Source organism: Shewanella sp. MMG014 (genome assembly GCF_018100775.1).
GTDB lineage: Bacteria > Pseudomonadota > Gammaproteobacteria > Enterobacterales > Shewanellaceae > Shewanella > Shewanella japonica.
Genome location: NZ_JAGJDZ010000003.1, coordinates 461,371 through 519,041, shown reverse-complemented (window position 1 = coordinate 519,041; position 57,671 = coordinate 461,371). Strand labels below are relative to the sequence as shown.

49 protein-coding genes and 1 tRNA gene (2 of these 50 only partly in view) are annotated in these 57,671 nt (G+C 40.9%); 19 read left to right on the top strand and 31 right to left on the bottom strand.

Going from position 1 to position 57,671, the window contains the following annotated elements; all coding sequences use genetic code 11:
* Both pgeF and rluD read right to left on the bottom strand, forming a co-directional pair.
* Positions 1-283, bottom strand: partial view of a peptidoglycan editing factor PgeF gene (gene pgeF, locus J8L86_RS07545; protein ID WP_211029589.1) — the 5' end (the start) only. It extends 461 nt beyond the left edge of the window; the window shows 283 of its 744 coding nt (coding positions 1-283); the start codon lies at positions 281-283; its stop codon lies off the left edge, out of view.
* 23 nt (positions 284-306) lie between these two features.
* Positions 307-1,281 (bottom strand): 23S rRNA pseudouridine(1911/1915/1917) synthase RluD, encoded by a 975-nt coding sequence (gene rluD / locus J8L86_RS07540; RefSeq protein ID WP_055025182.1) that lies wholly within the window; start codon positions 1,279-1,281, stop codon positions 307-309.
* A 125-nt stretch (positions 1,282-1,406) separates the two neighbouring features.
* Between rluD and J8L86_RS07535 the strand changes: the two genes are divergently transcribed.
* On the top strand, positions 1,407-2,168 hold the full coding sequence (locus J8L86_RS07535; RefSeq protein ID WP_055025181.1) for an outer membrane protein assembly factor BamD: 762 nt from the start codon (positions 1,407-1,409) through the stop codon (positions 2,166-2,168).
* Positions 2,169-2,245: 77 nt separating this feature from the next.
* On the opposite strand, the gene J8L86_RS07530 is transcribed toward J8L86_RS07535, so the two are convergent.
* Genes J8L86_RS07530 through J8L86_RS07520 form a run of 3 tightly spaced genes read right to left on the bottom strand, consistent with a single transcriptional unit; the run spans position 2,246 to position 6,358 of the window.
* Entirely contained in the window at positions 2,246-3,298 is a 1,053-nt protein-coding gene (locus tag J8L86_RS07530) for a 3-oxoacyl-[acyl-carrier-protein] synthase III C-terminal domain-containing protein (protein WP_211029587.1), read from the bottom strand.
* A complete protein-coding gene (locus J8L86_RS07525; protein ID WP_211029585.1) occupies positions 3,289-4,038 on the bottom strand; it encodes a hypothetical protein in 750 nt (249 codons plus the stop codon). The genes J8L86_RS07530 and J8L86_RS07525 overlap by 10 nt, the downstream gene beginning before the upstream one ends.
* Complete coding sequence (locus J8L86_RS07520; RefSeq protein ID WP_211029583.1) at positions 4,028-6,358, bottom strand: RND transporter; 2,331 nt, start codon at positions 6,356-6,358, stop codon at positions 4,028-4,030. Before J8L86_RS07520 ends, J8L86_RS07525 begins: the two co-directional genes overlap by 11 nt.
* Positions 6,359-6,726: 368 nt before the next feature.
* On the opposite strand from J8L86_RS07520, the gene J8L86_RS07515 reads away from it, so the two are divergent.
* Positions 6,727-6,802: transfer RNA gene (locus J8L86_RS07515), tRNA-Phe, on the top strand.
* Positions 6,803-7,093: 291 nt separating this feature from the next.
* Here J8L86_RS07515 and recJ read toward each other — a convergent pair.
* From recJ to brnQ, 4 genes are all read right to left on the bottom strand, one after another.
* Entirely contained in the window at positions 7,094-8,818 is a 1,725-nt protein-coding gene (gene recJ / locus J8L86_RS07510) for a single-stranded-DNA-specific exonuclease RecJ (protein WP_211029582.1), read from the bottom strand.
* A gap of 106 nt (positions 8,819-8,924) precedes the next feature.
* A complete protein-coding gene (gene dsbC / locus J8L86_RS07505) occupies positions 8,925-9,653 on the bottom strand; it encodes a bifunctional protein-disulfide isomerase/oxidoreductase DsbC (RefSeq protein ID WP_055025176.1) in 729 nt (242 codons plus the stop codon).
* A 161-nt stretch (positions 9,654-9,814) separates the two neighbouring features.
* On the bottom strand, positions 9,815-10,717 hold the full coding sequence (xerD, locus tag J8L86_RS07500; RefSeq protein ID WP_211029580.1) for a site-specific tyrosine recombinase XerD: 903 nt from the start codon (positions 10,715-10,717) through the stop codon (positions 9,815-9,817).
* 135 nt (positions 10,718-10,852) lie between these two features.
* Positions 10,853-12,196 (bottom strand): branched-chain amino acid transport system II carrier protein, encoded by a 1,344-nt coding sequence (gene brnQ, locus J8L86_RS07495; RefSeq protein WP_055025174.1) that lies wholly within the window; start codon positions 12,194-12,196, stop codon positions 10,853-10,855.
* 439 nt (positions 12,197-12,635) lie between these two features.
* Between brnQ and J8L86_RS07490 the strand changes: the two genes are divergently transcribed.
* The 6 genes from J8L86_RS07490 to J8L86_RS07465 all read left to right on the top strand — a co-directional run bounded on the left by J8L86_RS07490 (position 12,636) and on the right by J8L86_RS07465 (position 22,702).
* On the top strand, positions 12,636-13,379 hold the full coding sequence (locus J8L86_RS07490) for a methyltransferase (protein WP_211029578.1): 744 nt from the start codon (positions 12,636-12,638) through the stop codon (positions 13,377-13,379).
* Positions 13,380-13,484: 105 nt separating this feature from the next.
* Positions 13,485-14,711 carry an ATP-dependent RNA helicase SrmB gene (gene srmB, locus J8L86_RS07485; protein WP_055025172.1) on the top strand — a complete coding sequence of 409 codons (1,227 nt, stop codon included), beginning with the start codon at positions 13,485-13,487 and terminating at the stop codon, positions 14,709-14,711.
* A 286-nt stretch (positions 14,712-14,997) separates the two neighbouring features.
* Positions 14,998-16,218 (top strand): efflux RND transporter periplasmic adaptor subunit, encoded by a 1,221-nt coding sequence (locus tag J8L86_RS07480; RefSeq protein ID WP_065109555.1) that lies wholly within the window; start codon positions 14,998-15,000, stop codon positions 16,216-16,218.
* Positions 16,211-19,348 (top strand): efflux RND transporter permease subunit, encoded by a 3,138-nt coding sequence (locus J8L86_RS07475; RefSeq protein ID WP_211029576.1) that lies wholly within the window; start codon positions 16,211-16,213, stop codon positions 19,346-19,348. Before J8L86_RS07480 ends, J8L86_RS07475 begins: the two co-directional genes overlap by 8 nt.
* A gap of 368 nt (positions 19,349-19,716) precedes the next feature.
* Complete coding sequence (locus J8L86_RS07470) at positions 19,717-20,361, top strand: TatD family nuclease-associated radical SAM protein (protein ID WP_211029574.1); 645 nt, start codon at positions 19,717-19,719, stop codon at positions 20,359-20,361.
* A 109-nt stretch (positions 20,362-20,470) separates the two neighbouring features.
* Positions 20,471-22,702 (top strand): PAS domain-containing protein, encoded by a 2,232-nt coding sequence (locus J8L86_RS07465; protein WP_211029572.1) that lies wholly within the window; start codon positions 20,471-20,473, stop codon positions 22,700-22,702.
* Positions 22,703-22,773: 71 nt separating this feature from the next.
* Here J8L86_RS07465 and J8L86_RS07460 read toward each other — a convergent pair whose 3' ends face one another.
* The 9 genes from J8L86_RS07460 to tkt form a co-directional block, all read right to left on the bottom strand.
* Entirely contained in the window at positions 22,774-24,165 is a 1,392-nt protein-coding gene (locus J8L86_RS07460; RefSeq protein WP_065109552.1) for a hypothetical protein, read from the bottom strand.
* Positions 24,166-24,250: 85 nt separating this feature from the next.
* Positions 24,251-24,805, bottom strand: coding sequence for a hypothetical protein (locus tag J8L86_RS07455; protein WP_065109551.1), 555 nt, complete (start codon positions 24,803-24,805; stop codon positions 24,251-24,253).
* A complete protein-coding gene (locus tag J8L86_RS07450; RefSeq protein WP_144430194.1) occupies positions 24,795-25,583 on the bottom strand; it encodes a hypothetical protein in 789 nt (262 codons plus the stop codon). The genes J8L86_RS07455 and J8L86_RS07450 overlap by 11 nt, the downstream gene beginning before the upstream one ends.
* Before the next feature lie 352 nt (positions 25,584-25,935).
* Positions 25,936-26,676, bottom strand: coding sequence for a DUF481 domain-containing protein (locus J8L86_RS07445; RefSeq protein WP_065109597.1), 741 nt, complete (start codon positions 26,674-26,676; stop codon positions 25,936-25,938).
* A gap of 127 nt (positions 26,677-26,803) precedes the next feature.
* Positions 26,804-28,147 carry an MATE family efflux transporter gene (locus J8L86_RS07440; protein WP_065109550.1) on the bottom strand — a complete coding sequence of 448 codons (1,344 nt, stop codon included), beginning with the start codon at positions 28,145-28,147 and terminating at the stop codon, positions 26,804-26,806.
* A gap of 292 nt (positions 28,148-28,439) precedes the next feature.
* On the bottom strand, positions 28,440-29,504 hold the full coding sequence (fba, locus tag J8L86_RS07435; RefSeq protein ID WP_055025163.1) for a class II fructose-bisphosphate aldolase: 1,065 nt from the start codon (positions 29,502-29,504) through the stop codon (positions 28,440-28,442).
* Positions 29,505-29,765: 261 nt separating this feature from the next.
* Positions 29,766-30,941 (bottom strand): phosphoglycerate kinase, encoded by a 1,176-nt coding sequence (locus J8L86_RS07430; RefSeq protein WP_211029571.1) that lies wholly within the window; start codon positions 30,939-30,941, stop codon positions 29,766-29,768.
* A gap of 87 nt (positions 30,942-31,028) precedes the next feature.
* Positions 31,029-32,051 (bottom strand): erythrose-4-phosphate dehydrogenase, encoded by a 1,023-nt coding sequence (gene epd, locus J8L86_RS07425; protein ID WP_065109548.1) that lies wholly within the window; start codon positions 32,049-32,051, stop codon positions 31,029-31,031.
* A 131-nt stretch (positions 32,052-32,182) separates the two neighbouring features.
* The gene (tkt, locus tag J8L86_RS07420) at positions 32,183-34,177 is read right to left on the bottom strand and encodes a transketolase (RefSeq protein WP_055025160.1); all 1,995 of its coding nucleotides are present in this window, start codon (positions 34,175-34,177) and stop codon (positions 32,183-32,185) included.
* 577 nt (positions 34,178-34,754) lie between these two features.
* Here tkt and metK point away from each other — a divergent pair.
* A complete protein-coding gene (metK, locus tag J8L86_RS07415; protein ID WP_055025159.1) occupies positions 34,755-35,906 on the top strand; it encodes a methionine adenosyltransferase in 1,152 nt (383 codons plus the stop codon).
* An 85-nt stretch (positions 35,907-35,991) separates the two neighbouring features.
* Here metK and J8L86_RS07410 read toward each other — a convergent pair whose 3' ends face one another.
* Together J8L86_RS07410 and J8L86_RS07405 are read right to left on the bottom strand one after the other, a co-directional pair.
* On the bottom strand, positions 35,992-36,552 hold the full coding sequence (locus J8L86_RS07410) for an MAPEG family protein (RefSeq protein ID WP_065109546.1): 561 nt from the start codon (positions 36,550-36,552) through the stop codon (positions 35,992-35,994).
* 92 nt (positions 36,553-36,644) lie between these two features.
* Positions 36,645-37,247 (bottom strand): flavin reductase family protein, encoded by a 603-nt coding sequence (locus tag J8L86_RS07405; RefSeq protein WP_211029569.1) that lies wholly within the window; start codon positions 37,245-37,247, stop codon positions 36,645-36,647.
* A gap of 605 nt (positions 37,248-37,852) precedes the next feature.
* Between J8L86_RS07405 and J8L86_RS07400 the strand changes: the two genes are divergently transcribed.
* A complete protein-coding gene (locus J8L86_RS07400; RefSeq protein ID WP_211029567.1) occupies positions 37,853-38,413 on the top strand; it encodes a GNAT family N-acetyltransferase in 561 nt (186 codons plus the stop codon).
* 40 nt (positions 38,414-38,453) lie between these two features.
* Here the strand turns inward: J8L86_RS07400 and J8L86_RS07395 are convergent, their stop codons facing one another.
* The 3 genes from J8L86_RS07395 to J8L86_RS07385 all read right to left on the bottom strand — a co-directional run bounded on the left by J8L86_RS07395 (position 38,454) and on the right by J8L86_RS07385 (position 39,722).
* Positions 38,454-38,837: a hypothetical protein gene (locus tag J8L86_RS07395; protein ID WP_211029565.1), complete on the bottom strand. Its 384-nt coding sequence runs from the start codon at positions 38,835-38,837 to the stop codon at positions 38,454-38,456.
* A 79-nt stretch (positions 38,838-38,916) separates the two neighbouring features.
* Positions 38,917-39,489: an N-acetyltransferase gene (locus J8L86_RS07390; RefSeq protein ID WP_065109543.1), complete on the bottom strand. Its 573-nt coding sequence runs from the start codon at positions 39,487-39,489 to the stop codon at positions 38,917-38,919.
* The gene (locus J8L86_RS07385) at positions 39,486-39,722 is read right to left on the bottom strand and encodes a hypothetical protein (RefSeq protein WP_055025153.1); all 237 of its coding nucleotides are present in this window, start codon (positions 39,720-39,722) and stop codon (positions 39,486-39,488) included. The genes J8L86_RS07390 and J8L86_RS07385 overlap by 4 nt, the downstream gene beginning before the upstream one ends.
* Before the next feature lie 169 nt (positions 39,723-39,891).
* On the opposite strand from J8L86_RS07385, the gene J8L86_RS07380 reads away from it, so the two are divergent.
* The gene (locus J8L86_RS07380) at positions 39,892-40,311 is read left to right on the top strand and encodes an META domain-containing protein (RefSeq protein WP_065109542.1); all 420 of its coding nucleotides are present in this window, start codon (positions 39,892-39,894) and stop codon (positions 40,309-40,311) included.
* A 105-nt stretch (positions 40,312-40,416) separates the two neighbouring features.
* Here J8L86_RS07380 and J8L86_RS07375 read toward each other — a convergent pair whose 3' ends face one another.
* Both J8L86_RS07375 and J8L86_RS07370 read right to left on the bottom strand, forming a co-directional pair.
* Entirely contained in the window at positions 40,417-41,757 is a 1,341-nt protein-coding gene (locus J8L86_RS07375) for a dicarboxylate/amino acid:cation symporter (protein ID WP_055025151.1), read from the bottom strand.
* Positions 41,758-41,962: 205 nt separating this feature from the next.
* Positions 41,963-42,310, bottom strand: a complete 348-nt coding sequence (locus tag J8L86_RS07370) for a hypothetical protein (protein ID WP_211029563.1) — start codon at positions 42,308-42,310, stop codon at positions 41,963-41,965.
* Between the two features lie 104 nt (positions 42,311-42,414).
* Between J8L86_RS07370 and J8L86_RS07365 the strand changes: the two genes are divergently transcribed.
* Positions 42,415-42,876, top strand: a complete 462-nt coding sequence (locus J8L86_RS07365; protein ID WP_211029561.1) for an N-acetyltransferase — start codon at positions 42,415-42,417, stop codon at positions 42,874-42,876.
* A gap of 77 nt (positions 42,877-42,953) precedes the next feature.
* Here J8L86_RS07365 and J8L86_RS07360 read toward each other — a convergent pair whose 3' ends face one another.
* The 3 genes from J8L86_RS07360 to J8L86_RS07350 all read right to left on the bottom strand — a co-directional run bounded on the left by J8L86_RS07360 (position 42,954) and on the right by J8L86_RS07350 (position 46,833).
* Positions 42,954-44,321, bottom strand: coding sequence for an L-serine ammonia-lyase (locus J8L86_RS07360; protein WP_211029553.1), 1,368 nt, complete (start codon positions 44,319-44,321; stop codon positions 42,954-42,956).
* 111 nt (positions 44,322-44,432) lie between these two features.
* Positions 44,433-45,725, bottom strand: a complete 1,293-nt coding sequence (locus tag J8L86_RS07355) for a serine/threonine transporter (protein ID WP_055025148.1) — start codon at positions 45,723-45,725, stop codon at positions 44,433-44,435.
* A gap of 325 nt (positions 45,726-46,050) precedes the next feature.
* Positions 46,051-46,833 carry a ribonuclease H family protein gene (locus tag J8L86_RS07350; RefSeq protein WP_192021502.1) on the bottom strand — a complete coding sequence of 261 codons (783 nt, stop codon included), beginning with the start codon at positions 46,831-46,833 and terminating at the stop codon, positions 46,051-46,053.
* A gap of 88 nt (positions 46,834-46,921) precedes the next feature.
* Between J8L86_RS07350 and yjjX the strand changes: the two genes are divergently transcribed.
* The 7 genes from yjjX (at position 46,922) to J8L86_RS07315 (ending at position 54,692) form a co-directional block, all read left to right on the top strand.
* On the top strand, positions 46,922-47,548 hold the full coding sequence (yjjX, locus tag J8L86_RS07345) for an inosine/xanthosine triphosphatase (protein ID WP_211029551.1): 627 nt from the start codon (positions 46,922-46,924) through the stop codon (positions 47,546-47,548).
* Positions 47,549-47,628: 80 nt separating this feature from the next.
* Entirely contained in the window at positions 47,629-48,669 is a 1,041-nt protein-coding gene (locus J8L86_RS07340) for an NADP(H)-dependent aldo-keto reductase (protein ID WP_065109537.1), read from the top strand.
* Between the two features lie 156 nt (positions 48,670-48,825).
* Positions 48,826-50,049, top strand: coding sequence for a cysteine desulfurase (locus J8L86_RS07335; protein ID WP_211029543.1), 1,224 nt, complete (start codon positions 48,826-48,828; stop codon positions 50,047-50,049).
* A 129-nt stretch (positions 50,050-50,178) separates the two neighbouring features.
* The gene (locus J8L86_RS07330; protein WP_348772649.1) at positions 50,179-50,586 is read left to right on the top strand and encodes a SufE family protein; all 408 of its coding nucleotides are present in this window, start codon (positions 50,179-50,181) and stop codon (positions 50,584-50,586) included.
* A gap of 40 nt (positions 50,587-50,626) precedes the next feature.
* On the top strand, positions 50,627-51,802 hold the full coding sequence (locus tag J8L86_RS07325) for a membrane dipeptidase (protein ID WP_211029542.1): 1,176 nt from the start codon (positions 50,627-50,629) through the stop codon (positions 51,800-51,802).
* Positions 51,803-52,555: 753 nt separating this feature from the next.
* The gene (locus tag J8L86_RS07320) at positions 52,556-53,473 is read left to right on the top strand and encodes an FAD:protein FMN transferase (protein WP_197495537.1); all 918 of its coding nucleotides are present in this window, start codon (positions 52,556-52,558) and stop codon (positions 53,471-53,473) included.
* Positions 53,474-53,501: 28 nt separating this feature from the next.
* The gene (locus J8L86_RS07315; RefSeq protein WP_065109534.1) at positions 53,502-54,692 is read left to right on the top strand and encodes a hypothetical protein; all 1,191 of its coding nucleotides are present in this window, start codon (positions 53,502-53,504) and stop codon (positions 54,690-54,692) included.
* Positions 54,693-55,224: 532 nt separating this feature from the next.
* On the opposite strand, the gene nqrF is transcribed toward J8L86_RS07315, so the two are convergent.
* The 3 genes from nqrF to J8L86_RS07300 form a co-directional block, all read right to left on the bottom strand.
* Positions 55,225-56,442 (bottom strand): NADH:ubiquinone reductase (Na(+)-transporting) subunit F, encoded by a 1,218-nt coding sequence (gene nqrF / locus J8L86_RS07310; RefSeq protein ID WP_065109533.1) that lies wholly within the window; start codon positions 56,440-56,442, stop codon positions 55,225-55,227.
* Between the two features lie 76 nt (positions 56,443-56,518).
* A complete protein-coding gene (gene nqrE / locus J8L86_RS07305; RefSeq protein WP_055025195.1) occupies positions 56,519-57,127 on the bottom strand; it encodes an NADH:ubiquinone reductase (Na(+)-transporting) subunit E in 609 nt (202 codons plus the stop codon).
* A 5-nt stretch (positions 57,128-57,132) separates the two neighbouring features.
* A protein-coding gene (locus J8L86_RS07300) for an NADH:ubiquinone reductase (Na(+)-transporting) subunit D (protein WP_065109532.1) crosses the window boundary here: on the bottom strand, positions 57,133-57,671 show its 3' portion. The gene runs 82 nt beyond the window's last position; only the last 539 of its 621 coding nucleotides appear in the window; its start codon lies beyond the right edge, outside the window — the gene reads right to left on this strand; its stop codon occupies positions 57,133-57,135.

Genomic DNA, 57,671 nt, shown 5'->3' with positions numbered 1-57,671 from the left:
TTCCGTCAGCTTTGGGAGGAATAGACTGAGGTGAAATATTGGCAGGACTTACTTTTGAGTAATCGATAATAGTAGTGCCATGGACTTGATCTAACCAAGTGACTGGCACATTAATCGCTAAGGTTTGCTGAATTAAAGCTCTATTAGCCAAGACATCTTGAGGGGCATCGCCTACATGTAAACCTAAATTTAAGCTATCAAAAGGCGATTGACTCACACCGCCATGACGGTCTGTCATGGCGATGCCGATATTGTCAGGTATTGGCCAATTTACGTGATACACGCTATCCCCTTCGCAGCGAATACTTATAAATACTCGATTGGGTTTTCTTCAGTATCTTGACGTAACGCTCTGGTCAGCATTTGCATATCTTCAGGGATAGGCGCTTGCCATGACATGATTTCATGGGTAAATGGATGAGCAAGCTCCAAACGTACTGCATGTAGCGCCTGACGTTCAAAGTTTTTCAAAATATCAAAAAACTCTGGGCTAGCTTTTTTAGGCGGACGTGGGCGACCACCGTATACAGGATCGCCAACCAACACGTGACCTATGTATGACATGTGAACACGAATTTGGTGAGTACGCCCCGTTTCTAAGCGCAATCTTAAACGCGTATGAGCACGGAATTTTTCAGCAACACGATAATGAGTAACAGAAGGACGACCGCCCATGACAACTGCCATTTGTGTACGGCGCGTTTCATGACGATCAATCGGTTCGTCTACTGTTCCGCCAGCGGTCATCATCCCAATCACAATCGCTTCGTATTCACGTACAATATCGCGCGCCTGAAGTGCTGCAACTAAATGGGTTTGCGCTTCAACCGTTTTAGCAACCACCATTAAACCAGTGGTGTCTTTATCTAAACGATGCACAATACCAGCACGTGGAACATGTTCAATCTCAGGGCAATGATGTAATAGCGCATTTAATAATGTGCCATCAGCATTACCAGCACCAGGGTGAACAACCAAGCCAGCTTGCTTATTTACCACTAAAATATGATCGTCTTCGTAGACAATATTTAGGTCAATTTTTTGTGCTTTGTCTTTTACTTCTTCTTCGAGCGTTGCTTCTACCGCAATTAACTGCGATTCTAGTACTTTCTCACGAGGCTTATCGACAACAACGCCATCGACTGAAACTGCACCAGATAGGATCCATTCTTTGATGCGTGTACGGGAATAATCAGGGAACAATTCAGCCAAAGCTTGGTCTAATCTTAAACCGGTTTGGATTGCTGTGATCTCGCTTTTTAGGTTAATCTCTTGTGTCATAGGAACCGTACCCCTTTTTTGGGGTCCAAAGTGAATGTGCTATCTGTTACAATCGGATTGTTTTCTATTTTACAGTGAAATGGAAAAATTCTTAACAACAACTTATAAAAGAATTGAATTTACATATGTATAAATTAGCCAAAGGCGCCGCCCTAGTATTGTTTTCATTAGCTTTAACAGCATGTAGTACCTCTAAAGGTTTTGAAGATGAAGACCTCAGTGGCAAGTCTCCAGAGGGACTTTATGCTCAATCTAGAACCTCAATGGAGCTAGGAAACTACTCTAAAGCAGTTAGAACACTTGAAGCATTAGACTCTCGTTACCCATTTGGCCCACATAAAACTCAAGTTCAATTGGACATGATTTTTGCTTATTACAAAATGGACGACGTCGCATCAGGTATTGCAAATATCGATCGTTTTATTCGTTTAAACCCAACGCATCCAGATATTGATTATGTCTATTATATGCGTGGTTTAACTAATATGCAGGCAGATAATTACCTATTTCACGATATGATGAATATCGATCGTACTGATCGTGACCCTAAAAATGCACAAGACGCCTTTAAAGATTTTGATCGTTTAATCAAAAGCTATCCAAACAGTAAGTATACGGCTGATGCTCAGCAACGTATGCAATACCTTAAAAACCGTTTAGCACAATACTCGATTAAAGTGGCTGAGTATTATATCAAAATGGAAGCATGGAGTGCAGCAGCTGTTCGTGCACAATCTGTGATGGAGCAGTTCCCTGGCACACCAGCAACGGAGCAAGCTTTAGAAATTATGGCACAAGCATATGGTGAATTAGGCCAAGAGCAACTTCAACAGAATACATTAACGGTTATCGCTGCTAACTATCCAGATAGTGACTTACTCAAATAACAGCCAAGAATCATATTGCTGATTCTGCGTTAATATAAAAAGCCTGCGATATATCGCAGGCTTTTTTGTTTTGAAGATTACACATGATGATAAACAAAACCGCCATAAAGGTATTTAGTGGCTTCGGCACCGAGTACCGCCACCTTGTCACCTGCTTTTAATCGTCCTGAATGAATCAACCTCGATAAACTGACCCAAATAGCGGCTGAACCTAAATTACCAAGATTCTTGGCATCATTGATCACTCGCTCTGGTGAAATACCTAATGCTTTTGCCATAAGCACATCAATATGTCCATTGGCCTGATGAGGCAAAATATATGCAAAATCATCTAGCTGATAGCCTCGGCTTTGCAGTGCTTGCCAACCTAACTCAAACAACTGACTACCTTGGTCTCTCACAGCTTGGGTGTTGTGATGGAATCGAGCCATTTGTTTTGTCCCGACATCATTAGCCCCGCCATCAAGATAAAAACCTGGTGGTTTTTGATATCCAATTTGACCTAAATAAATATCAGATATTTTGGCAGCCTGTTCATCTTGAGGCCCTAGCACTACTGCAGCTGCACCATCCCCCATTTGTACATAATTAACCAATTGTTCGGTATCGATAAAGTCGTTATCCATATCAAAATAAACCGAGCCTGTTTCTACCCCTACTATTGAAACGGGTTGCTGATTAACAGCGCAAAAGGCCGACGCAATTTGTAATCCGTTGGCAAATCCCGTACAAGCCTGTCTAAGTTCTAAATAGGGACCATGAAATGCCATTGCATCTGCAAGCCATGCTGCATTGGGAGGGACTTGTGTATGAGGTGTGCATGTGTGGCTGAGTAAATAATCTAACGCTTCAATATCAAGGTTTGCATTCACTAAAGCTTGAGTCAGTACTTGCTGACTAAGCTCAATACTCGAAGGAGATGTTGAACTGGTTGGGGTCGATAGATCTCTGACTAAATGGCGCCCCTCAATACCCAAACGCTTCGCAATGGTTTTAGCTTTTCGCGCTGCAAGTCTCCCGCACTTTTGAGACAAGGCATTTAGTAGCGCTTCATTATTGATATTTGTATTAGGCAATTGATGAGAAATGCCTAATAGTGATAGGTCATGCTGTGCAAATTTTACTGCCATTTTTCCTCCAATTTATGTTGGATAGCATCTAAGCAAATCCCCATATTTTCAAATGAGTGATGTTGGCTGGTGAGTAATTGAAAAAGCTCATGTGTGATTAAGGATTGTTGCTGATAAAAGTCGTCATTTGTCGCCCCTAATTCGATGGCATGATGACGGCTAATGTATACATGCTTGGCTTCGTCTTTTTTAATCAAGCCACATAACACACTAAAAGGGTGCTCTCCTCCAAGTTTGCTGGTTTCAAATGCTTGCATAATTTGGGTGACACATGTATCTAAAATAGCAATACGAACAAAGTGTTGACTGTACTCATTTACTCGACCTAAACCGCTATAAAACCTTTTTGCCAACCGTTGAACTTGGCGGGTATCTTCTATGTATGGAAGCTTATCCGATACTGTTTGTAAGGCTATATCGTGACGACACTCGTCAGACTCGACTTCCATTAGTGAAGTCACTATCTTGCCATTCCTTTGTGGTGTCTGTGTTGATAATTTTTTATCTAAGTTTTGAACATGTAATCTAATAATTTCTTGATTAAAGACCAACTGAGCCGACTGCTCACCACACAGTAATAGGGGTAATAAACGTGCCATTGATTCCGTTTGGTTATCAGAAAATAAAAGTGGGGTTTGAGCCTGAAGATTTATCCAATCTTGAAGCCTAAGTGCATTATTGCCTTGAGTAACCTTTGGCAAAGCTTGCTTGCCAAAACAACGTTTAATCTTAATTGTCATTAATGCTTTGTCTCCGCAGTTGATAAATAACAGGCAATACGAAAACATCAAAAATCCATGCCAATAGAATCACCATACAAGACAACAAACTTAGCTGTGCAATAGGCGCAAAATCTGACGCTAATCCAATGCCAAAACCCAGTACTAAAGTTAAACTGGTAAAACAAATCACCGGAATAACGCCCGCATAATGCATCCAAAATAATTGCAGATAAGTTGCACGACTTTCGATATCAGATGTTTGTGGCTCAGGTAACTTCAACAGCAAATGCAAAGTATCATCAACAATAATCCCAAGCATGATGCCTAATACGACCGCACTGCCAATACTGATATACCCACCAACCAGTTGCCAAATAGCGAACACCCAAAGCAAGGGCAAAAAGTTAACCATTAACCCCACCAAAGCAAAGTATGGGCTTTTTTTCAAAAAGCCTAACACTAGGCTTAGGACCACTAACGCAATACCAAATGACCACAACATACTGTTTGCGTTATGAATGGATAAATGAGCGAACAATAAACTACTGCCTAATGCTGGGCTTACTGATAAAGCGGTTTTATTTGCAGCAAGCCATGCAGTTGTTTTGGCTTCGAACGCTAACATTTGCTGCGCAGTGAGGGAGGTTAAATAAACGGTGATTAAACTCGATTGATATTGTGATGAGATTTCTGCTTCGAGCCCGATATCGCTGACGCTATGTTGTGTCATGATCCGTTTAAGCTGACTTTGCGATAATCCGGCACTTTTTACCCAATCACCAATATGGGTGACATGGTTAACTTCTGGCTGTTGTTGCAAAAAGCGAGCAAATTGGAATAAAAAGCCCAGATATTGCTTGTCATACATAGGAACAGAACCAGTCCCCACCTCAAAATACAATGGATTTATGCCAAAAAAATCTTGCTGCATAGTGAGTTTAGATTGAGTAAAGGGGTTATCGTCAGGAAAGTAATTAAGCGGATCATCATTAAGCTCAAGTTTACTGGCACTTAATAAGGCCAATACTGAAACGAGTCCTACCACCATGATAATTGACTTTGGTAATAACGCCGCTCGTTTGGCTAGCGTCACCACAGGATTAACAAAGACACGTAACTTGCCATCAGAATAGTTCTGATTAGCCTTGCTCACGATAGTCACCAATAAACTGTGACAAAGTAGATAATGGCAAGCCACGGCAATGGCCACTAATATCCCAAAAACTTGTATCGGTGGTGAAGGACTAAAAGTGAGTAAACCAAAACCCAATATGGTCGTCAGTGTTGCGTACAGTAGGGGTTGTTTATTATGTGAGAAGCTAAAAATTAGCGGATTATTGTCACCCGCTTTTATTCCTGCTTGCCAGCCTAGGTATAAATGCGCTGAGTAAGCCAGTGATAAGGTTATAATTATCACTGGTATAAATGCACTTATCGCGGCAATAGTAAGGTTAAACCAACCTGCGACTCCAAGTACTATAGCTAAGGTCACTGCACAGTTAAGTGCGATAGCAAAAAGCCATAATCTAGCTTGAATAAAAAATAATGCCATTAGACCGATAATGACAAATAAGCTGGGTGCAAACCAACTTAGGTCATGGCGTAACACCTTGGCATATTGCCAATTGAGCGCCTGTTCACCTGACAACAAAACCTTCACAGCACTTTGAGCTTGATTGAATTTAGGCACAAGGTTCGCTGTCGCTGCCTTTGCTGACCAAAATGACTCAGAGATACCTTGCAAACGATCAATACTTTCCAAACGCCACAGTGCCTCTGTTGAATATTGCTGCATATCGTTTTGACCAAACTCAATACTCAGGATAATAGCTTTACCATTGTCAGATAACACCAAAGGTAAGCGAGGATGTTGTTTATAACTTAAAAGCAGGCTATCGCTTATTGATTGATTTTGACTTGAAAATTGCGAGTGAGTTAATGATTGAGTGAGTGCTTGCTTCTGCCCCGTAACCACAGAAGACTCGTTTACAAGTGGCAGACGTTCAATAAATGCAGCATAACCCCCTATCGCGCTGATATGCTGATCAGATTGTAAATATTCAATAAAATCAAGTAATCGACTTTGCTGCTCAGGTTGTCGCCAGTCTTGCTCATTTTCCAATAAAAGCAGTAAACCATCTTCGCGGACAAATGTTTGCTGAAGTTGATTTAGTCCAACAAATCCTGCGTCATCATGGCCAAAATAGTCGTTAAAATTAACATCAAGATCAATCTTCGTTGCCCCAATGATACTGAGCTGCACCAATAGTAATACGGTAGCCCACACCCCAAAAGGGTGTTTTTGCGAGCCAGCGATTAATGACAATTGCCAATTCAAATGACTATTTCCTCATACTGCTATTAAGTTTTCTATTCAGTTACCTTAATAGACCTTATAATCTTGTTTTATTGTTCAGCAAGTTACAAAAAAGTTAATAGTTAATGCGATAAACTGATATTTCCAAACATGCTAGCAGGAGTATTCAGCACCACCACCTTAACGCTAGTCAGCATAAAGCCTCGATACTCTCCCCAATGAACCCATACGTAGCGTTTTCCGGATAGACTTATTCATAGCTGCTTTATTAACAAATAGCTTATGATTTAGGCCTTTTGTGGAAATCTTGTTCAAACAAGCTAAAAAAAACAGTTATCAATAAAAAAAAGTTGACTCCAGACTGCAAAAAACGTTTAATTGCGTCCGTCGCCCGAATAGCTCAGTCGGTAGAGCAGAGGATTGAAAATCCTCGTGTCCCTGGTTCGATTCCGGGTTCGGGCACCATATTTAGATTTGGTGGCGAAAGCGACCAAATAACGAAAAAGCCTCGCAATGCGAGGCTTTTTTGTATCTGTTAATAATTGCAGTAAAACTGACAAATACCCTCGCCGGCTTTAGTCATAATAACCTTAGGCAACCATTAAGCTGCCTACAGTTTGATGATGAGTGAGTTAATCATCTACTCACCTAACACTTTAGGTGCGTGAAACAAGCTCGTCTTTGTTGTGATTCTCTGTTAGCGAATTACCTGTTAGAAACGTCTTGTTAGCGTGCTTCTTAATAACTGGTTGTTGGCTATGCAGGTTCAATATAATCAACCAACATCTGCACAGTTTGGTTTCCCCTAAACTCATTGACATCCAGTTTATACGCAACTCTAGCGTGCTTAATTGTGGCGTCAGGCCAAGTTTGTAAATCAACATTGAATGCAATAGCATCCATCATCACTGAGCCGCAGTCGGTTTCTAACACCAATTTCAAATGTTTCTCCCCCACGATACGTTGTTGAATCACGCTGAAATAACCATCAAATAATGGCTCTTCAAAAGACTGTCCCCAAGGACCAGATTCTCGTAGTAAGAAAGCCGTTTCTAGGTTCATCAACGCTATCGGCAATTCACCATCAGATAAGATCTCACCCGTTAACTGTTCAGGCTTTAACAATTCACGTACGGCTTTATCGTATGCTGACTGAAATAATTCAAATGCATCTGCACGAAGTGATAATCCCGCCGCCATCGCATGACCACCAAACTTGATAATCATCTCAGGGTGGCGGCTATTAATAAGCTCTAACAGGTCTCGCATATGCAAGCCTTTTATTGAACGTGCAGAGCCTTTAATTTCACCCTCGCCAGCATCAGCAAATGCAATCACAGGGCGATGATATTTATCTTTGATTCTTGAAGCTAAAATACCAATCACACCTTGATGCCAGTCATCCTGAAACAAAGCAAGTCCCCAAGGTAAATCTGATTCATCAAGGCTTAATGTTTGCAGAGTTTTTAACGCTTCTTGTTGCATTCCCGCTTCAAGCTCGCGACGCTCACCATTTAAGCCATCAAGCTCATCAGCCATTCGCCTTGCTAACATCATGTCTTCACATAACAATGTCTCAACACCCAGCGCCATCTCATCTAAACGACCGGCAGCGTTTAATCTTGGCCCGACAGCAAATCCAAAATCTGATGCAACAATACGTTGTGGGCTTCTTTTTGCGACTTCCAGTAATGCTGTAATGCCTACACGACAACGCCCCGTCTTAACTCGTTGTAAACCCGCTTGCACCAAAATACGGTTGTTACTGTCAAGCGACACCACATCAGCAACCGTGCCCAAAGCAACAATATCAAGTAAGGAACCAAGGTTAGGCTCAGCAATGTGTTGCTGTTGATACCAGTCTCTTTGGCGCAGCTCTTTCCTAAGCACTGACATCAAATAAAACGCAACGCCAACCCCAGCAATAGACTTACTGGCAAATTCACAACCGTTTTGGTTAGGATTAACTATCGCATCTGCATCGGGGAGGGTTTGTCCAGGTAAATGGTGATCAGTTACAACCACCTGCATACCTAATTGTTTAGCGGCTGCAACACCTTCAATAGATGAGATGCCGTTATCGACCGTAATCAATAACTGCGCTCCTTTAGACTGAGCAACGGCAACAATTTCAGGACTTAATCCATAACCATAATCAAAGCGATTTGGAATAAGGTAGTCAACATGCTTGGCTCCCATCATTCTTAATGCAATCAAACACACACTGGTCGATGTTGCGCCATCAGCATCAAAATCTCCCACTATCAAAATCGACTTATCAGCAGCTATCGCATCAGCAATAATCTTCGCCGCAGTGTCAATGCCGAGCATGGTTTCTGGTCTAAGTAACTTCGACAAACTCAGTTCGCAGCCTGCTAAATCGACTCCACGTCGAGCATATAACTGTTTTAGTAATGGATGCATAGATTGCGGTAAATGACTGTCATCTACCTGAGTTCGGCGAACAATTTTGTGGGCCACAAACACACCTTATTTTAGTGGAGTAATCGACACGTTAAGATAACAAAAAAGGCGAACCAATGGCTCACCTTTTTCGGTTATAACGATTATTCTAAAGCTGTCGGTATTAGAGATTAGTTTTAATGGTATTTAATAATGCTGACGGTGGTTGGTAACCCGGCACTAACACCCCGTTTTCTAAAACGATTGCAGGTGTCCCATTGATACCAAATGCTTGACCAAGGCGGTATTGCTCCTCGATGTTTGCATCGCAGCTTGCAGCTTTTACATTGCCACCCGTTTTAGCATCAGTCATAGCTTGTAGCGGATCTTTAGCACACCATACCGCTTCCATTTCTTGGGCATTTGCTGATGGAATACCTGCACGAGGGTAAGCTAAATAACGAACTGTAATGCCCAAATCGTTATAACCGTCCATTTCTTGGTGTAACTTACGACAGTAACCACAATCCACATCAGTAAAGATGGTTACGACATGTTTTTCATTTTTCGCTTTGTACACCAACATGTCGTCTTCAAATGGCTTGAGCATATCAACACGAGGGCCCGCTAATGCAGCCTCAGTTAAGTTTTGCATGCCATTCTTTAAATCATACATATTGCCATGTAGTAACTTAGTGCCATCTGGAGAAACGTACAAAATGCCACGGTCAGTCAAGGCTTGATACAATCCGTCAATCGGTGATGATTGAATTTTCAATACATTAACGCCAAGCACATCAGAAACCTGCTGTTTCAGCTCTGCTTCATTGGGAATATCTGAGGCTGATGCGGCATGTAATAGTGGCGCAACAGCAAGGGTCATAGCAAAAGAGAATGCTTTTGTTAACTTCATTAAAAAATCCTATTTGATAAAACTGATGAGTCAGCTAATTACATAGACCAGAGTTTGACGGCAAAAGTTACAGAGAATGTCATATTAAAGCAACTATATCCCGCTCATTGCTGGCGATATGTATCAATTTTTATGTAACAAGAGACATCATGCACAACGCATTAGCCCCTTGGATGATGCTCACTATGTAACTGCTGTAGTCGAGCCTTGGCAACGTGGGTGTATATTTGCGTGGTAGATAAGTCGCTGTGTCCTAATAACAGCTGAACTACCCGTAAGTCAGCTCCATGATTGAGTAAATGGGTAGCAAATGCATGCCTTAGGGTATGCGGAGATAATTGACTATTGATGCCAGCTCGCACTGCATAACATTTAATACGATGCCAAAAAGTCTGTCTTGTCATCATTTGTCCACGTTTGGAAGGAAACAAAACATCGCTTTGTTTATTGTTCAGTAATGTAGGGCGTGCAGCGAGCAAATACTGCTCGATTTCGGAAATGGCTAATTCACCAAGCGGCACTAAACGTTCTTTGCCGCCCTTACCGACAATGCGCACTAAACCTTGTCTAAGGCTAATTTGCTCTATGGTTAAGCTGACCAGTTCAGTAACCCGAAGGCCTGTGGCATACAATAACTCCAGCATGGCTTTATCACGGCACTCTATTGGGTCGTCAATATCGGGCTCTGCGAGTAAAGCATCTATTTGGGTTTCGCTTAATGCATCAGGTAATTTACGCGCTAACTTAGGTGACTCAATTAAGCTAGTTGGGTCGATATCAATCAGTTGTTTTACTATCAAATAACCATAAAATCGCCGTAAACTGCTCAGCAATCTTGCCGTTGAGGTTTTAGCAAAATTTTCTGCCACTCGATAAGCTAAATAATCTCGAATCACTAACTGATCAACATTAATGAGTTGATGTTGCTGACTCAACACATATCGCTCAAAATGACGTAAGTCAGTTCGATAAGAGCCTAACGTGTTATCACTTAACCCTTTAGCCGACCAAAGTTCATCTAAAAATGCATCAATAAGGGGATCTGCTTGGTAATTATCAGTCACAAAAATTCCTAAAAAAACGGCGCCACTTCACCTGAAGTAACGCCGCTCTAGTGTAACTAAATTTAGTTTACAAAGACAAAACTAAGCTCATAGGGATAATCTAATCATCACCATAAAGATTGTCTGTCATCTTTATTAGCTTGTTGCTGCCGTTGCGTTTTTCGCTGGGACAAATAAACACGCAACCATGGCAATACCAACTGGCAGTAACCAAGCCATACCTTCGCTATGCAGTGGCATAAAGCTTAAAAAGTCAGTGTTCATTCCTGCCGCTTTTAAACCATCGAAAATACCAAAGAATAGTGCAACAGATAACACAAGACGATGCGAAAACTCTGGGCGAGCAAAACGTTCAGTTAAAAAGGTGATTGCCACTAATGCAATTGCCACAGGGTAGATGGTCATCAACACAGGAATACTGATGTTAATTAGCTGAGTGAGTCCCACGTTCGCAACGGTTGCACATACAACACTGAAAAAGATAACGAAAGCTTTGTAAGACACTTTAGGCATGAGTTCGTTAAAGTATTCAGAACACGCTGTAATTAGACCAACTGCAGTGGTTAAACAAGCGATACTGACTACCGCTGCTAATAATACTGTACCCATAGTGCCAAACTCATGGGTCACATAATTTGTCAGAATTTGGCCACCGTTTTCAGCGCCTTTAGCAATATCACCCGCTGTAGCACCTAAATAAAATAGTGAAATATACACAAACGCTAACCCTGATGCTGCAATAATAGCTGCACGCACAAGATAACGAGTCTGGGCTTTAGATTCTGTGACACCTTTCTTACGTAAAATATCAATAATCAACATACCAAAGATCACTGAGGCAAGTGTATCCATGGTGTTGTAACCTTCTAAAATGCCTTTAGAAAGTGGACTGTCAATATAGTCACCAGTAGCAGCACCGATCGCAGCGCTTGGCGTAGCAATCACTGAAACAGCTAAACCAACAAGTAAAAAGATTAAGATTGGGGTTAACACTTTGCCGACACTATCGAGTAATTTACCAGGGTAAAGTGATAGCACCATTGCGATGACAAAAAAGGCTACTGTATAAAGCAACTGCGCTTTGTTCAGTGTCAATGCACCTAGTTGGATCATCGCATCGGCATTATCTAAAAATGGGCGAGCACCAATTTCAAATGCAACTAAACCTGTGCGGGGAGCGGCAAACGCAGGGCCAATGATAATGTAAATTGAGACAGCAAGTGCTGTAGCAGCAAAAGCAGGTAGCATCGCCATGACTTTACCATTCGCTTTAGCGACAGCGATAAGACCTGCTAGAGGTAAACCTACAGCAGTGACCAGAAACCCAATCATCGCTAGCGTCATATTCTCGCCAGCTAACATGCCTGCAAAAGGTGGAAAAATTAAGTTACCTGCACCTAAGAAAAATGCGAATGTCATAAAGCCTAAGCCTAATGTATCGCCAATACTCATATTATTGTTTTGCACTAAACGCCCCATCTTGTTGTTTTGTTTTTTAACAAACTTAAGTGATTCACTGCTAATTAGCTACTGCTAATCAAAAACGACCTGTAAGAATGTAAACTTATAAATACACTTTATCTCATTAAAAACTACTCACAAATGGTTATAAAAAAGCCATTTTTCAATTTTTCGAATACCCATTTGTGAGTCGTATTTCATTTTTTGCCATTTAAACGCGTTAAACACGACTAAACGGGTAGGAACTAATAGCAAAACATCTATCGATAAACAAGCGCAAACCCAGCAGAATAGCAAATTAGCTGTTATCAGAAACGAAGCGTAAAGCCCACAAAACATTCCCGCTACAGAGCAACCACATCAAGCTAAAAGCACAACAAAAAAGCAACACCAATAAAATTGGGAAAAAACCGTAAAACCGTTACCATAAGCCGTCAGCCATATAAGCGAAGTATTCATGCCTTTTACATTTAAACAGTTTCATATTGATGATAGTCATTGTGGTATGCCCGTTAGCACAGATGGGGTCATATTAGGCGCTTGGGCTGCATTGCCTGATACGCAAAAAATACCTACAGCACAACTATTAGATATTGGTGCAGGAAGTGGCTTGCTCAGCTTAATGCTCGCTCAGCGCATGAATAACCAAGATTGTAAAATCAGCGCGGTAGAGTTAGAAGATGGCGCTGCTGTTGATTGCCAGCAAAACTTTAGTCAAAGCTCTTGGTCAGAGCAGCTTTCATTACATCACATGAGTATCCAGCAATTTTTGCTTGAACATCAGCAAAAGCGCTGCGCTCTGTTCGATACAATTATTTGTAACCCGCCTTACTTTGAACATGGGCCTCAATCAGACTCAAGTCAGCGTGCTACAGCAAGGCACACAAACCAGCTCAGTTTTAAAACCTTGCTCAGCCATATTCAACAATTAATGACACCATCTGGACAAGCGAGCTTGATTATTCCTCAGCAAAGCGAGGCTGGTATTATGCAAGCGTTAGATGACACGCAACTGTCGCTGTCAGAGCGAACGAGTATTCGCACCGTTGAAAACAAAAGTCCTAGCCGGATTTTATTGCAACTTAGCCACCAAGCTAGTTTCCATCGCTTAATTCACTCTGATTTGATTATTGCGGATAAACAAGGTCAGTACACTCCTGAGATGAGCCAGCTGTGTCGCGACTTTTATCTGAAACTTTAACGAGAGTTTCATCATATAAAAGTCATTTAAAACCGATTCCTTGCTCGCTGAGATCCAGAACTTAGGTTATAATGTCCGGCTATCAATCAGTGAGACCCAAAGCGCATGCTATTTGAAGATTTTGATCTAGACCCACGCCTATTAGACTCTCTAAAGGCTATGGGACATTTAAGCCCTACTACCGTTCAACAACAAACATTGCCAATGGCGATGGAACAACGGGATATTTTAGCTAAAGCGCCTACAGGTACAGGTAAAACGGCAAGCTTTTTATTGCCGGCATTACAACACTTGATTGACTTCCCTCGCCGCTTTAACGGTCAAGCTAGAATTTTAATTCTGACGCCTACTCGTGAGCTGGCCAGCCAAATTCATCGTTATGCGTCTCATTTAGCGACCGATCTTGATTTAGATATCGGTATTATTACCGGCGGCGTACCTTACGGTCCTCAAGAAGAGCAACTTGAAGAGAATATCGATCTATTAATTGCGACGCCTGGTCGCTTGATGGAATATTTAGATAAAGGTCAATTCGAAGCGACAGAAGTTGAAATGCTCATCATTGATGAAGCTGACCGTATGCTTGATATGGGCTTTTCATCAGTGGTTGAAACCATTGCTATTGAAGCCCAGGGCCGCAAGCAAAACATGCTGTTCTCCGCCACGCTTGAAGGCAGTGGTGTTGCTCGTTTTGCACATGTTTTACTTGAAGATCCTGTTACCATTGATGTTGATTCACCCCGCAGTGAAAAAGCGAAAATTCATCAATGGATACATTTAGCGGATAACAACGCCCATAAGTTTGCCTTGTTGTGTAATTTGCTCCAACAAGAGTCTGTAAAGCGCACCATCGTATTTGTTAAAACCCGTGAAGTTGTTGCTAGCTTAGAAGGCTTGCTATTAAAAGCAGGTATCCCTTGCGCTTTCTTACGTGGTGATATGGAACAAAAGAAACGTTTCCAAGCATTAAGTAAGTTCAGTAAAGGTGACGTGAATATTCTTCTTGCGACTGACGTTGCAGCACGGGGAATCGATATTGACGGTATCACTCATGTAATTAACTTCGATATGCCTCGCTCTGCTGATGCTTACGTACACCGAATTGGTCGTACTGCACGTGCAGGCGCAAAAGGTACAGCTATTTCGTTAGTTGAAGCCCACGACATGCGTATTGTGAGTAAAATTGAACGTTATATCGAACAACCGTTAAAACGTCGCTTTATTGATGGCTTAAGACCTACCCATAAAGAGGCCAAAGTACCAGGCAAGAAAAAAGACAAAAATAAGTCTGCAGCGAAGAAATCTAAAAAGCCTAAAAAGAAGAAAAAATAAATTTTAATTAACGAAGCTTTAATGCTAAAGCCCTGAATATTTTCTATATTCAGGGCTTTTTTATGGCAAAAAATCCATTTGATAGCGCATTAAACTAGCCTCAAAGTGAAATAAACTTTATGAAACATTTAATTTACATCTAACACTTTTTCTCTACTGGTAACTCTGTTAATTTAGAGCCTATAGCACTCTAATAACTCACAAAAATCTCTTTTTAAAATGACTGTTCGAGATTGAGTTATATAAAGTCACCATTTTCGATAAATAAGTATGGATACGCCCATCAATGAAAAGACTGTTAAGAATTCTTTCTCCATTCATCATTTTATTTGTTTTTATTGGCCTCGCCGTTGTTTTATTCAGTACTCGTCAGGCTCCTGAGCAAAAAGAAGATCAACAAAAAATCCCTGTCGTTGATGTGCTCACTGTTGAACAAAAGACCGTGTCTCTCAACTTGCCTTCCTATGGTGTTGTTAGCCCCAAATATAAAACCCAACTCGTCACTGAAGTACAAGGTCGATTAATCAGCCTTGATCCCAGTTTTGTTGCTGGCGGCATTGTTAGACAAGGTCAAGCTTTAGCACAAATAGAACCTTCAGATTATCAAGCAGACTTTATTCAAGCTGAAGCCACATTGGCACAAGCTAACGCTGCGCTAAATGAAGAAATCGCTCGTGGTGAAGTAGCAAAAATTGAATTTAAAGATTTTGATAACGGTTTACCGCCTGAGTTAGGTTTGCGTATCCCGCAATTGAAAAAAGAACAAGCAAATGTCAAATATGCTAAAGCCGCATTAGCTCGAGCTCAGCGCAATTTAGAAAGAACCGTTATTCGCGCACCATTTGATGGCATTATCAAAGCGCGTAACGTTGATTTAGGCCAATATGTTTCTCTAGGTACTAATTTAGGCGAGCTCTACGATATCAGTATCGCAGAAGTGCGTTTGCCGCTAACCAATAATGATTTAGCTTACTTAGAGTCGGTTGATAACCCTGACACGTTAGTGACGTTAAGCGCGTCACTTGCGGGTAAATCTTTTGAATGGCAAGGTAATATTGTCAGAAGCGAAAACGTGATTGACGAGCAAAATCGAATGGTTTATCTCGTCGCAGAAGTGAAAGATCCATACCTGCGAAATAACCAATCTTCCGATGAACTCCCACTCAAATACGGCAGTTTCGTCACCGCAATTATCAAAGGCAGAACAGTAGACGGCATTGTTAAACTGCCGCGTTATGTTGTTCGCCAAGATCAAGTTGCCATTGTCAAATCGGACAACACCATTGAGATTAGAAAAGTAAACATTGTACGAACTGATATCGAAAATGTGTTTATTAAAGATAGTCTTGCAACTGGTGAGCGTGTTTCGATTACTGACATTAGTAACCTAGTGTCTGGCCAAAAAGTAAAACTACTTGGTGAAAACTCAGATAGTGATGACCTTGCGCCACAAGATGCACCTGACAATATTGATGAAATATCATTAGCAGGTGAGCAAAATGGATAATAAAAAAGGAATTATTTCTTGGTTTGCCCGCAACAGTGTTGCCGCCAACCTATTGATGTTTGCCTTACTTATTGGCGGTTTATTCAGCTCTTTTTTGATCAACAAAGAGGTCTTCCCTAGTTTTGAGCTTAATCTTCTCAATATCTCTGTAGCCTACCCTGGCGCGGCTCCTCAAGAAATTGAAGAAGGGATTAACATCAAGATTGAAGAGGCCATTCAAGATATTAGTGGTATCAAAAAAGTCACTTCAGTTGCCAGCGATAGCATTGGAACGGTAACCATTGAAGTCGATGATGGCTACGAAGTGCAGCAAGTACTTGATGAAGCTAAGTTGCGTCTTGATGCAATTGCCACATTTCCAGATAACATTGAAAAACCTAACATTTATCAAATAAAGCCTGAAAACAACGTCATATGGGTGTCAGTTTATGGTGATATCAGTCTTCATGAAATGAAGGAAATGGCTAAAGTTATTCGAGATGACATCACAGGCTTACCTGCTGTAACACGTGCCCAAGTAACAGGGGTTCGTGATTACGAAATTGGCATTGAACTGTCAGAAAACAAATTACGAGAATATGGTTTAACTTTCTCTCAAGTTGCGCAGGCGGTTCAAAACTCATCGATTGATTTGCCTGGGGGCTCAATACGAGCACAAGATGGTGACATCCTGTTGCGAACTAAAGGCCAAGCTTATACTGGCGAAGACTTTTCTCAGATTGTAGTGACCACACGACCTGACGGCAGCAGAATTATGCTTCCAGAGGTTGCTACGATTAAAGATGATTTTGAAGAGCGATTAGAATACACCCGCTTTAATGGTAAGCCCGCAGCCATTATTGAAATAACCAGTATTGACGATCAAAATGCTTTGGCTATTTCAGAGCAAGTCAAAGCCTATATTGCCGAGCGTAAAGAAACCTTACCCGCTAACATCAAATTAGATACATGGGGTGATTTAACCCATTACCTCGAAGGCCGCTTAAACATGATGCTATCAAACATGTTTTATGGTGCCTTATTGGTATTTCTCATTTTAGCGTTATTTTTAGATCTTAAACTGGCGTTTTGGGTCATGCTCGGTTTACCCGTTTGTTTCTTAGGTACGATACTGCTCATGCCAATTGAGCCGTTTAATATGTCGATTAACATGCTCACCTTATTTGCCTTTATTTTGGTGCTGGGCATTGTGGTTGATGATGCCATTGTCATCGGCGAAAGTGCCTATACTGAAATCGAAAAACATGGTCAGTCACTTGATAATGTCATTACTGGCGTGCAGCGCGTAGCAATGCCAGCAACCTTTGGCGTTTTAACCACCATTGCGGCATTTATTCCTATGATTATGGTGTCGGGTCCAATGGGAGTGATATGGAAGTCCATTGGCATGGTGGTTATTTTGGCTTTGGCTTTTTCTTTAGTGGAATCTAAATTGATTTTACCTGCGCATTTGGCTCACATGAAAGTGAAAAAGAAGCGCCCTCCCACCAATTTTCTGTCTAAATTTAAAGTCAGCCTTAACGAAAAACTGCAGTACTTTATTCAACATAAATACCGTCACTTTTTAGGCCGCTGTATTGAGCAGCGTTATAACGTGGTAGCGGTATTTATTGGGGTACTTATTCTGTCATTAGCTTTGCTTGCTAGTGGTAAAGTACGCTGGGTTTTCTTCCCCGATTTACCGTCAGATTTCATTCAAGTACAACTTGAAATGGAAGAAGGCAGTTCTGAACTCAATACCCTTGATGTCGTGCAAAAAGTGGAAGAAGCCTTGTACGCCATGAATGATAAATATGCCCGAGAAACAGGTGAAGATGTGGTTAAACACAGTTTTATCAATATGAGTTCTCGAAGCTCAGCTTTTATCTTTGCTGAGTTATCTAAAGGGGAAGACCGAGAAATCGATGGCGTTACCATTGCAGAAGAGTGGCGCAAACAGCTGCCAGAGCTATTGTCTGTCAAAAAACTCAATATTGCTGCGAGCACGAACGAGTCAGGCGGTGACATTTCATTTAGATTAACCTCAAATGACTTAGCTCAGCTCTCTGAAGCATCGAAAGAGCTCAAGCAAGAACTCGCAACATATGAAGGTGTCTATGATATTTCAGACAATTTCTCATCTGGTAGCCAAGAAATACGCTTGAATATTCGCCCTGAAGCAGAAGCTCAAGGACTGACGCTTTCAGATTTAGCTCGCCAAGTTCGTTATGGATTTTATGGCTATGAAGCCCAACGTATCTTGCGAAATAAAGAAGAAGTTAAAGTAATGGTGCGCTATCCATTAGAGCAACGTCGCACCATTGGCCATCTTGAAAACATGCTGATTCGTACCCCTCAAGGTGTCGCTGTGCCCTTCTCTACTGTTGCAGATATTGAATTAGGGCAATCTTTTGCTTCTATTACCCGTGTTGATGGTAAACGAGCCATCACCATTAGTGCTAATGTGAATAAAAACACTGTCGAGCCTTCAAAAGTGGTGGGCGAGATCCAAGGGGAGTTTTTACCTGAGTTAACCGAGAAATATCGAGATGTGAATGCATCACTCGATGGCGGAAGCCAGGATGAGCAAGATGCTATGTTAGGTCTAGTACAAGGCTTCTTTTTTGCGATGTTTACCATTTATGCCCTAATGGCAATTCCGCTAAAATCATACACCCAACCTATGATCATTATGTCAGTGATCCCTTTTGGTATGATTGGCGCCTTATTCGGGCATTTCATTTTAGGCATCTCAATGAGTGTATTGAGTCTGTGCGGTATCGTGGCGCTGGCAGGGGTTGTGGTCAATGACTCATTGATTTTAGTCGACTTTGTTAACCGTTCTCGTAAAGAAGGCTATTCATTACTTGAATCAGCAATAAACTCAGGGTGCTATCGGTTTAGGGCCATCATTTTAACCTCTATGACGACCTTTGTCGGCTTAGTGCCTATTTTGCTTGAACGAAGCTTACAGGCACAAATTGTTATCCCAATGGCTGCATCACTAGCATTCGGGATTTTATTCTCGACCGTGGTCACGCTAATTTTAGTACCCGTGCTTTACATTATTCTTGATGATGCGAAAAGTTTAGTTAGACGCATTTTCAATTGGTGGTGGCAACCTAAAAACGACGATGAAGTTTATCGTTGACCGACCCTCTATTAGGGATACCCCTTTAATGAGACTCGTTTCATAGATAATCTCTTAATGGATAGTTTCTTGGTGGCTAGTTTCTTGGTGGATAGTCTCTTAATAGATAGTCTCGTAATAGATAGCCTCTGAACGAAAATAACTCAGCAATTCAACTGTTAACAACAAAAAGGAGCCTAGGCTCCTTTTTTATTGTCAATTTTTTTGCGAGATGATTAGGATAAAATTAATCAACCATCAAGCCTCTTCATGATCATAGTCATAGTCATAGTCATAGCCAGTATCTTGATGATTTGCGAGCTGTGAAACAGTTATCCCTTAGTGATTCCATTACAATAAATCACTTAATTCTGTACCGAGCAAAATCGATGACTGTTGAAGCTGAACCTCATATCACCACTGAAGACACTCACCCAATAGCCACATTGGTTTATGACATCCGCGATAGCCGCTACCTCAACATTACTGGTCGCTGCACATTGAGATGTCAATTTTGCCCTAAGCATAATGGTTCAAAGCAAGTTCATCAGTATGAGTTGTCGCTTAGTACACAAGTGAAGCCAGAAGACATCATCCCTTTGCTTGGTAAGGTAACGTCCTTTGATGAGTATGTGTTTTGTGGCTACGGTGAACCCACCCTTAATTTGCACACCTTAATTGTTGTCGCAACCCATATCAAAGCCGCAGGCGGTAACGTTAGAGTGAACACCGATGGATTAGGTAACTTATTTCATCGCAGAAATATTTTGCCAGAGCTTGCTCACTGTGTTGATAGTTTATCAATCTCGCTGAATGCCAACACTGAAGCCCTGTATATTCAACACTGTAAGCCTAAACTTAAAGGGGCTTATGAAGCATTACTGGAATTTATTAGCCTAGCGCCAGATTACATTGGACAAGTGCAAGTATCTGCAATTAATGGGCTTGAAAATGTCGATATTGAGCAATGCAGGCAACTTGTTGAACAGCGAGGTTGTGAGTTCAAACAACGTGAGTTAGATGTCGTCGGTTAGTGCTGATTTATGTTAGTAATAAATTAGTTAAAAAAGCTTTACTGAGGTCAACCTATTCACGCTTTCGTGATAACATCACCTTATCAAGATTGTGAACCTAAGTAAGCGAATGTTTAAAAGACAAACCAACAAAAATGTCTCAAAATTTCTGCTCATTTCTGCGCAAGATATTCAATGGAGTCGTCAACAAGTACTGGCATTATTAAGCCAAGTTTCTGTGATGCTCATTAGTATTGTCATTTTTACCACCCTGTTATTAAGTTTAGGTGAACGCAGACTTCAAGAAGATTGGGCAGCTAAGCGCTACAGCGAACTGCAAACCGTTGGAACACTCGCCTCTGATAAAGTTAACTTCCTGCAGTTTCGCACCCAAGCATTTTCTAAAGCTGAATTGATGAATCAATATTTGAGTAACCCTTCTGAGCTACAAAAAGAAAAGTTACTTAAAAACTGGGATGGCTTATTGACCCATATTCCAGAATTATTGGGGTTAAGCTTATTTGATCCACAAGGCAATCCAAGACTTAAAACCACTAATGCTTTTGATAATGTTGCCTTACCTACAGTGGTGGTTAACCATGATAAAACCATGGGCGGTAACGACATTTATTCGTCACAAATTCAATTTGTGTCAATCAATGGCAAGCTAATTCCCTACGTTTACCAACTTGCTTGGATTGAAAACCCAGACCAAAGTATTCGAGGTTATTTGGTTACGTATAACTCCATATCTGAAGTATTACAGACAATTAAACCTGCCTTTTTTAATCATCATTCACCGTTATTATTATTTGGCTCACAAGGCATGTTATATGCGGGCGCATCACAAGAGCAGCCCCTCAAAAAAATCCCCACAACCTTAGGCAGTAGCATACAACAAACCTACCCAGAACTGTGGCAACAAATGGCCAATACCAATTTTGGCCAATATCATAACGAACTGGGTACTTTTGTATTCTTAAAAGTGGAATTAGCAGCTAATAATTCAGCGATTAGAGAATACTATTTAATGTCATATATTCGCCACGAAGACATTGCCGCTAGGTTTGAACAATGGCGTTATATATTAATCTTTTTCGGCGTCCTGATAGGCTCGCTTGCCACTGCGCTGTTATATACAAGACATCGATACCAGCTAGAGAAAAATGCCAATGTGAATAGCATTAATTTAGCCAGTAGTTTATTTAGAAACCAGCAAAGCTGCTTAATTGTTAATAGTAGCGGCCGAGTATTAAAAGCAAACCGTCAGGCAGCTAAAACGCTATCTGTTGAAATTGAAGCATTATTAGAAAGACGTTTGCAACGAGTACTACAACTTGAAGATGATGTTTATCAATCCCTCACTGACGCCATGGAAAATGGTAAGCATTGGCAAGAAATCGTTAGCATTAATGAAGATAGTTGTACTATTACCGTGTCGGCTCAACCAGGTAAAACCCAATTAAAAAGTGAGCGCTACTGGGTTGTAACTTTTGAAAATATTACCGAACTAACCTCAGCTAAACAGCAAGGCTATTTTTATCAACTGCTATCAGAAAGTAATGTCGCGACAGCATTAACTGATACCAACGGTCAGTTGCTCAAGTTTAATCACAAGTTCAAAAAACTATTAGATATCGAAGCCGACAGTCAAGACAATGTGATGGAACTACTCGGAAAAGAGTTCTCTCAGCAATGGGCCGATATCAACAGCCGATTAAGTTTACAAGGTAAATGGAAGGGGCAAATATTTGCTGATGCTGATACTCGCTTTGCCAATAGTTTGAAAGCCAGTATTCAAGCTGAGCATAATCTTGATGGCGAGATTGAATATTTAGTGGTGACACTACAAATACTAAAATTGCAAAAATCATTACAACAACTTCCTAGCCAGCAAGCGCCGTTAAGTTCGATGGTGGTGCCATTATCTGAACTCGAAGTGCATTTTAGTACGTTAACAGAGCCAAATAGAGAGCAAACCTGTTTACTGATTATGGATATCAACCCTGAAGGGTTAATCAGCCACATTAGCGATATCGATCATCTTGAGAAGCGTCAAAAAGATATTGAAATGCAATTATTGATTGATTTACCAATAGGATTTCAAATCGCCCATTGGCGTTTAGGTTCGTTGGTCATACTGTTAACATCCAGTGACTCTGTTCAAGCCCATAAATATGCAATGAGCATCATGGACAGGTTAGAGCAAAATGAGTTCAATGAAGGCATAAACATTGGTATCGCTGGCTACCCTGAGCCTCAGTCGTTTGAACATTACTTGAGTAATGCTGAAGTCGCGTTAAAAAGAGCAAAGCAAACGGGTAATCAGAACATTTGCCAAGCGTTTACTCGAAAAGCATAAAACAAAAAAGCGGGATAAATGACAAGATTTATCCCGCTTTTTTATCTATTTATAAAGGCTGCGGTCTTCGCTTAATCACCCATTTCAAGTAAATCGCCGGGTAATTTGCTGCGAGTAATTTCAATAATATTAGAGCGGCTCATCACCACCTTATAACGCGCATATTCTAGCGGGCCTTTACCATCTTTAAGCACAGCGACTAGGTTCACTTGATAACGCCGCTCTACAGATTCATTACTCACCTTTCCGTCTTGTTCTTTATAAATTTTAGCTTTGCCACGCTCTAAATGACGCGCAAATGGAACCAAACTAAAGTTAACCTGTTCTTGTATTTGTGAGTAACCAGCTTCGAACTCTTTATTGGTCACCTTAGTCGCAATTCGATAATGCAATACTTCTGCATCCACCTTATTTTGACTATGCCGCTGCTTCATTATTTCTGCCACAGCTTTAGGAATATCTTGAGGACGTGTGAAGTCTAGCCAGACAAGCTGTTTAGCAATGACCGTTTGTGTAGTGGTATCTTTTAGTACTCGGCTCCAGCGAGGTCGGCCTCTTTGTATAAATCGCCATAGGGCATTACGAACATCCTCTTTAAAAATTTCCCTAAAGCCATAAATAATGGCCAAGGTAACAATAAGGCTCATGGTTAAACCACTGAATACCCCCTGTGCCTTAATAATCAATGCCGATACCACAAGCATCACTAAAGTCGTTGCTAAACCTGTCACAAACTTTTTAAGCCCTATACCAAGAGGTTTTAACTCTTCTTTAAGGACGACCCCTTGCTGAATCAGGCGGCGAAGTAACAGCATTTTATTAGAGATACGATTGGCATCTTGCTTCGTTCCCGCAGAGTTGTATTTACGCTCTTCTTCGCGGTAATGATGCTCTGCTCGGCATAAGGCAATAATCTGCTCTTTATCTTCTTTATAAGCCGCATTCCTTGGGCGATAAGCTAAGGTTTTCAGTAATTGCTGCTCGCAAAACCACGAAAGGTAATTATCGGCATTAGCAAAGTAAGATTGCCATTTTTCTTCACTCGGTTCATTACGACGAAACTTTTTTAATAGCTGCACAACCGACTGACCGAGTTCGGTTAAGGCCGGGTAAAACTCTTCTGCTTCGGTAAGTTGGCGAACTTCTTTGGCATCGGTTTCAATCGCAACAGCAAATTGATATGCGAACAAATTAAGGTAAAAACGAAACTCTTCTTTGGTGCGCTTATTGATACTCACAAAGCGGTTTTGAACTAAAGGTAAATGTAGGCCTTTCGAGTAATAGGAACGCCTACCTAACATCGCACTGTGGTAGTACTCTTCTTCATCTAAGGTTTTTTCACCAATCCCCATTTCAGTAGGGAGATAAAAGAATAAATCAAACGTGCGTTGATGCCCAACCTCCATTTGGTGGCTGAACTTAATTGATAATGCTTCTTCTTGTTTTACTTTGACTTTTGCCACTGAGGAGAACTCAACAACGAGGGAATTACCATACTATAGCGAATTTAAATAACAAAGCGAAAGCCTGACCTTATCAAATCAAACTTTATTCGTGTAGTCGGCAAATCCATGAACTACTATTTGGAGTAAATTTAATAGAAATATAGTTTTTATTCATACTCATTTCTAACACTTTAACAGTGACATTAACCTGACTGCCTATCGACAAGTTAGCCTGAGGCTCGTCAAGCTCTTTTGCAAGATACGTTTTTAAATAAGAACTATCGTTTTCAAATTGTACGTCAGTGACCGCTAAATCTAATTGATAACTTACGCTTCCCACTTCTAACTCTTTCAGTTCGCCCGCTAATGAAATAAACTCTCTATCGGACGGTTTATCTGCATTGTAATAATCTAAGCGGATCTGTCCATCTTCAACTGTGAGTGATAAGAATAATTCGCCTTCATCAATCTCTTTTGGCTCAGCACTTGTCGTTTCAAAACGATAGACATCACTTTGACAATCAAATGACCACACCTCTCTGGTGTCGGCAAAACGTTCTAATGTCAAAATAACAAGGCAAAATATGCTCATTGAAATAAACAAAAAAACGATACGTCCAAATGTTGTCGATAAAAATTTAGTGAGTTTATTCACCACAGATTCGCACCTTTTTAAGCCACGCGGTGGAGACAAATAAAAGTTCAGGATTATCACGCAACACTTTTATGTTATGGAATCGCACACCTTTATCGACTTGTTTTTTCAGCAAGATACTCACCGAATTATCACCCTTGGCTAATGTGGCAGATATTGAATCCCACAAAATCGTGTCACACTGTTTTAACGCTGCGATACTTGTATCCGCGACCTCAGAAAAATCACGTTCACTTTTGTCGTCACCATAGAGTTTAAAAACGACACTAGCACCACTTTGCGATTCAAAAGTACGGCTCACATCCGGAATGACAAACTCAGGAGCGCTGAGATTTGAATAAACAAAATTACACGCCAACAACGTCATTAGAATAATCAGTATGTAATGGGCATTTGAAATCGCTTTATTGGGAGTATCGAGTAAACTGCTGTGATGACCGACGACTCTGTTGTATAAAATCACCCCTTGATCAGCAATCAGCTCAATTAAGCCTCGATGCGAATCGCCAAAATAATCTTTAAAGTTTTCAACCAACTGCTCCATCTCATCGACGGATAACTTTTGATGGCATCCTTGTTCTTCTTCAAGAAATGCTAAGGTTTCAATAGGCACGACTTGGCCACGATGTTTAGCTAAAATGCTTAACACCCAATACTCACTATGGTTGAGTTGCCATTTAGTAGCAGTAGATTGGTTGATAAGCACCTTACGCTCATCATCAAACCAACAACAACCGATTTGCATGCCTTTTTCGTCTCTTCTGTCAATATGGGAAATCATTATACGCTAGGCAAAAGGGTATAATTGTGATCAAAATAACTGATAAAGTCTCGGCATCTAAATTCGTGAGCTATACCCCGAAATTTCAATATTTCGGCTTATTAAACCCCCTTAAATAGTTACACCTGTTGCGCAAATGTTTATTTTTATTTGGGTAATCGATTAAACAAACATCACCATTTACGCCCTAGCGAACCTATGACATAAAAACAAGTTCATTTTTAAGCTGAATTAACACGAGAAAATGTAACATTAGTAACAATCATAAAGTTGGGATAACCATACTTAAAATGATTATTTTAGACACAAAAAAGCCGAGCATAGCTCGGCTTTAAACCCAAATGACTAACAATTAAAATGCGTAGAGAAGTGTCATGTTGGTTTCAGTATCGGTGCTCTTAAAATCTTCTAACGGCTCGCTGTTATAACGAACAATGACAGCAAACTTCATTGCTAAAGCGCCAATAATATTTGCTGTCAAAGCAGACTCTGAACGCCCTTCTAAAGAATCACCATAATCTGCAACAAACAGCTGAGTGAACTTAGAGCTTTCGGTAATTTCATATGAAAAGTTTAACGCACCGTGAGCAACAACACTGTCCTCAGTGTCATAACCTAAGGCCAAAGACTGCTCGTCATCTAATTTTTTATAAATATAACCAGGACCGATTTCAGCACTTAAAAATGTACGGCCATTATCAATAAATTTATGACCATAACCTGCTGAACCAACCGCTTTATAATCAAAACCAGTAAAAGGATCGACTTCATAGTTTGCTGTAACATACATGTAGTTCTTTTCGTCGAACTTGTAGTCACCTTGAATACCAGCGTAGTAACGCTTTGCAGTATTCTCACCAGAATCTTCTTTGTATAAGCCTTCTAGTAAGTATGCGTTTTCCCAGTTACCTAGTTCTTGTTTAAGGCCTAGACGGGCTTTAAAAGAAGAAGTATCCGTGTTACCTGTGGTCAGTGTTGCACCCAATTCTGCTTCACCAGCAAAGGTCTTATCGCCTTCAACAAAGTCCGCACCCGCTTGAGCAGCAAATGGCATGGCAAGCGTAACAGCTGCAGTCAGTAGCAGTTTTTTCATGTCATCAAATCCTTTATTTACAATAAAATCAAAATCACCCCAGAAATCGAACCGCATACTAACACTTTGGTAGCAAAATTGAAAAAACAACTGCATTTTTACAGCTTAAACCCACTAAAAAGTATATTTAGGCAAGAATTAGACTCTTTTCCCGCCAACGTCCACTTCGCCAACGCCATAACATTGTTAAACCTCGAGTCCATTCATCAATCGCTAACGCACACCAAATCCCTACTAACCCCATATCCCAATGAATACCGAATAGATAAGCTAACGGCACAGCAATACACCACATAGAAATCATGCCAGCAAAAAATGGGAACCGAGCGTCACCACTTGCACGTAGCGCATTAATCACGACAAGATTAAATGTTCTACCGGGTTCCATCAGTAAAGTTAATAAGAATAACTGGCCTACCATCAATAAGATATCTTCATCTTGAGTAAAAAACGCCACTAGCTTTTCGCCAAATATCGCCGCTAAAGCTGCTACAATCGTCGTTAAAATTAAGCCAATTTTTAATGCACGATACATCTGTGTTTCTGCTGATTTAAATTGTTTGGCACCAATCATGTGACCAATCATAATTTCGTTACCAATCCCTATGGATAAACCGAACAATAATATGAACATACAGATTTGAAAATATAAGGATTGGGCAGCAAGCGCTTTGTCACCCATTAAGCCAACGAATGCGGTCACAACCATAAACTGCAACATCCAAGAAACGTTCTCGCCAGCAGCCGGTAAACCGATATGGAAAACCTTAGCGAGTAAGTGCTTTTTCGGTTTAATGATTTCAGACAACTTAATTGGAATATGGGTGTACTTAACAAACAAGTATGCCATTAATGTCATCCCGATTAAGCGCCCAACAACCGTACTAATGGCAACACCTGCCACCCCCATTTGCGGGATTCCGAACCAACCATAAAGTAACAACAAATTACCTGCGAACGTGATGACATTCATGAGTAAAGTCACCCACATCGCTTGTTGGGTAAAGCCATGAGCACGCATCCCTGCAGCTAAACACATTGCCATTGCTTCAGGAATTAAACAGATACCAACAATTTGAAGGTATAGCTTTGCATCAGGAATTAGCTCTACGGGTAAATTCATTAGGTGCAAAATCAAACCTGCCCCCAAAAACACACCCAAAGCCGCAGCCACGCCAACCATGAGGTTAAAACCAATAGAAGAGTAAACCACGTCACTCGCAGCGGCTCTATTCTTGGCGCCCAAATATTGCGTTATCACCACACTCGCGCCGATACTGACGAAACTAAATAGCGTAATTGAAAGCTCAAATACCATGTTACCGACCGATAGTGCAGCAACACCCTGGTAAGATACTCGGCTAATCATTAATGTATTTAATGCGGCTGTTAAAAAGTGCAGCGCAAAATCAAAAAATAGTGGCCAAGTCAGTGAGAAAAGCGATAAGGGAGCAGTGTTTTTTACGTGCATTGCAGTACTTCAATAATGGTTAAAGGTGACATATTCCATTACAAGCATAACGGCCAAGAATGACATTAATGGGTCAAGTAGCGCCGCCAAGTTCATCTGAACTCAAATTTAAGGGCGGGGATAATGCGGCATAAAACGCTTATGCACAAGTCATTTTATTGAAAATAACCCAATAAAAAAGCCAGCAAATTCTGCTGGCTTTATCGAAGCGTTAACAATCAATTAGTTATGATGACTATAACCTATAGCTTTCTGGCCATCATCATAGAATTGACCTAGGACAAATCAAGCTTTAGTTGATTTGTGGGTCTAATTCACCTGATTGGTAAGCTTTATACATAGCTTGAAGTGACTTAGGCTTAATTTTAGAACCCATGCCAGCACAACCAAATGCTTCATAACGTGTCGTACAAATGTCAGCCATTGCTTCCATTGACGCTTTTAAGAATTTACGTGGGTCAAACTCTGAAGGGTTTTCAGCAAGGAACTTACGAACAGCACCCGTTGACGCTAAGCGTAAATCGGTATCGATGTTAACTTTACGTACACCATGCTTAATACCTTCAACGATTTCTTCTAATGGTACACCGTAAGTTTCAGGGATTGCGCCGCCGTATTGGTTAATCACTTCTAACCACTCTTGTGGTACAGAAGATGAACCGTGCATCACTAAGTGGGTGTTAGGAATACGTGCGTGGATCTCTTTGATGCGATCGATACGTAAAACGTCACCGGTAGGTTTGCGGCTAAACTTGTATGCACCATGGCTGGTACCGATTGCAATTGCTAATGCATCAACATGGGTATCAGCAACAAAACGTGCCGCTTCTTCCGGAGTCGTTAGCATTTGATCCATGCTTAAAGTACCTACGGCACCAATACCATCTTCTTCGCCTGCTTGGCCAGTTTCTAAACTGCCTAAACAACCGATTTCACCTTCAACTGACACACCACAAGCATGAGCGAAAGCAACAGTACGACGAGTCACATCAACGTTATACTCGTATGACGCAGGTGTTTTACCGTCAGCCATTAATGAGCCGTCCATCATAACTGATGACATACCTAATTGAATTGAACGTTGACAAATATCAGGGTCAGTACCGTGATCTTGATGAATACAAACAGGGATATCTGGGTACTGCTCTAGTGCCGCTGCCATCAGGTACTTAAGAAACTGTGGACGAGCATATTTACGTGCTCCCGCAGATGCCTGAACAATTACAGGGCTGTCAGTTGCTTCAGCAGCTTGCATAATTGCACGCATTTGCTCAAGGTTATTGACGTTGAATGCAGGTACACCATAATCGTGTTCTGCAGCATGATCTAACATTTGACGTAGAGATATTAAGGCCATTTTTTACTCCAAAAATAGGGTGATTTCTCACCTAGGTCGCTATCGCTTTGGATTGATTTTTATACCCTATGCACATAATTCTTAGCCTTGATAACAAAGTAGCTCAGCTAACATTTATAAACATGGGCGGTTTTTTTCTAATAATTATATTTTTCTTATTGCAATTCTTACTCACTTCAGCGCGTCTTCACAGCGTTAACTCTTTGGTTTTAAGCTGTGAGACGTTCGCTAAAGGGTCTAACTGAATCGTTAATTTGACGATTATGCGCCACGCTTTTCAAGCATCGCGACAGCAGGTAACTCTTTTCCTTCAAGGAACTCAAGGAAAGCACCGCCACCTGTCGAAATATAAGAAACGTTATCTGCGATATCGTATTTATCTACAGCAGCTAATGTATCTCCGCCACCGGCGATTGAAAAAGCACTTGAATCAGCAATCGCTTGAGCGATACGTTTGGTGCCAGCACCAAATTGATCAAATTCAAATACGCCTACTGGACCATTCCAAACAACAGTCCCTGCAGCTTCAATGATTTTTGCTAATGCTTCTGCGCTGTCTGGACCAATATCAAAAATCATATCGGTATCAGCAACGTCGCTAACAGGCTTTAATGTCGCTTCCGCAGTTGGGCTAAACTCCCCAGCAACAACAACATCTGTTGGAACAGGGATATCTCCACCACGACTTTGGGCGTTAGCGACTAAACGTTTAGCCTCATCAACTAAATCTGCTTCAAACAAAGATTTACCCACTTGATGGCCAGCTGCAGCGATAAAGGTATTCGCAATACCACCACCAACAACTAGTTGGTCAACTTTAGTAGATAAGCTTTCTAATACGGTTAATTTAGTTGAAACCTTTGAACCACCGACAATCGCTACCATTGGGCGAGCAGGATTATCTAAAGCTTTACCCAGAGCAGATAATTCACCTGCTAATAAAGGCCCTGCACAAGCAACTGCAGCATGCATACCTACACCGTGTGTAGAAGCTTGAGCACGGTGTGCAGTACCAAATGCATCCATCACGTATACATCACATAAAGCAGCCAGTTTTTTAGCTAATACTTCATCGTTTTTCTTCTCGCCAACGTTAAAGCGAACGTTTTCAAATACAACCACTTCGCCTACATTAGCGTTAACACCATCTAGGTAATCAGAAGCTAAAGTGACTGGACAATCTAGCGCATCGTTTAAGTAATTCACCACTGGCTGCATTGAAAACTCAGCATTAAACTCACCTTCAGTTGGGCGGCCTAAGTGAGACATCACCATCACTGCAGCCCCTCTTTCAAGGGCAAGTTTAATTGTCGGTAAAGCCGCACGCAGTCTTGCATCACTGGTGACGACGCCGTCACTGACGGGAACGTTTAGATCTTCACGAATAAGCACACGCTTATTGGTTAAATCTAACTCACTCATATTGATAATAGCCATTGAGACCTTCCTTTTAATTTAAAAACAAAACTGCTTTTGCTATAGAGCGCTTTACCCGATGAAGGTAAAGCGCTCTATAGACGTAAATTAGTGACCAGAATCTTTAGCGTGAATCATCGCTAAACTGGTGTCGAGCATTCGATTTGCGAAGCCCCATTCATTATCGCACCAGAGTAAGAGCTTAACGAGATGCCCGTCGCTTACTCTGGTTTGTGTGCCATCAACAATACTGGAACGAGGATCATGGTTAAAATCACATGACACCAATGGTGCATCAGTATAGCCCAACACAGCATTAAATAGGCCGCTCGCAGCAAGCTCTAATACATTATTTATTTTATCAATATCAACCCGTTCATTAACTGTTACCGATAAATCTATGGCGGTAACGTTAATCGTTGGCACACGCACTGATATCGCTTCAAACTTATCTTTCATGTGCGGCAGAATGCGCTCAATGCCCCGTGCAAGCTTAGTATCGACAGGAATAATTGACTGACCAGCTGCACGTGTTCTGCGTAAATCATCATGGTAGGCATCAATCACTTGTTGATCATTCATCGAAGAATGTATCGTCGTGATGGCGCCACTTTTAACTCCAAAATGATTATCTAGTACATCAATGACAGGCACAATACAGTTAGTGGTACACGATGCATTCGATACCACGGTATGATCAGCTTTAAGTAAACTGTCATTGACGCCATACACTATGGTGGCATCCACATCAGCTGAAGAAGGATGGCTTATCAGAACTTGTTTAGCGCCAGCTTGAATATGCGCTTCACAAGCATCACGCTCTATTAGGCTGCCACTACATTCATAGACAATATCGATATCAAGCTCAGTCCAAGGAAGCTTAGTCGCATCAGCTTGATGTAATAGTTGAATAACATCATCACCAATAACTAACTGATCATCCTTCAACTTAACTGTATTTTGGAATCGACCATGAGTTGTATCATATTGAGTGAGATGGCTAATTGCTGCAGGCTTGGCAAGTTCATTGATTGCCACAATCTGGATTTGCTGACGTTTACCCGACTCGTAAAGTGCACGAAGGATAGATCGACCTATACGGCCATAACCATTAATAGCGACTCGGATCATTGAGGGTTAAGCTTCCTCTTAACAGTACTCAGTAAAAAGCAGATAAAAAAACGGCCTGCAAGTGATTGCAGGCCGCCATTATACAGACTTCATGGGTAAAAGTTTACCCTTTTAATTGCGTCCGTTTTGGATTAACCCAGTGAATTTACTGTTTTAACCACATTTTCAACGGTAAAGCCGAAGTACTTCAGTAGCTCGCCACCTGGTGCAGACTCACCAAATGTGCTCATACCAACAACACCGCCGCTAAAGCCAACATACTTATGCCAGAAATCAACATGCGCCGCTTCAATCGCCACACGTTTTGTTACTGAGGCAGGTAATACAGACTCTTTATAAGCTGCATCTTGCTTATCAAATACATTCGTAGAAGGCATAGATACAACACGAACCTTTTGACCTTGCTCAGTTAAAGCTGCAGCAGAATCAAGAGCTAATTGCACTTCACTACCTGTTGCAATCAAAATAACATCAGGTGTACCTGCACAATCAGACAGTACGTAACCACCTTTAGCCACATTTGCTAATTGCTCAGCATTACGAGACTGGGCTTTTAAGCCTTGGCGGCTGAAAATTAATGACGTTGGCGCTTTGCTGTTTTCAATCGCAGCTTTCCAAGCAACGGCTGTTTCAGCAGCATCACAAGGACGCCATACTGTCATGTTTGGTGTCATACGTAAGTTAGCTAATTGCTCTACTGGTTGGTGAGTTGGACCATCTTCACCTTGACCGATTGAGTCGTGGGTATAAACAAAGATATTTTGAATACCCATTAGCGCCGACATACGTACAGCATTACGCGCATATTCCATGAACATCATGAAAGTCGCACCGTAGTTAATGAAACCACCATGAAGCGAGATACCATTCATGATACCGCTCATACCAAATTCACGAACACCGTGGAAGATATAGTTACCCGCTGGGTCGTCTTGAATACCTTTAGAGCCAGACCATAATGTTAAGTTAGAACCTGCAAGGTCAGCACTACCGCCTAATAACTCTGGTAACATTTCACCGAAGAAGCCAATCGCATTTTGAGAAGCTTTACGACTTGCAATGCCTTCTGCTTTATCTTGGCACTCTTGTATAAATGCATTCGCTTTTGCTTCAAATTCTGCAGGCAATTCACCGGTTAATACACGACGTGTAAATTCAGCTGCTTCTGCAGGGAATGCTGCTTGATAAGCTGCAAATTTCTTATCCCATGCAGATTCGTTGTTTGCGCCAGCATCTTTAGCATCCCAACCTTGATAAACGGTTTCAGGGATTTCAAATGCCGCGTGTTCCCAACCAAGGAACTCACGAGCTGCTGCAATTTCAGCATCACCTAATGGTGCACCATGACAATCATGGCTGCCTGATTTGTTTGGAGAACCAAAACCAATAGTGGTTTTACAACAAATCATCGTAGGCTTATCTGTCACAGATTTTGCTTCTTCAATTGCAGCGCGGATAGCATCGCTATCGTGACCATCAACATTTGCAATAACATGCCAGCCGTATGATTCAAAACGCTTAGGCGTATCATCAGTGAACCAACCTTCAACATGACCATCGATAGAAATACCGTTGTCATCCCAAAATGCCACTAATTTGCCTAGGCCTAATGTACCCGCTAAAGAACAAGCTTCATGCGAAATACCTTCCATTAAACAGCCATCACCTAAGAAACAGTAAGTGAAGTGATCTACGATATCGTGACCAGGCTTATTAAATTGTGCTGCTAAGGTTTTCTCAGCAATAGCCATACCCACAGCATTACTGATACCAGCGCCTAAAGGACCGGTTGTGGTTTCAACACCTGGGGTGTAACCGTATTCAGGATGGCCTGGTGTTTTAGAATGTAATTGGCGGAAGTTTTTGATTTCTTCAATTGGCAGCGCGTAGCCTGACAGGTGAAGTAAAGAGTAAATCAGCATTGAGCCATGACCGTTTGATAATATGAAACGATCGCGATCAACCCACTCTGGGTTAGTTGGATTATGCTTTAGGAAGTCATTCCATAGCACTTCGGCAATATCTGCCATCCCCATTGGTGCACCTGGGTGTCCAGAATTGGCTTTTTGAACGGCATCCATAGTTAATGCGCGGATAGCGTTTGCGAGTTCTTTACGAGATGACATGCTCTCTCCTGCTTGTTTGTGAGGTCTAGCGGGCAATTGTGGGGGCATATTTTCCCCTACTAGGCGATGTGACGCAAATTTTTATTAGCGGTATTAGCCACTTTTTTTCATCTAACAATCTATTGCAAACTAAACGCGTAGATTAATTAGCCAACTTTATACCATGTTACCGATAACATTTATATAACTTTTTCCCACTAAGCTATTACATTTTCTATTTTAAATTGCCCTAAGACATTTTTTGTCACATTAAAAGTACTGTGAATATTTGTTGCCACCGGCGAATAAAAAAACCAACAAAGTGATAAACATCAACTAAAGTTATTGTTTTATTTTTAACCTTAGCATCCCTATCCAATACAGTATAAAGGCAAGAATTAGCATAAAATTCATAAGATTAATTTAATAAATTTATAAAACAGAGCAATGACAGTTTTTATAAATCTTTGAATGGTTGCACAATTTTTAACTTATATTGATTCTAAGGGGTGTTATCAAACTTAATTTGAATTATTATAGACGTCTAGATGTAGATGCTTCTACACGTTCAAATTCCAAAAGACGAGATTTACCAACTATGGCAAACCACTTGTTCACCTCTGAGTCAGTCTCAGAAGGTCATCCAGATAAAATCGCCGATCAGATTTCTGATGCGGTACTAGACGCAATTTTAGAGCAAGATCCAAAAGCGCGTGTTGCATGTGAAACTTACGTTAAAACTGGCATGGTATTAGTCGGTGGTGAAGTTACGACTTCAGCTTGGGTTGATATCGAAGAAATCACACGTAAAACAGTACGTGAAATTGGCTACACCCATTCAGATATGGGTTTTGATGCTGACTCTTGTGCGATTTTAAATGCGATTGGTAAACAGTCTCCAGATATTAACCAAGGTGTTGATCGTAGCGATCCTGCAGAGCAAGGCGCGGGCGACCAAGGATTAATGTTTGGTTATGCAAGCAATGAAACTGATGTATTAATGCCTGCACCTATTACTTACGCACACAAGCTGGTTAAACGTCAGTCTGAAGTCCGTAAAGACGGTACATTACCTTGGCTACGTCCTGATGCGAAAAGTCAGGTTACTTTTGCCTATGAAAATGGTCAAATCAAAGGTATCGACGCCATCGTCCTGTCGACTCAACATCGTGAAGATGTGACGCAAGAAGACTTAATCGAAGGCGTGATGGAAACCATCATTAAGCCTGTTTTACCATCACAATGGTTAAACAAAGACACTAAGTACTTCATTAACCCAACTGGCCGTTTTGTTATTGGTGGCCCAGTAGGCGATTGTGGTCTAACCGGTCGTAAAATTATCGTAGATACCTACGGCGGTATGGCACGTCACGGTGGCGGTGCTTTCTCAGGTAAAGACCCATCAAAAGTGGATCGTAGTGCTGCTTATGCTGCACGTTACGTTGCTAAAAACATCGTTGCTGCAGGTCTTGCTGATCGCTGTGAAATCCAAGTGTCTTACGCTATTGGTGTTGCAGAGCCAACGTCAATCAGTATTGAAACATTTGGTACAGGTAAAGTTTCTGAAGACGTACTTATCAAGCTAGTTCGCCAGCACTTTGAATTACGTCCATATGGCTTAACCGCTATGTTAGATTTAGCTCGTCCAATTTACCAAGGTACAGCTGCATACGGGCACTTCGGTCGTAATGAGTTCCCTTGGGAAGCGACTGATAAAGCTGAAATCTTACGTGCAGATGCAGGCTTATAAGTTTTCAACATAGCCTAGCGCATAAAGTAGAATCAAAAAAACCGTCTTATGACGGTTTTTTTATGGGTAAAATTCACTAAAACGGCTAAGAGAACGTACGATAAAAAAGATAAATAATAATAGCGCCTACAGAGAGAACCGAAGGATAAAATGTCAAACTAAACCCTAACGCTCTTGTGGCGGAACCTTTTTCATAACCACTGATAAATATAATTCTGCCGATAAAAAAGACTATCGATATTAGCGCAATCAGTGACATGAACTCAGCAGGCATAATAAAGGTCCATAAAAAATACACGCTCAAAACAATACAAAATTGCTCTAAGGTATTTTGTAAAACATTTTGTAAATGCCTGGTTTTTTCCGACTCCTCAAAAGCCGAGCGAACATGAGTTTGTGTGGTATTGAATCGTCTTAGTAGCACACGCCCTGCAGCAAACATAAATGCCAATGCAGGCAAGATTAAGCCATAAGCATATATTGTTAGCCTTTCGACCAAAGATTGTGGCTCTGTGTATTCGAGCGGATTGGCTAAAGCGCCATAGGCGACAACGAAAAAAGAGACGATGACTCCTATCACGACGCTCAAAGATACATCACTTTGTTTTGATGATAGTTTATTTTTAAATTGTTCTAAAAGTGGCATTATCTCTCCCTGTACTTAATGCTCATCAGTAGATTTTCTTATCCTAAGGGTGTGAATTAAATAGTCCTTTTATTTAACTCGTTTACATCGCTTTATTCGCGCATCAATTGTACTTTATCTCTCGTTAAACAATAGTCACTGCCAGCCATTCTGCCAATGGCATCAAGTTGATCTGCATCTATTTTAAAATTATCTATCGCGTCATCTTTAACATGAACAGCAACGACGTCCCCTAATATCAAATGCCCTGCTAATGGCTGATTACCTAAATCGACAATTTGATTGAGTCGACATTCAAAACTGACCACAGCTTGCTTAACGCGACTTGGTTTCACAATCGTTGAGTCTAAGGTTTCTATTCCAGCATATTCAAACTCATTTTGTTCTGGCGGTAATGAATGGCACGTTTGATTCATTACCGATAAGTCTTGATGACTGACAGTGTTGATCACAAATTCTTGCTGCTCACGTATATTAACTAGCGTGTCTTTTTCTACGCCTTTATCGGTACTCATTGGGTTAAAGCACAATACGGGAGGATTAGCACTTGCCACTGTAAAAAATGAAAATGGCGCTAAATTAGGTACTCCTTTTGCCGATACCGTAGACACCCAAGCGATTGGTCTTGGGGTGATACCACCAATCAATAATTTATACATTTGTTGTGCGGTTAACGTATGCGGCAAAAATTCCATCGAAATCTCAAACTTGCTTTCAACGTTTAGTTAACATACCTATTCAAACAAAACCGATACAAATAATAGTATGAAAATCATAAACTAAATAAGATAGTTATTAAGCTATCACCGTATAATTATTCAAACAAGCCCTAACCAGCAAACAACTTGTTAACATTCACAAATAAGCACTTTAAAGGCTTAAAGTGGACAGAATTTATACAATGACACTTTCAATATGTGAAAATAAGGAAGCAGGTAAAAAACAAATAATAAAACAACCGTTGAACTGGCAATGAAACGAGCAGAGAAACGAGCAGAGAAACGAGCAGAGAAACGAGCAGAGAAACGAGCAGAGAAACGCCCTAAAAATGAGCAATAATTTACCAATTGGAAATAAGGTGATAAGTCGAACCCATTGAAGCAATAAGCTATGATCTGAATGCTCAATATGATGTTGAGCCATACCGACTTTGGCTAACTGGCTTAGGTTGCGATACTTAGATTGCCATACTTAGATTGCGATACTTAGATTGCGATACTTAGATTGCGATACTTAGGTTGCGAGGCTTAGGTTGCAAAGCTTAAGTTGCGAGACTCAATGATAAAACTCAGGAAAATGAATGCACTCCTATTATATGTTCAAAGCAAGTAAATCTGACTTTTCTAGCCTGTCATCAGTGCCTTTGCCAGTCAGAGCGTCGGACAGTATTCAGGGCGAGTACTACCAAACGACTTTGAGCGAGCAGCAACAATTATGGTCCGTAATCAAACTTTTCTATCGCCAACACTTGCCCTACTCCAAGCCAATGTTTAAAGACACTGTCATCCTCTGCTGCCAAGAAAAAGCTGATGATAAGCCAATAGCTAACCACACGAACCAGCTTCAAATCGATAATATTTTAGCTGCTGTGAGGATAAAAAAAATTGGCGAGGTTCAATTAGTCACAGGGTTAGTCGTTAAAAAAAGTGCTAGAAGCCAAGGAATCGCTCATCAATTGATGTCTGTTATTCAATCAAATTTGCTTGAATCTGAGTGTTATGTTTTTGCAATAGCTGCGCTCACCGATTTCTATCAGCAGCACGGTTTTATTAAGCCCCATGAAGTAGACAATAATATAAATCAGTTATTTAAAAAGCATAACAACCAAAATAGACCTTTGGCATTACTTAAGTCGAGTTAAGTTGAGTTAGAAACAGTAAAAAAATTTAGAGTAATACGTATCAGCAATGATCAAAGTGCGCCGTTTCTACGCACATAAACGCCACTTGTTGCATATTCAACACTGGTACAGTCAGCTCTCTTGCAGAGCTTAAATCTACGTCTTGCCGCGCATCGATTAATTGAATAGCCTCTTGATAGCCATTAGCTCGGCCACAGCCAATATTGCCGAAGTCAGTTTCAACAAGGTAGTGGCCATGTTGGCTTACAGCTTGCTCAGTATCTAACTGCGCTGAACTTACACACTCAACCACACGATATGTTTTATTTTGTGATGCTAATACTGCCACCACAATTTTGGCATTATCATAAGCGGACAAACGTAAATGCAAATACGGCTGAAATAACTGTTCAAATTGATTTAGCGAGTTTTCAACACTCATCATTTACCTCTTGTTATGCCATACATTAAATTCTTCGGTTAACCACTTCATTAATAACCTTGTCCATACCTGCTTGTCACTATTAATTTTTCATTAGCAGTAAATAGTAATCACGCTGCTGAAAACTAAAGTAATCCACTACTTCCATGGCAGATTTACCAGTATGAGCGGCGAAAGAAGTTTGATTTTCTTCTGCGATAAAAGTCACCATATAAGGGTATTTTTTGGTCACATTACAACTAAGCTTTTCAACTAACTTCGCAAATATCCCTTGGCCACGAAAATCAGGATGGATCCAAATGGGGCCATATTGACAACTATTTTGCGCCGTTATCTTACTAAACCCCGCTTCTATATCAGATAGTTTTCGCATAACAAGTGCGTATATACCCCATGATTTAAACCATGACCAAGGTCCAGCAATCACATAACCAATAATACTTGCCTGACTTTGTGCAGCACTCGTTTGTTTTTCACTGTTCTCTGCTAACATAATCCAGCCGAGGCGAATTAACTCGCTAATATCGGTCTTTGAAAAACACTGCCCAGACATACTTTCTGCGGGTGATGACAGCTCGTCATTCATGTAGCTCTTTTCAAGTCGAGCCAGTTCCGCTGAGTCTTCTTGTGTTGCTAATCGGTATTGGATTTTCATTCAGTTTTATTATCACTTTCTTGTTTTACTTGGGACTGCGGCTGCTTTTGTGCCCAATCGAAGACTAATGCAACAGGATAAGGCGCCATAATTAAAAGCCCAATACCAATCAGGCTCGCCACTAATAACATGCCATTTATTTCGTTGGCCATGTCTGTCAATAAATAGAAATATGCGCCACAGCCAACCATAAATAATCCGACCAGATGCATGACTTTAAATATTTTACTCATTAAATAGCTCTTATTAACTGAATGACATATCAAGATGTCGATTTTTACGACAAGCTTAACTAATGCACTGACTTTAAAGAATGAATAACAATTAAATCTACTTCATCATGAAAATTTAGCTGAAACACAGTATATACTATGATGATTATCGATCTCATTGGAAACCATCATGATAAAACCCGCTATTACCGCTTGTTTGGTTATTTTCGGTCTTAGTGCTTGTCAAAGCAACAGCCACCAGGCTGAAGAAATTAACTTGTTAGGTAGTTGGTATATTGAATCTGCTCTTTCTGAAGCTGTAATTAATCATAGTCCAGCACAAATTACGTTTGCAGAAGGCGGTAAATTATCGGGTAATAATAGTTGTAATCAGTTCTTTGGAGAGTATCAGCAAGACGATACACAACTTACCCTTTCCCCTGCTGGTACAAGTATGATGGCCTGTGTTGAAGTATTAATGAAACAAGAAGCTAGAGTCATGAAAGCCATGCCAATGGTCACAAATGTGGCTTTATCAAAATCGGGAAAATTACTGCTAAAATCAGAACAAGGTGCTAATTTATTAGTATTGAGCCAGCAGCAAGACTAGTTGCTACCCGCTAAAGCACCATGACTTGGCTAATTAAGCTGAGTCCATACAAAAAGAGTGAAGCCATGGCTTCACTCTTTTTTTTCAATAAACTCAAATAATGACTTAAGAATTGCTTTTCACATTTTCAGCAACTTTTTGCTGAATATCGACTTCGTTATGCTGAGCAATAAGAGCTGATTGCTCCATATCCGCATTGTAATGCTCAACGTCTAGCTCATCTTCTGAGCGAGCAATCACCGTCGTAGCAACTAAATCGCCTGATACATTCACTACTGTACGAGCCATATCTAAAATACGGTCAATACCCGCAATAATAGCAACGCCTTCTAACGGTAAGCCCACAGTGGTCAGTACTAAAGTTAACATCACTAGACCTGCACCTGGAACACCTGCTGTGCCAATCGATGCAAGGGTAGCAGTTAGCACAATAGTAATGTAATCCACCCAAGTTAAATCAATACCAAAAGCCTGTGCCACAAATAACGCCGTAACCCCTTGGTAAAGCGCGGTGCCATCCATGTTAATGGTGGTTCCTAGTGGTAATACAAAGCTAGAAATCTTCTTATTAACCCCTAAGTTTTCACTGGCACATTTCATACTTGCTGGTAAGGTGCCGGCTGAGCTTGACGTTGTAAATGCAACCGCCATTGCATTGCCAATACCTTTAAAGAACTGCATCGGATTTAGCTTACCAAACACTGTCAGTACTACACTGTAAAAACCAAGAATGTGTAACGCACAGCCGATATAAACCGCCACAATGACTTTTATCAAAGGCAATAACATATCTAAGCCATACTCACCTGCGACCCAAGCCATTAAACCAAATACACCGTAAGGCGCTAACTTCATCACCATATCAGTGAGTTTGTACATTGCTTCCGCTAGACTTTCAAAAACACGAATAGCGGGTTTACCGTGCTCACCTATAAGCACTAACGAAATACCGAGTGCCACAGCAAACACAATCACTTGCAAAATTTGACCACTAGCCAATGCCGCCACTGGGTTGGTAGGTACGATATTAATTAACGTATCCATCAATGTCGGCGCTTCTTTTACTTCGCTGACAATTTTTGCACCTTCAAGTCCAAGACCTGCGCCAGGTTGCATGACGTAGCCGACAAGTAAACCAATACTTATCGCAATTGACGTAGTGCCTAGGTAAAAGCCAAATGATTTAAAGCCAATACGGCCCATTTTTGCCGTGTCTTGCATTGATGTAACACCTACAATCAATGAGCAAAACACCAAAGGAACGATAAGCATTTTAATGGTATTAACAAACAAGGTACCAATAGGTTTTAGGTAACTAGCATCATCCCCTAAGGTGATCCCAGCAATAATACCTAGAACCATACCGATGAGGATTTGTAACCATAAAGGAACTGACATCCAACGAGACCAAACTCGACTTGGAAATGACGGTGCATGTTTTGACATGGGGTAACCTTGCTTGTTTGCGATTGATGTAACTGACTAGTAGTCACGATGTATGAATATCTAGATGATGTCGTTATCAACGTTAAACAATGACACCATCAATAAACTCGGCCGACAAAATTCGGCGCCGCATACTAGCATACCTATTTAGGTTTAATAGATGATCTAGGTCAGTTTACCCTGAGCTTCTATTCAAAATTCACTATTAGGCTTCAAATATAAATGTCGTTTCTTTATTGCCGATTTTGACAGGATATAAAGCTGCAGGGGGACATTCCCGTTCGATTAAATAACTCCAATAGTCATCATCAAAACCAGCAAGCCAGTTTGACTCCTCGCCTCTCGACTTTAAAATCAGCCACCACCACACCATTGCCCATAACCCTAAAGTGGCTAAGGTTAGCAGGAAGTGTAACGGATGATTAATATTGGGCTGTGCAGCCCCGTTGACTGTAGTAGGATAAACACTATGACAAGGATTTTTGACTCGATTAATTCGACTGGGATGTTTGATATATCGGTAAACTCTGAATTGATATTTTGACTTTATCATCACAACCTCTTGCACTGTCACATTGAATAATAAGCATAGCAGCTTAGACTTTAGTCGAATAAAAAATCAGCAACATTTTTACGATTCCCGATATAGGAAGGACAATGATAATAAGAAAAGGCCAAGCATCAGATTTAGCAGCATTAGTTGATTTTAACCAAGCGATGGCATTGGAAACCGAAAACCTCACATTAGATAATGAACGTCTTACAAAAGGCGTGAGCACGATGCTTAATAGCCCAGAAAAAGGCTTTTATCTTGTCGCTGAACTTGATGGTCAAATAGCGGGATCGTTAATGGTTACCCTTGAATGGAGTGATTGGCGCGCAACTAACTACTGCTGGATCCAAAGTGTGTATATTCGCCCGCAAAATCGCCGCCAAGGAATTTATGCCAAGCTTTATCAAGCTGTAAAATCACTTGCTGAGGAAATAGGCGGCGCTGCGAGTTTTAGATTGTATGTTGAGCACGACAACCACATTGCCCAAAAAACCTATCAATCACTAGGTATGGAGCAAAGCCATTATCTGATGTATGAAGAGATTGCAGAAGGTGCTGAAGAGTAGAGTTCTCTACACGCTGTTGTCAATGTGTACAAAATACAAAAAAGGCTTTCGTAAGAAAGCCTTTTAATCAAACCCGATTAAGCACACAAATTGGTGACTTTTATTGCAAGACCACCTTGGCTGGTTTCACGATATTTCACATGCATGTCTTTACCCGTTTCATACATAGTCGCAATCACTTTATCTAAGCTCACTCTTGGTTCAGAATTACGACGTAATGCCATACGTGACGAATTAATCGCTTTCACCGATGCGATTGCATTTCGTTCAATACAAGGGACTTGAACTTGGCCCGCTACAGGATCGCAAGTTAAGCCTAAGTTATGTTCCATACCAATTTCAGCAGCCATACAAACTTGCGCAGGTGAGCCGCCCATTAACTCAGCTAAGCCCGCAGCCGCCATAGAACAAGCGACCCCCACTTCACCCTGACAGCCAACTTCCGCCCCCGATATCGAAGCATTCCGTTTGTATAGCGATCCCACTGCAGCTGCGGCTAAAAAGTAACGGCTACATTCTTTTTCACCGACCTTCTGTATGAATTTGTCATAGTAGGCCAACACCGCAGGAATAATCCCTGCTGCACCATTGGTTGGCGAGGTCACAACACGACCACCAGCAGCATTTTCTTCACTCACAGCCAACGCAAATAAATTGACCCAATCAATGATTTCCATAGGATCGGTACTGGTTCGCTCACAGCGAAGTAATTCACGGTGCAAGGCTGGCGCACGACGTGACACTTTTAATGGGCCAGATAACACGCCTTCTGTATGACAGCCTTTTACAATCGCATCTTGCATGGTTTTCCATACAAGATTAAACCCACTATACATAGCTTCTTCCGAACGGAAGCACAGCTCGTTTTGCTTCATTAATCCGCTGATGCTTAAACCTGAATCTTTGCAGTGTGCCACTAGCTGATCAGCATAATTAAAGTGATAAGGCACCTTAACGCCACTGGAATGACTTTGAGTAAACTCACTTTCCTCAACGATGAAACCACCGCCGATAGAGTAATAAGTATTGGAATAAACACACTCATCGCCAATCCAAGCATGTAACGTCATGCCATTTTCGTGCAATGGTAAGGTTGAGCGATGGAAAATCAAGGCATCACGAGGAAAATCAACATGGTGAATCGCATCACCTATAATGATTTCTTGGGTTTTCTCAACTTGGGCAATAAAAGGCTCAATACTATCAATATCAACCGTTTCAGGTTCATTACCCGCCAATCCCATGATGATCGCAATATCAGTATGATGACCTTTACCCGTTAATGATAATGATCCGTATACATCAACCGTGAATTTAGTAATTTGAGTTAGCTTGCCTTGCTCAATCAAGTCATCAATAAAACAATTTGCCGCTTTCATCGGCCCAACGGTATGTGAACTCGACGGACCAATACCAATCTTAAAGATTTCAAATGCACTAAACATATAATTTGCCTCAACGTTTACTGACCCTATCAGCAAACTAAAAACCGTAAGAAAGAGGAACCGTTATTGTTCCTCTAACCATGCTACACGACAGCCTTAATTATCAGAGTGTTAGCTCATTAGGCCGAATAAAATGGCTGTCATTGCCAATAAACCAGCAATCACAACAAACACATTACTGATGCGGCCACGGTAAGCTTTTAAAGCAGGAACTTTATAAACGGCATACATTGGCATTAGGTATAAAATCGCCGCAATAATAGGGCCGCCCAACGCTTCAATCATGCCAAGAATACTTGGGTTAATAACCGCAACAATCCAAATACTGAAAAACATAAAGCCAAGAATAAATTTGTTGAGTTTGGCGTCTGATACTTCTTTATTGCTACTACGAAGTTGCTTAGTGATCATGCCTTTTAAACCTTCAGTTGCCCCTAAGTAATGACCAAAGAATGAAGAAATAATCGCAATGAACGCAATAATAGGACCAAAATAACTAACAAATCCGCTTGAGTGAACGTTAGCAAGGTAAGACAGAATCGCTAAGTTTTGATCTTTTGCTTCAGCTAATTGAGCAGGGCTTAAAGACAATACGCACGAGAATACAAATAACATCACGAAGCCAACCAGCATCATGGAGGTGTTACGTAAAATCACATCCGCTTTTTTCGAGGCGTTATTGCCATGCTCACGTTTCAATGAAACAGAGAACTGTGAAATAGCAGGAGAATGGTTAAATGCAAACACTAATACAGGAATCGTTAGCCACACAGTCCCCAAGAACTCACCGGTAGAAGGCACAACTTGCAGTGCGTCCATCTTCCAATCTGGCATCAGGTAAAATGACATGAAAGCTAAAATAGCAACTAACGGGTAAACCAAAAACTGAGTCACTTTTAGCATGAATTTTTCACCCGCAACCATCACTGACATCATGCCAATAATTAACACTGCAGATAAAAGAATTCGTGGAGGTGAAGCAAAGCCAAGTTGATTAACAATAAAACTATCAACAGTGTTGGTAATGCCAACACCATAAATAAGCACAATAGGGAAAATAGCAAAGAAATAAAGCACTGTGATGGCTTTACCTGCACTCACACCGAAATGTTCTTCAACCACTTGGGTGATATCGCTACCTGGATTTTTAGAAGAACATACAAAACGAGATAAACCACGATGAGCAAGGTACGTCATTGGGCCAATGATAATCGCCATTAACACTAACGGCCAAAATCCACCCATACCTGCATTGATAGGCAAAAATAAAATGCCTGCGCCAACCGCGGTACCAAACAAACTAAGCATCCAAGTCGTATCTTGGCGTGTCCAGCCTTTTACTGAAGTTTGCTCATCGTGAGCTGAAACTGCAACGTCCTGCGCATTGATTGAATCTCTTTGCATAATAATGACCCTATTAGGTATCTAATTTCACAGCGGAGAATATAGAATTCTAAATTGTGAAATATGATCTAGGTCATTTTTTACCCCGACTCACAAAAATTTTAACGCTATTTGAGAGCAAAGCACGCAACTGGTACGATCAGTTATTCTAACTGGTAACACTTTAAGATAAATTGCTCAACAAAACATCTAATACAATAACACCTAATAAACCAGCAGCTCACACACAAGCACGGCTTAGGTTATACAATCAATAACCCATATAACGATTGCCATGCTTAACATAATGCCTCAACTATCATCTCTCAAAGAAAGGAAATGACGACTAACCTGTCCTAAGAGCCAGAATCTCAGTTAAATTGATAGGTTCATCATATTGGCTAAATTCAGTATTTTTTTGATCGATAGCGTAAATCGACATGCGATCAGCCAGTTCATTACCTTCAATGCCGATATGAGCAGCCACATGAGCAATATCAATCTGGCCTTTAATGGCGTCATATAATTCGTGTGCTTGTTGTATCACTTCAAGGTTAGCAATATCACCAGCAACTTTTCGCTTCCAACCTTTGGCTTTCCAACCATAGGCCCAGTTGGTAATACAATTAATGGAATATTGCGAGTCACTCAATATTTTAACGGTTTGCTTATCGTTTAAGGCTTTTTCAGCCACCAATAACGCTTGATACAAGGCATTTAGTTCCGCACTATTGTTAGTGCCATTAGGATTAAATAACCCATACCAAAGCTCACTCACTTCACCTTGGCGATAAACCGCCATTCCTGAACCCGCCTTACCAGGGTTTGGCTCACAACCACCATCAGTAAAAACCATGACATCATGGCTGAAAAGATCAATATTCGTCGTCTTAATTGACTCTACTTTACTGGTACTTTGGCTGATACTTTTACCGCTCGCTTTTTTGCTAGCTGGCTTTCCAATACTACTTGAGGCTGCCCCCGCAAATGCCGCTTTAGCTTGCGCCTCAGTGGGAAACGACTTGTATTTGGCTTGAGGAAACTTATCCACCAACTTCTTGGTGTAATCCCAACTGGTAAAAATACCCGTCTCTCGACCTGACCAGACAACATAAAACTTCTTTGCCATGATGACTCTCTGTAAAATAGCGTAAGATACTTAATGCGCATCAGTGTAGCTTATGCCGCTACTAAAATAACTAATTGAATATAAAACTATGTCAAATCCTACTCAGCTTGAAACGCAGCCTCTGCATGATAAAAAATCAATTGGCGAGCAAACAATTGCACAACTGACCATTATTGTTGGTTCTAAAAATCCAGTAAAAGTGAATGCCGCCAAAGTCGCCTTCAGCCAATATTTCCCCCATCACCAAATACATTGCATTGGCAAACATGCTCCCTCTCTTGTTGCAGATCAACCCATGACAGAGCAAGAAACAAAACAGGGGGCAATTAATCGTGTTCAATTTTGCCAGTCTGAAGACTTAGCAAACACTATGGCAGAAACAAAAGCCGACTTTTACATCGCTATGGAAGGCGGGGTTGATCATTTTAATCATGGCCCAGCCACCTTTGCCTATATGGCCATCATTCATCAGCAGCAAATATCTATTGGACGCAGTGCACTACTGCCATTACCAGCACAAGTTTATCAATCATTACAACAAGGTGAAGAGCTTGGCCATGTGATGGATCGTTTATTTAATACTGACAACATCAAGCAAAAAGGTGGTGCAATTGGTCTGCTAACACAAGGGTTAGCTACACGAGAAAGTATTTATACCCAAGCCATTATTTTAGCAATGGCCCCCTTTATAAATGCCGAGATATTCAACAGTTAAATTGCTAACGGAATATCAAGCTTTTGTTTAACGCAAAAGCTTGATAACTTCAAAGTAACTGCATTCCATAGGAGAAATAAATGGAATATCAACGCATTCCTCATACCAGTCTTGATGTCAGTAAAATTTGCCTGGGCACTATGACCTGGGGAGAACAGAACTCACAACAAGATGCTTTTGAACAACTCGATTACGCCCTAAGTCGCGGTATTAACTTTATTGATACTGCCGAAATGTATCCCGTTCCGCCAAAAGCTGAATCTCAAGGCGAAACTGAACGAATTATTGGCCAATATTTATCTCAGCGTGGTAACCGCGATAACCTAGTGATTGCCACAAAAGTGTCTGCAGCAGGTGTTAAAAGCGACTTTATCCGACCTAATATGGCGTTAGATTGGGTAAATATCCATCAAGCAGTTGATGCATCGCTTGAGCGATTACAGATAGATACGATTGATTTGTATCAAGTACATTGGCCAGACAGAAATTGTAACTATTTCGGCGAGCTTTTATATAACCATGATGAAGAAGAACATCAAACGCCCATTCTTGAAACATTAGAAGCGTTAGCTGAAGTCGTTCGCCAAGGAAAAGTGCGTTATATCGGCGTATCAAATGAGACGCCTTGGGGGCTGATGCAATACCTTCGCCTTGCAGAGAAACACGACTTACCTCGAATCGTTAGCGTGCAAAATCCTTATAATTTACTGAATCGTAGTTTTGAAGTAGGAATGTCTGAAATTAGTCACCGAGAAGAGCTGCCTTTACTGGCATATTCACCGCTCGCTTTTGGTGCGCTAACCGGTAAATATGAAAATAATCAGTGGCCAGAAAAAGCCAGACTGACCTTGTTCAAGCGATTTGCTCGCTACAATGCCACCCCAATGGCACTTGAAGCAACCCAAGCTTATATTGAGTTAGCTCGAGAGTTCAATCTAAGTCCAACACAAATGTCACTGGCTTTTGTAAATAGTCGACGCTTTGTTGCCTCTAATATTATTGGCGCAACGACGCTAGATCAGCTTAAAGAAAACATCGACAGTCTTGATGTAACCCTTAGCCCTGAATTATTGGCAAGAATTGATGAATTGTCTTTACGTTACCGAATGCCTTGCCCTTAATAAACTGCTTAATCGTTCATGCTAGACTTGCAATAAGCGCCACTTTCTATGAAGATCGTGGCGTTTCTATTTAGGGCTTAGCCCAATTTCTATTTATCGACAATGCTTGAATCCGCGCGTGTTATTTAAGGTTGGCGTTAATAAAGTGAGTTTGCAATGACGAAAGCTTTTGAACATGATGCGATTAGAGCCCAATTTCCCACCCTGTTTCAACAGATTGATGGGCAACCGTTATGTTATCTAGATACTGCGGCGACGAGCCAAAAGCCTCAGTCCGTCATCAATGCTGTGAATCAGTATTATCAACTAAATAATGCCAATGTTCACCGCGCTGCTCATCAATTATCAGCTCGAGCAACGCGCGACTATGAGGCTGTACGTAGTCAAGTTCAAGGGTTTATCAATAGCAATCGAGTCGATGAAATCATCTTTACTCATGGAACTACTGAGTCAATCAATATGGTGGCGCATGGATTAACTGCACAATTTGATAAAGACGATATTATCTTGGTCGATACAGCCGCCCATCATGCCAATATTGTCCCGTGGCAACAACTGACAAAGCAAACTGGCGCCATCATTAAACCAATTCCACTCAATGATGATTTAACGATCGATGTTGATGCGTATGAGCAGTTGCTGTCATTAGCACCCAAACTAGTCGCCCTAACCCATGTGACTAATGCATTAGGCACAGTTAACCCGATCATAGAATTAACTCAAAAAGCCAAACAAGCAGGTGCCATCACCTTAGTTGATGGCGCGCAAGCCATCGCTCACTTTGCTATTGATGTTCAACAAATTGGTTGTGATTTTTATGTATTTTCAGGCCATAAAATGTATGGTCCAACAGGGGTTGGCATCCTCTATGGTCGCTACCAGATATTAGATACCTTAACCCCGATGTTAACGGGTGGCGAAATGATCAAAACGGTCAGCTTTAACGGTACGGAATTTGGTAGTTTGCCTAACAAATTAGAAGCTGGCACCCCAGCTATTTCTGCCGTCATCGGTTTAGGCGCTGCAATTAGCTTTATGAGTGACTTACCCAGTGATTTGGTTGAGCAACATGAGCAAACTTTACTGCACTACTTACAGCAACAACTGGCTCAGTTGGGTGACATAAGCCTCTATGGTGCAGGTCCTAATAATGTTGGAGTTGTCGCTTTTAACCTTGCAGGCGAGCATCATCAAGATGTGGGCATATTACTCGATCAGCAAGGTATTGCCGTTCGGTGTGGCCACCATTGCGCCATGCCATTAATGCAGCACCTAAACCTTAAAGGCTGTTGTCGTGCATCCATTGGTTTATACAATAATAAGCAAGATATTGACCTATTTATCGATGCACTTCGTAAAGTTAAAGAATTACTGTTATAACTTAACCTTAACTCGCTTAAACCTTTACAGCTAAACCGTAATAGTATTTAGTCATTCCCATTGAGGCCTATTTTGAATCACGCAGCATCAAAAAACATACTCGTTGATACGCCAGATAAAAGCTGTTTTATACCATTAGATGACAAGGTTTCTCAGGCTGTTCTCGCCATACAACAAGCAACAAACTGGCAAGATAAATATCGCCAAATTATGCTGGTAGGTAAGGTACTTGCTCCATTAAATGAAACGTTTAAAGTAGACACAGCTCAAGTGAAAGGATGTGAAAGCCAAGCTTGGCTATATCACTATCAAGAAGTAGATAAACACTTTTTTTGTGCTGACAGCGATTCACGTATAGTTAAGGGTCTTATTGCTATACTGCTCGATGCGACTCACGGAAAGACCTCTGCTGAAATTACTTCATTTGATTTAGAGCGTTATTTTTCACATTTAGGGCTAAGTGGCCAATTAAGCCCGTCGCGTACCAATGGCGTCACCGCCTTAGCCAATGCTATAAAGCAATTTGCCGCAACATAATCAGCTTCACATGATTACAAGCGTCTAAAAAGGAAACCACATGACAACAAGCGCTTGTAACCAAAGCCGACGACAACTTCTCAAGGGCATTGCCGCTGCCAGTCTTCTCTGCCCGCTTTACAGCTCTTCTGTACTTGCGAAATCAAATAAGCGCCTTTATATCGATGGACTTAGTTTTCTTCCTGATAACCTTGATGATGTGCGCGCATCAAAACTAGATGCGTACATTTGTGATATTTCTGATATTGAAGCGATTACTCAGCCCGATGGCACCACAAACTATAAACGCAGTTACAAAGCCTGCATTGCCAGCATTAAAGAAGCTCAGCAACGGGTAATAGACAATCCAGATATTTTATTACAGGGTCTCAGTGGGCGTGATATTGCTAGCGCCAGGGCTGAACAACGCACTGCGGTTTATTTTCAAATACAAGGTGCCGATTGTGTTGAAGATGATAACTTTTCAGGTGAAGGTCAGCAGTGGCAACGCTTGAATGAGTTTCATCAGCACGGATTACGGGTATTACAATTAACCCACCATTACGGAAATCGCTTTGCGGGCGGCGCATTAGATAATGACGGCAACCAAGGGTTAAACAAACCGCTAACTGATGACGGTAAACAGCTCATTAGTGCACTCAACCAGCGTAATATTCTTATTGATGTTAGTCATTCCAGTCCGCAAACAGCGTTAGATACAGCCAAAGCGAGCCAAGTGCCCATAGTACAAAGTCACGGCGCTGTGCGCTCTATTGTAAATAACGCCCGCTGTTCACCTGATGAGGTTATCAGAGCCATTGCAGATACTGGCGGCGTATTTGGGGTATTTATGATGAGCTTTTGGCTAACCAACGATCCTGTGCCCACAATTGATGATTATGTACGTCAATTAGATAGAGTTGCCAGAATCGGCGGGGTGAACGCTGTTGCGATTGCCAATGATTACCCGCTGCGAGGTCAAGAAAACCTGTTAGCGTTAGATAACAATAACGAAGAAGGTGTAAAGCAATACCACGAATGGTGGCAAAGTTTAGCAGCAAAAAATGTCTTGGGTTTTGAGAACCTGCCTCAGCACGTCGTGATACCGGAACTGAACCATATAGACAGAATGAGTCGAATTGATGATGCCTTAGCTAAAGCTCGCTATAAATCTAGCGATCGTGACCGCTTTTTAGGAGGCAACTGGCAACGCGTGCTTAATCAGGTGTTGATCTAACCCCTTAATCAATGTTCAAAAATGCACTAATACATGCCTAATGCTGGGTTAGTCCCCAGCATCACCTCCCCCCGTTTGCCTAATAGGCTATTTATTTAATGGCTAAATGACTAATAGGCTAAATAAGTAAATTTCTTTATTCCAAGAATCACCCTTTAGAATAACGTTAAAATAGCAACCCTCAACGATAATAAAACGCGAGTTGAAACAGTCATCTATATTTTTTCCTTTCAAAAAGAATCTACTTTCAAATGCCTCTGTATTAATTATTAACAATTCTAAATATCAAAAAAGACCATTTCATTTTTTGAAATTCATTTTATATTGCAACATTTTTCATTGGTTTAAATAAAAACAATAAAATTTATACCTACATCACATTAATAGCAGTTTTTAATAGATTAAATATTGTTTGCTTTGAATTTTTATACCTAAACGATATAAAAAACGAACATGGTAAGGCATATAGCATCCTTTACTAATTTAACACTATAAAACATAGACCTAGATCAAAAAACCACATAACAGAATGATACAAAGCGCAAATTTAAACATCAAAAAAAGGATTTTCTGTGTATAAATTTACATAAAAATGACTGTCTCATATTCTAATAAAACAAAAGTTACTATTTACAAAAACTTGTTATGAATATGAATTCAAGTACTTTCAAAACAATCTTTGGGCTATTTTTATATAGCATTTTCATCACACAAGTTAATGCTCAAGAGATGAGAACTGTTCATGGAAAAACCATGGGCAATAAATATAAGGTCTCTTGGACAGCAGAAAAAATCACACCTGCTCATATGGCAAACATTCGAGCACAAATAGAAACTCGTCTCGAAAACGTCAATCAATCAATGTCGACTTGGCGTGAAGATTCTGAAATCAGCCAAATTAACCAAACACCTAAAAATACGCCTATCACTATCAGTCGAGACATGAAATACGTCATGACAGAGGCACTGCGCATTGCTGAATTAACAAACCATACATTGGACGTAACCGTTGCGCCATTAGTTAATTTATGGGGGTTTGGCCCAGACGGTAAAGCAACCGAAGTCCCGACTCAAAAAGCCATCGACAATGCCAAACAATACGTTGGGATCCAACATATTAAAATCGAAAACAATCAACTGACAAAAACAATTGATGGCTTAGAGATTGATCTGTCTTCAATTGCCAAAGGCTTTGGAGTCGATGTTGTTGCCGATGTAATGGAGCTGAATGGTATTCACAATTACCTTGTCGATATCGGTGGTGAATTACGAATAAAAGGACTTAACGCTGAGCAACAAGCTTGGAAAGTCGGAATCGATAAACCTTTTGCTTACTCAACGGGGCAAATGGAAATTATTAATCCAGGAGATGCAGCCGTCGCCACCTCAGGAGATTACCGTAAGTACTTCGAGAAAAACGGCCACCACTTCTCTCATTTAATTGATCCACGCTCAGGTAGACCCGTTGCTCACACTGTGGTTTCAGCCACAGTAATTGAAAAATATTCTATGACAGCAGATGCATTAGCAACAGCATTTATGGTGCTCTCTGTCGAAGAATCATTGGCTATCGCCAATGAACACCAAATCCCAATCATGATCATTGAGGATAAGTTTGGCAAGTTGATTACTCACCATTCTGAGAGCTTTAAAAAATATATAAAAGAATAGTTATCAAACTATTAATAGGGGAAAAACGATGAAAAAAACTTTTAAATTAAGCGTTCTTTGTATCGCTATGCTTGGACTAACTGCGTGTAGTGATGATGACACTGATACGTCAGGTCTTGAAAATCAAATTGAGCAATTAGAAGCTCAAAACGCTGAGCTAAATACTAAAAATACAGAACTAACAGCAGCAAATGATTCTTTAGTAGAAGACAATGCTAACTTAGTGACTAAAGCGGATGAATTACAAACTAAGGCCGTTGGTTATATTTCTACTTTTGCACACCAATGTGCTGAAGAAGGCGTTAACTTTGATTATATCGACCCAAATGCACCTGCAGATGAAGAGCCACTTGTAGCGGCATTCGCTTCTGCAATGGCATCTGATGACTGTATGAGCTGCCATAACTATGAAGGTAGCGACCCTGCTAATGTTCCACATGGCGATTACGGTACTTGTAGTAACTGTCATGATAATCCACATGATGAAACGCCGCCGGTAGATCCAGGCGATCCACAAGATCCAACGTTCCCACAACCTGAGCCAGATGACACATTAGTCGATGGTAAAACAGGTGCATCAGGTTCGTTCTACTACGGAACTGGCTCATTCTTAAATGCCGATTACCTAGCTCAACGCTTAAATGGCAGCATTTACAACTACGAGTGGAAAGAAGTGTCAGATGGAACTGGTGCTAAAACACTGAAAACAGCTTGTGGCCTTCAGAACCGTGAATACATGGCAGACATGTTCCCGAACGATGGTAAAGAATACCAATTAAGCGCAATCAAAAACCAAATGGGCGCTAAATTAGTCACTACAGTAAACAAGTTTACTGATGATGAAACAGCTGAAATGGTAGAAACACCAAACGTGGCGATTTTCGGCTACGGTATGAAGCTTGAAGACGATGGAAACTATTATGTTTCAATGAGTATCGGTAAAAACAATACTTGTTATAACGCTGTCACTGAAGGTGAAACTCGTTTAGCTTACTATGAATACTCTCCGATGCTTTCAGCCAAATTTGAGCGCAACATGGGTGCACGTATCTTAGGTACAATTGATTACGAGCGTACTGCACTTAAAGGCTTTGATTGGGTCACTGAAGTTCCTGGTCTAGGTGCTGGCGAAGACTTTACTCCATCAGATGTTGATTGGACAAAAGTAGGTGCATGTTCACTGGTTATTAAAGTTGATGGCATTATTCCACTAGGTTAATAAGCCAAAGTAATACGATTACAATAAATCGTTACTGTAAGCGCTTCTGCCACTCCCTCAGAAGCGCTTTTTTATGTGTACAAGTACGTGCTGAGCTTTTTACCAACCAAGCTTTGTAGCCTCTTCACTACGTCGTTAATTTACTCTCTGATACGCTATTAAATAGCATGTCGTTAAAAACCATTTTGTAGTGGCTTTCAAACCGACAATTGAATCAACAGACCTATACCAGAAACTCACGCAAAAAACTCATGCAAAAAAATCATGCGAGAAACTCACGCAAAAAACTCATTCAAGGGACTCAACCGAAAAGCTATATCGAGAGGTTATATCAAGGAGCTATATTGAAAAGCTGTCTTGAAAAGCTGTACTGAAGAACTTAAATGAAAGGCTTAGCTGAAAGGCTTAAATAAGAAGCTTAAGCAAATCCGGTGTTACCCATTAGACATAATTATCACTTTCAGCCAAGTATGAGATATAAAAAAGCTGAAATCTCAGTTTCAGCTTTTGATTTTACTTTGTAACTTAATGGTTAATCACCAAAGTCATCAAGTAGAATATTTTCTTCTTCAACACCTAAACTTTCTAGCATGTTAATGACAGAAGAGTTCATGATTGGAGGGCCACACATATAGAATTCACAATCTTCTGGGGCTTTGTGGTCTTTAAGGTAATTCTCAAGCAGCACTGTATGAATAAAGCCTGTGTAACCTTGCCAATTATCTTCCGGTAAAGGATCTGACAGTGCGACATGCCATTCAAAGTTTTCATTTTCAGCTGCTAATGTATCAAAATCATCTTGATAGAAAATTTCTCTCGCAGAACGTGCACCATACCAGAATGACATCTTACGTTTGGTCTGCTTACTTTTAAGCTGATCAAAGATATGTGAACGCATGGGTGCCATACCTGCACCACCACCAATAAACACCATTTCAGCATCGGTCTCTTTAACAAAGAATTCACCAAATGGTCCTGAAATCGTGACTTTATCACCCGCTTTGAGATTAAAAATGTACGAAGACATTTGTCCAGGTGGTAAATCATTTGTAGGTGGAGTAGCAATACGTACGTTCAACATAATGGTTCCCTTTTCATCAGGGTAGTTGGCCATTGAATACGCACGTAAAACATCTTCATCGACTTTTGATACTAAGCTAAATAGATCAAAACGCTCCCAGTCATCTCGATATTGATCAGGTATATCGAAATCAGCATATTTCACTTCGTGAGCTGGTGCTTCAATTTGAATGTAGCCTCCAGCTTTAAAGTGAACCTCTTCACCTTCAGGTACCTTTAACAGTAACTCTTTAATAAAGGTGGCTTGGTTATTGTTTGAGACGACTTCACATTGCCACTTTTTAACACCAAATATCTCTTCGTCTACTTCTAGTTCCATGTCAGTTCGCACAGCAACCTGACAAGCTAAACGACAACCTTCTTTTGCTTCTTTTTTCGTTATGTGGTCAAGTTCAGTAGCCAGAATATCTCCGCCACCAGACTTAACTGTCACACGACATTGGCCACATGTGCCACCACCGCCGCATGCAGACGGAATAAAAATATTCTGTCCAGCAAGGGCGCCTAACAATTTGTCACCAGCTGGAGTGCGAACACTCTTATCAGCCTCACCATTAATCCCAATGGTGACATCGCCAGTGTTAACTAACTTACTTTTAGCGAATAAAATTACCATTACCAGCAAACTTACCACAATGGTAAACATGCCTATGCCGATTGCCATTTCCATTAAATGTACCTTCTCAACAATGTGTCATTACTCAGAGAATTCGAGTTCACTTTTGTCACTATCTTTTTTGCCAGCATTACAGCGTGATACCAGCAAATGACATAAAGCCTAGCGCCATTAATCCAGTGGTAATAAAGGTAATACCGATACCCTGTAAGCCAAGTGGAATCGCATGGAATTTCATCCGCTCACGTAAGCCCGCTAACAAGATAATCGCCATGGCCCAGCCCACAGCACTACCACCAGCAAACACCATAGATTCAACTAAGTTGTAATCGCGGTTCGCCATAAAAATTACCCCAGCAAAAATGGCACAGTTTACTGTTAAAAGTGGTAAGAAAATCCCCAGAGACTGGTACAAGGTTGGAATATAGCGCTCTAAAAACATTTCCAAAATTTGTACTAACGCTGCAATAACCCCAATAAAGGTAATCAACTGTAAGTAACTAAGGTTTAACTCAGGAAAGCCAGCCCAAGCTAATGCACCTGGCGCAAGTACGTTAACGTATATGACCTGGTTTAACGGCACAGCCAGCATCATCACCACGATAACGGCAATCCCTAAACCGAAAGAAGTCGACACTTTCTTAGATACAGCAAGAAACGTACACATACCTAAGAAAAAAGACAGCGCCATATTGTCGATAAACGCAGCTTGAATAAATAAATTAATATAATGTTCCATTGCCATTACCCTCTCTTACGCTGCACAACATTGATGGCCCAAATCATCACGCCGATCAAAAAGAATGCGCTAGGCGGTAAGGTGAACATTTCATTTGCCAAATACCAACCATCGTTTTCAATGGTGGTAAATATTTCATGACCAAATAAGGTCCCACGCCCCAACAGTTCACGAACAAATGCGACACCCAGTAAGATAACGCCATATCCCATAGCATTACCGAGGGCATCAACCAAGGCGAGATGCGGTGGGTACTTCATCGCAAATGCTTCAGCACGTCCCATGATGATACAGTTAGTAATAATCAAGCTGACAAAAACAGATAACTGCTTAGACAACTCGTATGCCACATCTTGAAGTACCATGTCGACAATGATGACCAAAGAAGCAATCACAGTCATCTGCGCAATGATCCGCACACTGTTTGGGATAAAGTTGCGAATGGTAGAAATGATTAAGTTAGATGACACCAATACAAATGTCACCGCAAGCGTCATCACTAATGCCGTTTGCATAGAGTTACTGACAGCTAGAGCAGAACAGA

Bases quoted from the DNA above. Each gene is read 5' to 3' on its own strand.
- J8L86_RS07445 (WP_065109597.1), bottom strand. From the start codon at position 26,676: ATGAAAAAACTGCTACTGACTGCAGCTGTTACGCTTGCCATGCCATTT.
- J8L86_RS07370 (WP_211029563.1), bottom strand. From the start codon at position 42,310: ATGATAAAGTCAAAATATCAATTCAGAGTTTACCGATATATCAAACAT.
- dsbC (WP_055025176.1), bottom strand. From the start codon at position 9,653: ATGAAGTTAACAAAAGCATTCTCTTTTGCTATGACCCTTGCTGTTGCG.
- srmB (WP_055025172.1), top strand. From the start codon at position 13,485: ATGCTATTTGAAGATTTTGATCTAGACCCACGCCTATTAGACTCTCTA.
- J8L86_RS07525 (WP_211029585.1), bottom strand. From the start codon at position 4,038: ATGACAATTAAGATTAAACGTTGTTTTGGCAAGCAAGCTTTGCCAAAG.
- J8L86_RS07315 (WP_065109534.1), top strand. From the start codon at position 53,502: ATGAAAAAAACTTTTAAATTAAGCGTTCTTTGTATCGCTATGCTTGGA.
- J8L86_RS07355 (WP_055025148.1), bottom strand. From the start codon at position 45,725: ATGCAAAGAGATTCAATCAATGCGCAGGACGTTGCAGTTTCAGCTCAC.
- J8L86_RS07440 (WP_065109550.1), bottom strand. From the start codon at position 28,147: ATGCACGTAAAAAACACTGCTCCCTTATCGCTTTTCTCACTGACTTGG.
- nqrF (WP_065109533.1), bottom strand. From the start codon at position 56,442: ATGGAAATGGCAATCGGCATAGGCATGTTTACCATTGTGGTAAGTTTG.
- fba (WP_055025163.1), bottom strand. From the start codon at position 29,504: ATGGCCTTAATATCTCTACGTCAAATGTTAGATCATGCTGCAGAACAC.
- J8L86_RS07320 (WP_197495537.1), top strand. From the start codon at position 52,556: ATGGGCAATAAATATAAGGTCTCTTGGACAGCAGAAAAAATCACACCT.
- brnQ (WP_055025174.1), bottom strand. From the start codon at position 12,196: ATGGGGCGTTTAGTGCAAAACAATAATATGAGTATTGGCGATACATTA.
- J8L86_RS07490 (WP_211029578.1), top strand. From the start codon at position 12,636: ATGCCTTTTACATTTAAACAGTTTCATATTGATGATAGTCATTGTGGT.
- J8L86_RS07405 (WP_211029569.1), bottom strand. From the start codon at position 37,247: ATGGAATTTTTGCCGCATACGTTAACCGCACAACAAATGTATAAATTA.
- J8L86_RS07350 (WP_192021502.1), bottom strand. From the start codon at position 46,833: ATGGCAAAGAAGTTTTATGTTGTCTGGTCAGGTCGAGAGACGGGTATT.
- J8L86_RS07480 (WP_065109555.1), top strand. From the start codon at position 14,998: ATGAAAAGACTGTTAAGAATTCTTTCTCCATTCATCATTTTATTTGTT.
- J8L86_RS07395 (WP_211029565.1), bottom strand. From the start codon at position 38,837: ATGATGAGTGTTGAAAACTCGCTAAATCAATTTGAACAGTTATTTCAG.
- J8L86_RS07390 (WP_065109543.1), bottom strand. From the start codon at position 39,489: ATGAAAATCCAATACCGATTAGCAACACAAGAAGACTCAGCGGAACTG.
- yjjX (WP_211029551.1), top strand. From the start codon at position 46,922: ATGTCAAATCCTACTCAGCTTGAAACGCAGCCTCTGCATGATAAAAAA.
- epd (WP_065109548.1), bottom strand. From the start codon at position 32,051: ATGATCCGAGTCGCTATTAATGGTTATGGCCGTATAGGTCGATCTATC.
- J8L86_RS07375 (WP_055025151.1), bottom strand. From the start codon at position 41,757: ATGTCAAAACATGCACCGTCATTTCCAAGTCGAGTTTGGTCTCGTTGG.
- J8L86_RS07360 (WP_211029553.1), bottom strand. From the start codon at position 44,321: ATGTTTAGTGCATTTGAAATCTTTAAGATTGGTATTGGTCCGTCGAGT.
- J8L86_RS07430 (WP_211029571.1), bottom strand. From the start codon at position 30,941: ATGGCTATTATCAATATGAGTGAGTTAGATTTAACCAATAAGCGTGTG.
- tkt (WP_055025160.1), bottom strand. From the start codon at position 34,177: ATGTCATCTCGTAAAGAACTCGCAAACGCTATCCGCGCATTAACTATG.
- J8L86_RS07450 (WP_144430194.1), bottom strand. From the start codon at position 25,583: ATGATTTCCCATATTGACAGAAGAGACGAAAAAGGCATGCAAATCGGT.
- J8L86_RS07380 (WP_065109542.1), top strand. From the start codon at position 39,892: ATGATAAAACCCGCTATTACCGCTTGTTTGGTTATTTTCGGTCTTAGT.
- J8L86_RS07530 (WP_211029587.1), bottom strand. From the start codon at position 3,298: ATGGCAGTAAAATTTGCACAGCATGACCTATCACTATTAGGCATTTCT.
- J8L86_RS07475 (WP_211029576.1), top strand. From the start codon at position 16,211: ATGGATAATAAAAAAGGAATTATTTCTTGGTTTGCCCGCAACAGTGTT.
- J8L86_RS07365 (WP_211029561.1), top strand. From the start codon at position 42,415: ATGATAATAAGAAAAGGCCAAGCATCAGATTTAGCAGCATTAGTTGAT.
- metK (WP_055025159.1), top strand. From the start codon at position 34,755: ATGGCAAACCACTTGTTCACCTCTGAGTCAGTCTCAGAAGGTCATCCA.
- J8L86_RS07410 (WP_065109546.1), bottom strand. From the start codon at position 36,552: ATGCCACTTTTAGAACAATTTAAAAATAAACTATCATCAAAACAAAGT.
- J8L86_RS07325 (WP_211029542.1), top strand. From the start codon at position 50,627: ATGACAACAAGCGCTTGTAACCAAAGCCGACGACAACTTCTCAAGGGC.
- J8L86_RS07535 (WP_055025181.1), top strand. From the start codon at position 1,407: ATGTATAAATTAGCCAAAGGCGCCGCCCTAGTATTGTTTTCATTAGCT.
- J8L86_RS07385 (WP_055025153.1), bottom strand. From the start codon at position 39,722: ATGAGTAAAATATTTAAAGTCATGCATCTGGTCGGATTATTTATGGTT.
- J8L86_RS07470 (WP_211029574.1), top strand. From the start codon at position 19,717: ATGACTGTTGAAGCTGAACCTCATATCACCACTGAAGACACTCACCCA.
- J8L86_RS07400 (WP_211029567.1), top strand. From the start codon at position 37,853: ATGCACTCCTATTATATGTTCAAAGCAAGTAAATCTGACTTTTCTAGC.
- nqrE (WP_055025195.1), bottom strand. From the start codon at position 57,127: ATGGAACATTATATTAATTTATTTATTCAAGCTGCGTTTATCGACAAT.
- J8L86_RS07335 (WP_211029543.1), top strand. From the start codon at position 48,826: ATGACGAAAGCTTTTGAACATGATGCGATTAGAGCCCAATTTCCCACC.
- J8L86_RS07465 (WP_211029572.1), top strand. From the start codon at position 20,471: ATGTTTAAAAGACAAACCAACAAAAATGTCTCAAAATTTCTGCTCATT.
- rluD (WP_055025182.1), bottom strand. From the start codon at position 1,281: ATGACACAAGAGATTAACCTAAAAAGCGAGATCACAGCAATCCAAACC.
- J8L86_RS07340 (WP_065109537.1), top strand. From the start codon at position 47,629: ATGGAATATCAACGCATTCCTCATACCAGTCTTGATGTCAGTAAAATT.